Source organism: Streptomyces sp. CNQ085, assembly GCF_022614595.1.
In the GTDB taxonomy this organism is placed as follows: Bacteria; Actinomycetota; Actinomycetes; order Streptomycetales; family Streptomycetaceae; genus Streptomyces.
Genome location: NZ_JAJFAU010000024.1, coordinates 1 through 42,255, shown reverse-complemented (window position 1 = coordinate 42,255; position 42,255 = coordinate 1). Strand labels below are relative to the sequence as shown.

Below are 42,255 nucleotides of genomic sequence, written 5' to 3'. Positions count from 1 at the left end.
GTGATCGTCACCGGCCGGAGCGGGCAGACGGTGACCGAGGCCGCCGAACGGCTGGGCGGCGACGCCTTCGGCATGGTGGCGGACAACGCCGACCCGGCCGTCACCGCCGCCGCGTCCGGCGGCGACCCCGAAACGGCCGCCGTGGCGGCCGTCCCCCAGGAGGACTGGCTGCACACCGAGGGCAACCAGATCGTCGACGAGGCCGGCAAACCCGTCTGGCTGACGGGCACCAACTGGTTCGGCTTCAACACCTCCGAGCGTGTGTTCCACGGACTGTGGACCGCCAACATCGAGACCGTCACCCGGCAGATGGCCGAGCGCGGCATCAACATCGTCCGGGTGCCCGTCTCCACCCAGCTGCTGCTCGAGTGGAGGGCGGGGGACCTGCCGCCGGCCATGGGAATCAACCTCTCCGCCAACCCCGAACTCGAGGGCATGACGACCCTGGAGATCTTCGACTACTGGCTCGATCTGTGCGAACAGTACGGGCTCAAGGTCATGCTGGACGCCCACAGCCCGGAGGCGGACAACACCGGGCACATCTACCCGGTCTGGTGGAAGGGCTCCATCACACCCGAGCTGTTCTACCAGTCGTGGGAGTGGGCCGCCGAGCGGTACAAGGACAACGACACCGTCGTCGCGATGGACATCGAGAACGAGCCGCACGGCCAGTTCGACGACTCCCCGCGCGCCAAGTGGGACGGCAGCGAGGACGTCGACAACTTCAAGCACGCCTGCGAGACGGCAGGCCGGCGCATCCTGGACATCAACCCCAAGGTGCTCATCCTGTGCGAGGGGATCGAGACCTACCCCAAGGACGGGAAGAGCTGGGACTCCGAGGACCCCAAGGCCTTCCACAACAACTGGTGGGGCGGCAACCTGCGCGGCGTGCGCGACCACCCGGTGGACCTCGGCGAGCACCAGGACCAGCTCCTCTACTCCCCGCACGACTACGGCCCGCTGGTCCACCTGCAGCCGTGGTTCGAGGGGGAGTGGAACCGGGAGACGCTCGAAGCGGACGTGTGGGACCCCAACTGGCTCTACCTGCACAAGGAGAACACCTCCCCGCTGCTCATCGGCGAGTGGGGCGGCTTCCTGGACGGCGGGCCCAACCAGAAGTGGATGACGGCGCTCCGGGCCCTGATCACCGAGGAACGGCTGCACCACACCTTCTGGGTCCTCAACCCGAACTCGGGTGACACCGGGGGGCTGCTGAACAGCGACTGGATCACATGGGACGAGGAGAAGTACGGCTTCCTGAAGCCGGCCCTGTGGCAGCAGGACGGCAAGTTCGTCAGCCTCGACCACCAGGTGCCCCTGGGCGGTATGGACAGCACCACCGGCATCAGCCTGGCCGAGGCGTCCGGCGAGCAGCCCGGACCCGACACCGAGGCGCCCACGGCGCCCGGCGGCCTCGCCGCGGAGGCGACGGCCTCCCGGGTCTCCCTGAGCTGGCGGCCGGCCACCGACAACGTACGGGTCGTCGACTACAGCGTGCACCGCGACGGCGTCGAGGTGGCGAGCGGGGTGCGGGGCACCTCCTTCACCGACCGCGGCCTCGACGCCGAGACCGAGTACGTCTACACGGTGCGGGCCCGCGACGCCGCGGGCAACGTGTCGGCGGCGTCCGTCCCGCTGACCGTCACCACCGGGGCGCCCGGCGTGCCCAGCGGTGACCTGACGGTCCTGCACCGCAACAGCGACGACCCCCGGGACAACGCGATACGGCCGCACCTGAAGGTCGTCAACAGCGGCGGCCCGCAGGTCGACCTGGCCGATGTCGTGGTGCGCTACTGGTTCACCCGGGACGGCGGCTCCTCCGTGGGCGCGTGGTGCGACTGGGCCGTCGTGGGATGCTCCAACCTGGAGCTGCGCGTGGTCGAACTCGACACCCCCGTGGACGGGGCGGACGCCTACCTCGAGGTCGGCTTCACCGGAGGCGGCCTCGCCCCCGGCGCGGACACCGGGGACATCCAGGTCCGGATGAGCAAGGCCGACTGGTCGGCGTTCGACGAGACGGACGACCACAGCCACGCCGCCTCCGCCTCCTACGCCGAGGCGCCGGCGATCACCGCCTCCCTCGCCGGGGACGCCGCGTGGGGCACCGAGCCGCACTGACCGGCGCCGTGCGCGGTACCGGGTGACGCCGAGCCGCCCGCCGGCGCCCCGCCCCCGCCTCTCCCAGCGGGGGCGGGGCGCCGGAGCGAACGCGCGTCCACCCGTGTCCCGCCGCCCGCGGGAGCGTCCGCCGTGCTTGCTTTGAGGGTGTGATCAGTGGAATCCGCGCCCGTGTCCTGCCCGCCTCCCAGCGCCGCTCGATGGACGAGCTGGCCCAGGCCCTGGATCTGTCCGTCGGGGACGCCGCCTCCAAACGCTCGGCCTTCTGGACCATGCTGACGCTGTCCTCGGTGATCGCGGGCGGCGGAGTGCTCACGGACTCGGCGGCGACCGTGATCGGGGCGATGATCATCGCCCCCCTGTCCACGCCGATCATGGGCATCGCCCTGGGGTCGGTGCGGCGCCGCCGCACCGGATCGGTCAGGGTCGTCGTCCTGGCGGGCCTGCTGGTGGTCGTGCTCGGGATGGCCATGTCGGCGCCCCTGCCCGGCGACTACGACCTGCTGTCCAACAGCCAGATCTCCTCGCGCACCTCACCGGGCCTGATGGACCTGGTCGCCGCCCTGGCCACCGGCTTCGCCGGCGCGGTGGCCCAGGCCCGCCGGGATGTCGGCGCCGTGCTGCCCGGCGTGGCGATCGCCATCTCCCTCGTCCCGCCCCTGACGGTGGTGGGGGTGTGCCTGGGGCACCTGTCCGGATGGCTCGCGCTGGGCGCGCTGGTGCTGTTCGTCTCCAACCTCTTCGCCCTGGTCTTCGGCGGGATGGTGGTCTTCGCCTCGCTCGGCTACGGCACGGAGACGGGCCGGGCCTCCGGGCGTCCGGCCCCCCGCGCGTACGCGGCCATGGCCCTGCTGTTCACCCTCGTGGTCGTGCCGCTGACGGCCAACACCGCCCTCACGTTCCTGCTCGACACCTGGACGGGCCGGACCAAGGACGCGGCGCGGCAGTGGCTCGCCGACGAGCCCGGCGCGTCCGTCACGAAAGTCGACGCGGTCTCCCGCACGATGCACGTCCACGTCCGTGTGCCCGGGGAGCTCCCGCCGGTGCGGTCCCTGCTCGACCGGCTGGAGGGACGGATCCCCGACGGCGTCCCCGTCGTGGTGGACGCCTCGCGCGGCAGGCGTATCGACGCCGGGGTGGTCGGCGACTGAGCAGCGCCCACAGGAGGCCATGATTCCGTGGCGGCTGGTTCCCTCAGGCATGTGCTTGCTCGTCCCTTCCGTGGGTCGATGGCGCCCGGACTCCGCGGTTCAGCAGCGCGCCCGCGACGCCGGCCACAGCGCCGCGATCCCCTGGGTTCTCGCGTACAGCACGCCGCCGAGCGCGGGACCCACGACGTAGCCCAGGTTGCGCACCGTCTGCACCGCCCGGTTCATCCGGCCGAGGTCCGCTCTCCGGGGGGCCAGGGACGGCACGAGCACCATCACGGCCGACCACAGCAGCGAACCGAGGAAGCCCAGGGCGAAGGCGGCCAGCGTGTAGCCGGCGAAGCCGTCGTGCAGCCCCGCGGCCACGATGACCAGGCTCTCGGCCGTGAAGACCGCGACGATCAGGGCCCGTACGCCGATCCGGGTCAGCAGCGGCGGAGCGCAGGGGCTCGCGGCCACGCCTCCGGTCAGCCCGCTCGCCAGCAGCGCCGACATCACCGCCGGTGAGGGATCCTCGGTCAGGGTGAGGGCGAAGGTGACCTGCGCCATCTCGTCGCCGAAGCTTCCGAGCAACAGCGCGGCACAGCCCAGAAGAGCGGTGAGTCCGCCCGGCGCGGCGGTGCCGGTCGCCGGGCCCGGACGCGGGGTGTGGTCGCTGCTCAACAGATCTCCTGTGAATTCCGTCTGAAAAGTGATGATGACGGCCGAGTCGCACTCGGCATCGCCCGGCATCGCGGCCCCGCCCTCACCGGGCGGACGGAGAAGCAAAACGCCCAAAAGGTAAGTGGTAGGTGAATATGCCCGTGATGGCGAAATGGCCCGACTCCTCAAAAACGGCAGTAGGACGTGCGGTGCTAAGATCGACGCGCTTGCTCGCCAGTACCCGGCTCGCCGGTACCCGGGCCGCCAAGTGCACCGTGGGGGTGGGTTCCTGACCGTGCGGAACGGCCGGCTCCGCAGCGGCTACGCTTGGCCGGGTTGAGCACGTAGCGGGCGCGGCGGGGGGATCGCGGCGTGCCGGTGCGCTTCTGCGTTTCCTGCGATACAAGCGAAACGCAGCCTTAATCATGACCCCTCGTTAAACAGAGAGAGCTCATGGCACATTACTTCACGGACCCGGTATTCTGGGGTCTGGCTGCTGTGGCGCTTGTCGTCACAGTCGTATTCTTCCTGAGTAGGCGGCGCGCCCGGCAGTTGGCCAGCGATTTAACGCTGAAGAAGAACCGCGTCGGAGAACTGGAGAAGGATCTGGCGGAAACCCGGAAAAGGCTGGCCAGGGCCGAGGACAGCGCCGAGGAGGCCGCCAGGGAGGTCAGGGATATCACCGACGGGAAGATCTCCGCGGTCCTCAAGTCCGCCATGCAGACCCTCCGTCTCCTCGCCGGCGAGCAGCAGCTCATACTGGACCGGCTGGAGCAGGAGTACGGCGGCCACAAGATCCTCCAGTCGCTGCTGGAGGTGGACCGTGCCAACGCCCAGTTCGCCCGGCGCGCACTGGGCATCACGATCCTGTGCGGCGGGTTCCCCGGGCGGCGCAGGGAGCCCGCGTCGGTCCATGACGTGATCCGCAGTGCCCAGGGCCAGATCGGCCCCTTCGACCGGGTGCAGATCCGCTCCCAGACCAACTTCGCCATCGTCCCCGCCGCGGTGGACGGTGTCGCTCTGGCCGTCGCCGAGCTGCTCGCCAACGCCGCGAGCTACTCGCGCCCCGAGAGCACGATCGAGGTGAACCTCCAGCCCGTCCACCAGGGGCTGTGCGTCGTCATCGACGACGCCGGCCCGGGTCTGAGCCCGGAGAGGAAGCAGAAGGCCGCGGAACTCTTCTCGGGCGAGCACCGGCCCGGTCTGTCCGAACTCGGCAACCCTCCGCAGTTCGGGTTCCCCGTGGTGGCCGAACTGGCGCGTCGTTTCGGCTTCGCCGTGGACGTCAGCACCACTTCTCCCTTTGGCGGTGCGCGGGCCATCCTGCGCCTTCCCGAGGGGCTCCTGACGACGGAGTACACCGAGCGGAGGAGTACACCAGCCATGGACGCCACCCCGCGGAACGCCCCGGCCGCGCAGCAGCTCTCCGGCGACCGCACCGCCAACGGCCTGCCCAAGAGGGGCGAGCGCAAGGCCCCCATCACCCTCGTGCACACCGCCTCCCCGGAGACCGACAGGCAGCCCGGGCAGAACGTGGAGTCCGCCGCCGCCAGGATGGCGGCGCTGCAGAGGGGTACGCGGACAGGCCGACAGCTCCCCGTGACGAATCAGGAAGGACAGGACTCTTGATGCAGGAAGACCTGTCATGGATGCTCACGAACATCCTGAAGGTGCCCGGCGCGCGGCACGCGCTGCTCGTCTCGGCCGATGGTCTCAAGCGAGGCATGACCGAGGCCCTTCACCCCGATCTGGCCGACAGGACGGCCGCGGCGATGAGTGCCCTGCAGTCGATCAGCCGTTCCACGGCGGGCTTCGTGGGCTCCGAGGGGGATTCGCGGTGGCGTCAGACGGTGGTCGAGTTCGACCACGGATGGCTGTTCCTCGTGGCGGCCGGCAGCGGGGCGTACCTGGCCGTCTCGGCCTCGACGGACGTCGACATGGAGGGGATCACCTTCCGTATGCACCAGCTCGTGCAGAGCCTCGGCGGAGAGATGACCACCCCGGCTCGCGAGATGGCTGATGAGACGTGAGCACTGAAGACCCGGCCTTCGAGGCGACCGGAAGATTAGTACGTCCCTACGTCATCACGGGCGGCCGTGAGATCCCCTCGGAACGGGAGTTCTCGGTGACGACGCTGATCATGGCCGCCGATGACGCGACCGACAGGTGGGTGGTCTCCCCGGAGAGCCGCAGCGTCCTGGAACTGTGCGTGGGCGGCTACCTCTCGGTCATCGAGATCGCCGGGCACCTCGGCCTCCCTCTGGGGATCGTGCGCGGGCTGCTCGCCGAACTGGCCGAAAACGGAATGATCCTGACCCGTGCTCCGGTGCCGAGCGCCGAGCGCGTCCCCAGACAACTTCTCGAGGATGTACTGCATGGCCTCCGTGCTCGATTCGCCTGACCGTGGGCCGGTCCACCTGGGCCGGTCCGTCCGGACGACGGTGAAGATCCTGGTCGTCGGTCACTTCGGCGTGGGCAAGACCACCTTCGTCGGCAGCATCTCCGAGATCGAGCCGCTGCGCACCGAGGAGCTGATCACGCAGGCCAGCACCGGCGTGGACGACCTGGCCGGCACGCCGGACAAGACGACGACCACGGTCGCCCTGGACTTCGGCCGCCTCACCCTCAGCGACGAGCTGGTCCTGTACCTGTTCGGGACCCCCGGGCAGCAGCGCTTCCAGCAACTGTGGGAGGACCTCTCGATCGGCGCCCTGGGCGCGCTGCTGCTGGTCGACCCGGAGCGGCTGGGCGAGTCCTTCCCCGTCCTGGATCTCGTGGAGCAGTACGGGCTCCCGTGCGCGGTCGGGGTGAACCAGTTCGACGGATCCCCCTCCTACGCCGTCGGCGAGATCCGTGAGGCGCTCAACCTGCCCGACGACGTGCCCGTGGTCTCCTGCGATGTCCGGGACCAGGCATCCTCGGCCAACACCCTCATCACTTTCGTGGAGTATCTCCTCTCCCGCACCGACTAGGAGCCCCCCGTGCAGCACCGACCGGACTACCGGCAGCCCCCGCCCGGCTGCCCCGCCCATGGCAGAGTCCCCCTGTACACAACCGAGTTCGGGAGTGACCCCGACAGCTACTACGACCACCTGAGGCAGTCCGGGGCCAGCGCGCCCGTGGAGGTGGCGCCCGGCGTCGAAGCCGAACTGGTGACGAGCTACGCGGCCGCGCTGCACATCCTGCAGCACCCGGACACGTTCGTCCGGGACGCCCGCCGCTGGCGTGCCCTCAACGAGGGCCGCGTACCGGCCGACAGCCCGGCCCTGCCCATGATGGGCTACCGGCCCAACGCCCTGTTCTCCGACGGGGCCGACCACGCGCGGCTGCGGCAGGTGGCGACGGACGGCCTGGACACCGTCGACCCCCACCAGCTGGGGCGCCACGTGGAACAGGTCGCCGACTACCTCATCGACCAGATCAGCGGCCGCGGCCGCAGGGCCGACCTCGTCACCGACTACGCCCAGCAGCTGCCCCTGCTGGTCTTCAGTGAACTCTTCGGGTGCCCGCCCGACATCGGCGACGACATCGTCTTCGGCGTCTCCGGCATCTTCGAGGGCGGATCCGACGCCGAGCAGGCCAACCAGATCCTCGGACAGGCCCTGCACCGGCTCGTCACCCTCAAGCGGCGGTCACCGGGCAACGACGTGACCTCCCGGATGCTCAAGCACCCCGCGGGTCTCAACGACGACGAGATGGTCAACCAGCTCGTCACGCTGCTGTCGGGCGGCACCGCACCGCTGACCTCCCTCATCAGCACGGGCATCGCCCTGATGCTCGGCGACGACCGGTACACGGGCAGCCAGGTGCTGGTCGAGGACGCCGTCAACGAGGTGCTGTGGAAGTACGCCCCCATAGCCAACTACGCCGTGCACTACCCCGTACAGGACGTGGAACTCGACGGCAGGGTCCTGCGGGCCGACGACCCGGTGGTGATCAGCTTCGCGGCCGCCAACACCGACCCCGCCGTGACCGAGAGCCGCTACGCCCTCAGGGGGCGGGCCTACCTCGCCTTCGGTGCGGGCCCTCACGTCTGCCCGGCCAAGGACCCCGCCAACCTGATCGGGACCAGGGCGATCGAGAGGATCCTCACCCGTCTGCCCGACATCTCCCTGGGCATCGACTTCGACCGCCTGACCTGGCAGCCGACCCCGTGGAGCAGAACACTCACCACCCTGCCCGTCCACTTCACCCCCGCCCCGCCGTCGGCCCGGCAGTCCCAGGACCGTCCGCAGCAGGCTCCGGCGTCGGCCGGGGAGCCCGCTCACCACGCCGCGCCTCCCGTGTCGCAGTCCCATGCGAAGGCCACGCGGTGGAGTTCCTTCCTCAAGTGGCTCACCGGAGCGTGATCTACATAACAGCATGTGACGTGGGGGTATTCGCATAGTCATTCTGTCCCACGGGTAGAGACGGCAGGTTGTTCGAACTGCCTCTGTCTTGAAGGAGTGTCCCGCGTGGGACCCGCGATAGCCCCCTCCGCCGACCGGCGTTCCGTCGCAGCCCGTATATCCCGCCTGCGGACCGCAGCGGGTCAGAAGAACCCCTACCCCCACTACGCGGAACTCCGGGCGATGGGGGACATCGTCCCGGCCCCGTGGGGAGGGCATCTGATCACCTCCTTCGGTCTGGCCGACCGGGTCCTGCGCAGCAAGGACTGGCACGTCCCCGACGCCCGGTGGCGTGCCAGTCAGGGAGAGGCGACGCGGTGGAGCGCGGCGTCCTCCCGGGAGATGAGCAAGACCCTGCCCGCGCTCAACCCGCCCGACCACACGCGGGTACGCCGGGTGACCAGCAGCAGGCTCGACCGCAGATCACTGGAGGAGCTGCGGCGCCCGGTCGCCGACATCACCCACGGTCTCCTCGACCGGTTCGCCGAACACCTCACGGGTGGAGAGGCGGACTTCGTGCCCCTGGTCGCCGAGGAACTGCCCGTCATCACCATCGGCCGGTGGCTCGGTCTGCCGGCCGCCGACCACCCGCTGCTGCGCGACCTCACCCACGACCAGGTCTTCGCCCAGGAACTCCTCCCCTCCGCCAGCCAGCTCGCGCTGTCCGACGCGGCGACGGCGCAGCTGCGCGGCTACTTCACCTCCCTGGTCCGCGAGCGGCGCTCCAGCCCCGGCCCCGATCCGGTCTCGGCCTGGATCCGGGCCTGGGACGAGATCGAGCCCGACCGGGAGGCCGCCGACGAAGCCGTCTACCACACCACCCTGTTCGTCCTCCTGGCCGCACTCGAGACGACCTCCACCCTGCTGGCCACCACGGTCCAGCTCCTCCTGGAGCACCCGGAGCAGTGGGAATGGCTGCGCGGGCACCCCGAACAGGTCCCCGCGGCGGTCGAGGAGGCGCTGCGGTACGACGCACCCACCCACGTCGCCAGCCGCATCGCGCGCAAGGACCTCACCCTCGCCGGCGTCGACATCCGCGAGGACCAGATGGTGCACCTCATGATCGGCGCCGCCAACCATGACCCCGCCCACTGCCCCGACCCCGACACCTTCGACATCCGCCGCAAAGCGGCCCACCTGAGTTTCAGCGGGGGCATCCACTACTGCCTCGGCGCGCCCCTGGCCCGCCTGGAGGCCACGACCCTGCTGACCGCTCTGCTCGAACGTTTCCCCACCCTCGTCCTCGCCCGCGAGCCCCGGTGGGCCCCGCGGGTCGCCTTCCGCCGCATGCTCACCCTGCCCGTCGCCCTGCCATGAGGTGCCCGTGACCGTCCCGATGGACAACCGGTACAAGACACTCCACGTCAGCCAGGACGGACCCGTCCTGCACGTCCGCCTGAACAGCCCTGAGACCGGCAACACCCTCACCGCCGCCGCTCTCGACGAACTCCTCGCCGTCCTCGGCGCGGTCAACGACCGCCCCGAGGTCCGGGTCCTGGTGCTCTCCGGGGCGGGGGAGCACTTCTGCCTGGGCGCCGACCGGGAGGAGTTCGCCGCCTCTCTGAAGGCGGACCCCGCCGGGGGCGGACTCCGTGTGATCGCCGACAGGGCCCGGCGCGTCTGCGAAGCCCTGGACACCACCACCGCGATCACCATCGCCCGGGTCCACGGCAAGGTCGTCGGCGCCGGCCTCGCCCTCACCGTCTTCTGTGACCTGCGGGCCGGGGCGGACACCACCCGGTTCCGGCTCCCCGAGGTCGCCCTGGGCGTGGCACCGGTGTGGGGCGGCGTCCTGCCCCGGCTGCTCAGCGAGGCCGGAACCGCCAGGATTCGCGAACTCCTGCTCACCTGCGCTCCGTTCGGAGCCGAGGAGGCGCAGGAGATGTCCATCCTCCACAAGGCGGTGCCGGCCGGTGAACTCGACGCGGCCGTCGAGGCCTGGGTCAGGCCGCTGCTCCGCCGCCCGCCCGAGGCGCTTCCGCTGGCCAAGGCCGTCCTCGGGGCGTACTCCAGGGGCACCCGGCTCGCGGACGCCGGCCTGCTCGACGCCCAGATACTGTCCGCGGCCTGCGCCGTCTCCGCCTCCCGGCCCGGGTAAGTCGGCCCGTCAGACGTCGCGGGAGAGGCCAGCCAGTGCCATGACCTGATGCGATGGCCGGTCGCGGGGCGCTGACCTGTGCGAATGAGCTTTCGGTTGTTTCACGCTCGTGCCTGTTTATGCGGCCGGAAGTCCCGGGAAAGCCCCCGGGAAAGTCCCAGAGGACTTCCACGGCCGACAGGAGCGCGAAGAGTGCCACCACCTGGCGCGGGATGTCAAGTATGGCTCGGCAGGGAACCAACGTGAAGCCTCCGGTGTCGCAGAACGATCCTGTGGTGAGAACCGTCCTGCCAGGGGCTTTACGTCTGCCCGCCACCAGGCAGGGCCGCCCGGATTTTCCGGATACCAGAGCCTCGTCCGGCTTCGCGCGGATCATTTCGCCGAGAAAAGCCTCACCGCGCTTTTGCTCTTTCGGCCTCCTTCACCCATCCTGAGGCGGTGACCGTTCTGATTACGGGTGCCACTGGTTTTGTGGGCTCACGTATCGCGCATGCGTTGCTGACGACGCGGAACCAGCAGGTTGTCGCACTGGGGCGGGGTGAGCCTTCGGCTTTACGCGACCGTGTCGTGGCGCCGATCCGCCTGCAGGGTGATACGGACAGCGTCGCCCTGCAGCGGCTGCGCTGCGTCTCGGGCGATGTGACGCTGCCGTGGCTGGGGCTGACGCCGGCACTGCACGCCCGGCTGGCAGGGCAGGTCGATGCCGTCTGGCACTGCGCGGGTGACATTGCCCTGGCAGGGGAGCGGGAGCGTCTTTTCCGAGTGAACACGCAGGGCACCGCCCACGTTCTCGCTTTTCTGGACCAGACACGGCCCGCATGCCGACTGGTGCACGTGAGCACCATGGCGGTCGCGGGTAACCGGCCCGCCGGGCTGGTGCTGGAGGACGATCTGACCGACGTCCACGGTTTCGTGACGCACTACGACGCGTCGAAGTACGCGGCGGAGCAACTGGTCCGCCGGTGGGCGGCCCGACGTGCGCGTCCGGCGCTGGTACTGCGCCCCGGCGTGGTGGCCAGCGACCGGCCCCTGCCGGACAGCGCGGCGGAACATCCGCTGGCCCAGCTGGGAAAGATGATCAAGATTCTCGCGGAGGGGGGCGCGCCCGGTATCCCGCCGGAGGCCGAGCGCCCGCGGGGAACCGAGATGCGCCTGCGGATCAACGCGTCGCCCTCCGCCACCTTCAACATCGTGCCGAGCGACTACGCGACCGAGGCGATGGTCCGCATCGGGTGCGACACGCCTCGTGCGGACTCCGGGGTACGCACCTACCACATCGTTCACCCCACGCCCACCCGACTGGCAGACGTGCTCCGTGTCCTGGAGCGGCATCACGCCGGTCTGCGACTGGAGTGCGCGGAGGAGTTCGACGGGGCGAGTGTGCCCGAACTCTTCATCGCCAGGCATTTGACGGGCTTTATCAGTTACTGCCGGCTTCAGCACCGGTACGACCGTACCCACGCGCTGGCCGACACCCCCGGGCTGCCGGAGCCCGCGCCGGTCGACGCACGCTTTCTTCAGCGGGCACTCGGATTCGACGCCTTGCCGGCCTCCCCCCCGGGGTAGCGGTCAGCGGGCCGCCGCCCCCTTCTCCGCCACGCCGGCACGAGCGTTCCGCCGTGCCGGCCGGAACATCCGTACCAGTCAGTTGGGAGCACAGTTGCCCTCGCACATGACCCCGATATCCGATGACGCCGTCGCCGTGGTGGGCACGGCCTGTCGTCTGCCGAGCGGGATCCACCACCTGGACGATCTGTGGGCTGTGCTGGCGGCCGGTGCCGACCTGGTCGGAGAAGTACCTCCGGACCGCTTCCCGACGGCGGACTTCGTGGACACCCATCGGCGTCCCGGTCAGTCGTACACCGCGGCGGGCGGTTTCCTGGACGACGTGGCGGGCTTCGACACCACTTACTTCACGGCGATCTCCCCCAGGGAGGCGGCCCAGATGGATCCCCAGCAGCGGCTGCTGCTGGAGATGGCGGTCGAGGTGCTGGATGACGCGGGCACCGATGCCGCCCGGCTGGAGGGGTCGGACACAGCGGTGTTCGTCGGCTGCTCGAGCCTGGACTACGGTCAGTTGCAGTCGAAGTCACCGGAGTCGGGCAACGCCTACACGGTGTCGGGTACGGCGGGTGCCATCGCCGCCAACCGTCTGTCGCACTACTTCGACTGGCACGGACAGAGTGTCATGGTGGACACCGCCTGCTCCTCCGCGCTGACCGCCGTGCACCAGGCGTGTGAGCACCTGCGCAACGGACATGCCCGTGTCGCGGTGGCCGGGGGCATCAACGTTCTCCTCAACCCCCATCTGTACGCCGGTTTCTGCAACGCCTCCATGCTGTCGCCCACAGGCCGCTGCCGGCCGTTCTCGGCCGAGGCGGACGGGTTCGCCCGTGCGGAGGGCGGTGGCCTCGTACTGCTGAAGCGGTTGGCCGACGCCAGGGCGGACGGAGATCATGTCCACGCTGTGATCCTGTCCAGCGGTACCAACAACGACGGGCGCACCCCCGGCCTCGCGCTGCCCAGCAGCGTCGCGCAGCAGGCGCTGCTGCGTCAGGTGTACGCGCGGGCGGGGCTGGTACCCGACGATGTCGCGTACCTGGAAGCCCATGGCACGGGCACCCGGGCCGGGGATCCGCTTGAGGTGGAGGCCGTCGGCCGGGCGCTCGCGGTCGGTCGCGACCGGGGGCCCCTGCCCATCGGATCGGTCAAGAGCAACCTCGGGCACATGGAGGCCGCCGCCGGCATGGCGGGTCTGTTCAAGGCGATGCTGGTCCTGCGGCACCAGCGGATCCCGGCCACGCTGCATGCCGAACGACTGAACCCGGAGATCGCTTTCGACGATCTCAACGTGCGCCCGGTCGTTCGGCCTGAGCCGCTCGACTCATCCGGGACGGCGGTCGCAGGTGTCAACTCGTTCGGTTTCGGCGGCGCCAACGCCCACGTCGTCATCGCGGCCGCTCCGGCGGCCCCCGCGGACGAGTCGCTGCCCGGGCCGTCACCGGAGGCCGCTCTGCCGGTGGTGGTGTCCGCCAGAACACCGGTGGCCCTGAAGCGGGCCTGCGAACAGATGGCGGAGTACCTGCAGTTCACCGAGGACGGTCTGTACGACATCGCCTACACCGCCACCCTGCGGCGCACGCGCCACGAACACGCCGCCTGTGTCTGGGCCGCGGATCCGTCGCAGGCGGCCGACGCGTTTCTGCGGCTCGCGGGGGGTGAGACGCCCGGGGCGGCGACGACCGCCGTTCGCGCGGCGCCGGGGCGAGTCGCGTTCGTGTTCGACGGCAACGGTTCCCAATGGGCGGGAATGGGCGCGGACCTGATGACGGAGCCCGTCTTCGCCGCCGCCGTCGACGAAGTCGACACCTGCCTGCGCCCGCACCTGAGGTGGTCCGTGGCGGAGAGGCTCGCCGGGGGTTCACCCGACCTGGAGCGCACGGAGGTCGCCCAGCCTCTGCTGTTCGCCGTGCAGGTCGGTGTCGTCCGGCTGCTGGAAGCCGCCGGCATCGAGCCGGACGCTGTCGTCGGGCACAGCGTCGGTGAGATCGCCGCCGCGTACGTGGCCGGCTGTCTCGATCTGGAGGAGGCGTGCCGCGTCGTGGCGGTACGCAGCCGCGCCCAGGCCGCCACCGCCGGCAGCGGGCGCATGGCCGCGGTCGGCCTGGGCGTCGGCGAGGTCACGAAGGAGCTGGCGGCCTTCGAGGGGCGACTGGAGATCGCTGGTGTCAACAGCCCCACCGACGTCACGCTCGCCGGTGACCCTGTCGCGCTGACGGAGCTTGGCGAACAGCTGACGGCGCGCGGGGTGTTCTTCCGGCTCCTGGACCTGGACTATGCCTTCCACTCCCGGCACATGGACCCCGTGCGCGGCGATGTCACCGGGCCGCTGAGCACGCTCCGGCCACGACCGGGCCGACTCGCGTTCGCCTCCACCGTCACGGGGGCCGTGTCGGCGGGCCCGCGCCTCGATGCCGGTTACTGGTGGCGGAACGTACGTGAACCGGTCCTGTTCGCAGACGCCGTCCGGGCTCTGGCGGACCTGGGCTGCACCTCCTTCGTCGAGGTGGGTCCCCACCCCGTCCTGGCCACCTACCTGAAGCGGCTGCTGCCCGCGCGGGCCGGCGCGCACGCCACACTGCGCCGCGACACCGACGGCCCCACCGCCGTGCGACGTGCCGCCGCCGCGGTCATCGCCGCGGGCGTCCGCCCCGGCGCGCGGTGCTTCCCCCGGCCCGGCACAGTGGTGTCCCTGCCCGGATACCCCTGGCAGCGCGAGCGGCACTGGAACGGAGCACCCGACTGGTGGGCCTCGGTGCCTCAGGACAGGACGGTCGTACATCCCCTGCTGGGCCGGCGGGCGGCTGTCGCCGAGCCGACCTGGCACCAGCAGCTCACGCTCGGCAGGCTGCCGTGGCTGACCGATCACCGGCTCGACACGGATGTCGTCATGCCGGCCACCACGTACCTGGAGGCCGCGCTCGCGGCGGGCCGTGCGGGTCTGGGCGCCCGGTGCGAGGTCACCGACCTCACCCTGCTCAAGCCGCTGACCCTGCCGCGCGCCGACGACCCGACGCCCGTCTCCGTGCAGACGTCCCTGTCGGTCGAGGACGGCGTCGTCCTCGTCGCCTCCCGCCGGGACGCCTCCGCGCCCTGGACACCGCACGCACGAGGCCGAGTACGACGGCACACCGAGCCCGAGCCCGCACCGATCACCGCCCCCGGGGGAGGGACGGCGGTCGACGCCGCGGTGTACTACGAGCGCATCGCGCGCGCCGGCCTGCACTACGGGCCCGCCTTCCAGGTCCTGACCGCTCTGCGGGTGTCCGACTCCTGGGTCACCGCCACCTACGAACTCCCCGCCGCGGCCGCGGAAGACGGCCATGGTTTCGAGGCGCACCCGGTGATCAGCGACGGGGCCCTGCACGCGACCGCACCACTCCTCGCCCCGGTCGCGGACGGCCGTGCGTTCCTGCCCGCGGCCGTCGAGAGAGCGCGGGTCTGGCACCAGCCGCCGGCCCGGGGGCGGATCCACGTCAGGCTGCGCCACCTCACCGGTTCGGACGCCGTCGTCGATGTCACCGTCAGTCTGGAGGACGGCACCGTCGCCGCTGAGCTGTCGGGCTGCCGCCTGCGTGCTCTCGGCGCCAAGGACGGGGTGCAGGAGCTGGCCACCGTGCTGCGTCACGCGCCACTGCCCGGCGGATGGCCGGCGGCCCACTCCACCGTTCCGCTGCCGGGACCGGAGACCTTGACGGCGGCGACGGCCGCGGCCCGGGCGGCCTTCGAGGCGGACCAGACGGACGACTACCCGCGCTTCGCCGCCATGGCGAAGACGACGGCGGGGCACTATGCCGCCGCTGCCTTCGCCGCGCTGCTCCCCGGTACCGGCCCGTTCTCCCTGGATGATCTCCTGGACGCGGGCCTGCGACCGAACTACGCCCCCTACGCGCGACTGCTCGCGGGACTGGCGGCCAAGGCCGGGCTGCTCCGGCCCACCTCGGGTGGGGAGCGCTGGGAGTTCACCGGCGTGGCCGCCGCCGCGGAGGCCCAGACGCGCCGGTGGGCGGAGCGTTGCCCCCAGTGGATCACCGCCATCGCCCTGTCCGCCCACTGCGGAACGCATCTGACCGATGTCCTCACCGGCCGGACCGACGCCCGTGAGGTGCTGTTCAACGAGGCCGACCGCCACCTCGCGGAGGCCTTCCACGCCGACACCCCGCAGATGCGCGCGCACGGCCACTATGCCCGTCTCGTCATCGAGGAGGCGCTGGGCACGTGGCCGGCGGGCCGGCCTCTGCGTGTGCTCGAGGTGGGCGCCGGCACCGGCGGTCTCACCGCGGCGCTGCTTCCCGTGCTTCCGCCCCACCTCACGAGCTACACCTTCACCGATGTCACACCGGCCTCCCTTCCTCGCGCGCAGGCCCGGTTCGCCGACCACGACTACCTCGACTACCGCGTGCTGGACCTGGACCGCGACCCGGCGGAGCAGGGTTTCGCGCCCGGGTCGTACGACCTGATCGTGGCCGCGAACGTGCTGCACGCCACCGCCGACCTGCGGGCCACGTGTACACGGCTGGCAGGGCTGCTCGACTCCGGCGGGCAACTGCTGGCGTTGGAGAGTCACGATGAGGAGATCCTCGGCCCCTGCTTCGGGCTGCTGCCGGAGTACTGGTCGTTCACCGACGGCCAGTTGCGCACCAGCCCTCTGCTGCCTCGTGCGGCATGGCCGCCGTTGCTGTCCGACTGCGGCTTCGACGCCGTCGCCGACATCGGCAGCGAGCGACCGGAGACCGCGCGGGACCACTCCTTGCTGGTCGCGCGGCGGAGCGTTGTGCCCCGGGCTCGCCCGATTCCCGCCCCGCCCGCCCCGGAGGAAACTCCGTCCCGCGCCGACGACCCGTGGCTGGTCGTCACCGACACCGCCGGTCAGTCCCTGGCCGAGGCGTTGGCCGACGACCTCCGTGCGGCCGGGGCCCACGTCATCGGCACACGCGTGTCGGACGCCTGGAACCGGGGGATCGGCGACTTCACCGGCCAGGTGCCGTCACGCGTGCTCCTGCTCTTCGGCACCGAGCAGGAGCGATCCGACGCCGATCTCGTCACGGAGGCCGCGGGTGTCGTGAAGGCCGCGGCGGTCGCCCTGGCCGCCGCCGGTCACGCCGACCCCCAACTGTGGCTGGTCACTCCCCCGACGGGCCTGCATCCCGCGCCGGCGGACACCGGGGGCCTGCCCTGGGCCGCCGCGCTGTGGGGCGTCGGCCGGGTCGCGGCCAACGAGCACCCGATCCTGACGGTACGCCGCGTCAGCGTCTCCTCCTCCGGGGATCTGGCGCAGGACGCCGCTCGACTCACCGCGGAACTCCTCGCGCCGGCCCGGTCCGGTGCGCCGGGCGAGGAGGACGAGACCGTGCTGGACGGGCACGGCCGCTTCGTCCCCCGAGTGCGCCCGCTCCCGCCCGCGACCCGACAGGCCCACCGCGACGACACCTACCGGCTGCGGCTGCACCGCCCGGGACGCGGTCACCGGCTGACCTGGACTCCCGCCGAGCCGGAAGAGCCAGGCCCCGGCGAGGTGGTCCTCCGTGTCAAGGCCGCCGCGCTCAACTACCGCGACGTGATGCTCGCGGAGGGCTCGCTTCCTCCCGACGCCGAACCGGCCACCCCCACAGGGCCTCTCCTGGGTCTGGAGTGCGCCGGCATCGTGACTGCCACCGGCCCGGACGTGACCGAGTGGTCGGTGGGCGACCGCCTGTTCGCCCTCGCCCGCGGTGCGCTCGGCTCCCATGCACGGGTGCGGGCCGAGCTGGCCGGCCGCATACCCGATCACATGACCTTCGAACAGGCGGCGACGCTGCCCACGGTCTTCCTCACCGTCCAGCACTCTCTGGAGACCCTCGCCCACCTCCGTGCCGGCGAGACCGTGCTCGTCCATGGCGGCGCCGGCGGCATCGGCCTGGCCGCCCTCGCCTACGCGCGACACGTCGGCGCCCGGGTGATCGCCACCGCCGGCACACCGGCCAAGCGCGACCTGTTGCGCACGCTCGGCGCCGAGGCGGTCTTCAACTCCCGGGACCTCTCCTTCGCGCACCAGGTCCGAGACGCGACCGCGGGCCGGGGCGTGGACGTCGTACTGAACTCGCTGGCCGGCGAGGCCGTCGCCCGCAGCCTGGAGTGCCTGGCGCCCGGGGGCCGGTTCGTCGAGCTGGGCAAACGCGACATCTACGCCAACGCCCCCCTGCTCCTGCGCCCTTTCCGGGACAACCTGGCCTATTACGGCGTCGACCTCACCCGCCTCATCGCCGATGCGCCCGAGGTGGCCGCTGCCGCGTTTCGCACCGTCAGTGAGCGCGTGGCGGCCGGCGTCTACCGGGTCCTGCCCCATCAGAGTCATCCTGCCGGCCGCATCGAGGACGCGTTCAGCGCGCTGCGCCACTCGCGTCACCTGGGCAAGATCGTCATCTCCTTCACCGACAGCATGCCGGTCGTCATCGACCAGCCCGAACCGGCGGTGCGGCTCGACCCCGACGGCACGTATCTGATCACCGGCGGGTTGAGCGGCCTGGGCGCGGCGACGGCCCGCCACCTCGCCGACCGGGGCGCCCGTCATCTGGCACTCCTCTCCCGGCGCGGTCTCCGGGCGCCCGAAGCCGCCGGTCTGGTCGCCGACCTGGAGAAGGCGGGCACGACGGTAGGGGTGTACGGCGCCGACGTCACCGAGCCCGAGGCTGTCGAGGCGGTCCTCGCGGAGGCGGATCAGCTCCGTCGTCCGGTACGCGGCATCGTGCACGCCGCCATGCACCTCGACGACGCGCCCCTGAGCGACCTCACCGCTGAGCGGTTCGCCAACGTCCTGACCCCCAAGGTGCGCGGAGTCTCGGTGCTCCATGACCTCACACGCGACCGCGCGCTCGACTTCTTCGTCGTCTACTCTTCCGTCGCCGCCCTGATCGGTAACCAGCACCAAGCCCCGTACGCGGCCGCCAATCTCTACCTGGAAGCACTCGCGCGACAGCGCCGGGACCACGGCAGGCCGGGTCTGGCCCTGGCGTGGGGCGGCATCTCCGAAACCGGTTACGTCGCACGGACGCAGATGGCCGACACCATCGCCCGCTCCGGCATGGGACTGATCTCTCCGGCCACCGCTCTGGCCGCTTTCGACCGGCATCTGCACCGTGCGTACGGCCAGGCAGTCATCGGTGTCATGGACTGGGACCGGCTCCCCGGCCTGCTCCCCGCGCTGTCCGTGGCCCGCTTCACCGCCCAGCTGGCCCACACGAACCCTCGCGCGTCCCGTGTCCAGGCCGACGACCTGCGCAAGCGCCTGAAGTCCGCCGAGAGCGACCAAGCGCGACTCGACCTGGTCACCGAGATCGTCGTCGACGCGACCGCACGTGTCCTCCAGACCGCCACGGACCGCGTCAGCCCCACCGCGAACCTCGCTGACCTCGGCCTGGACTCGCTCATGGGCGCGGAACTCTCCGTCTCCCTCCAGCAGACCTTCCACTGCGAACTGTCCATGATGGAGCTGATGGCCGCCGCGACCCTCGACGGAATCGCTCACCGCATCCACCGCACACTGCACCGCTAGGGGGTGTTCCAGGCCGGGACCCGGGTCCACGCCTCATGCTGTGATGATCACGGTGTGGGGTGTGGAGGTCCCTCTGACGAGCAGTGGCCGGCGCTGGAGTCGTCGCTGCCCGCGGCGGGGGCGGGGGCTGGCCGAAGGTCGCCGGGTCGGCGGCGGTTGACCGACGGGATCCGGCGCACGGCTGCGGACCGGGGCGCCGTGGCGGGACCTGCCGGCAGGGTACGGGCCCTGGCAGACCGTGTACGGGTTGTTCCGGCGGTGGCAGCGGCAGGGGGCGTGGGCCCGGCTGCTGACGCTGCTGCAGGCCCAGGCCGACGCGGCCGGGCTGATCACCTGGGAGGTGAACGTCGACTCCACCATCTGCCGGGCCCACCAGCACGCGGCCGGTGCCCGGCAAGACGGTGCGGGCCAGAAGGAACACCCGGCGGGTTCCGCGCGGGCCGTGGACGGGCCCGCACCCGCCCGCTGCGGGTGCGCGGGGACAAGGCGTATTCATCCCGCGCGAACCGCGCCTACCTGCGCAGGCGCGGCGGTGGCCGTCCACCCGCCTTCGACCGGCAGGACTACAAGGCCCGCCACGCGGTCGAGTGCGGCATCGGCCGCCTCAAGCAGCACCGGGCGGTGGCCACCCGCTACGACAAGCTCGCGGTCCGGTTCGAGGCGACCGTCCACATCGCAGCGATCCATCAGTGGCTGTGACGCACCGGCCGGCCGCGCGGCCGTGCCATGCCGGCCTCCGGATGCCGAGATCTGCAGGACCGGGAGGGCCCGTGGCCGCCGAACACTACTGCGCGGACAGCGAGAACGGCGACCATATCGACGGCCCGTCCGAGGACGCCTTGTTCATGCTGATCGACGACCTGAACGACACGGACAACACCTTCGTCGTCATCCAGCCCGACCAGGATGACCCTGCCTGGTTCGCCTCCGTCGCCGTGCTGGACGACGGCGGCTACGAGATCGTCCGCCACGACAGCAGGCACCGTGAACATGACGTCAGCGTCGAGACCGGCATCGACCGGATCACGGGCGACCTCATCAGGTGGCTGGCCACCCGCGCTACCTAAAACACGGCCTAGACATGGGCTGGCCTCGGGCCTGATGCGGAGCCCTCTCGTCGCTCCTGGCACAACGCCTTCGCTGAGCGCCGGTCGCGCTGTGAGCCTCGTACGCACCAATCCTCACCCGGTCCGTCGGCCTGTGAGGTTGTGGCCGTATAAGTACCGCACACCGAACATTCGAGAGTGAATCAGATCGATAGACAATCGAAGTTGAGTTAAATCCGATCGTTGTGCATTCAGGGGCCTATGGTGACAAGATGCGGCTCCGGGTCCTGAGGGGTCAATGGCATCTCATGGGGGTTTGGGGCTCCCTTTGCCGCGCGTCCCCCAAGACGTCCAGGGTGTGTACGAGCGAAGCAAGGAGCCGCGATGACCCATACCACTGCACTGCCTGTCATCCCAGGCCCGCGAGACGGCTCCCCCGGGCCGAGGAAGACCGTGGTCTCGGTGCCGCCCCGGCTCACCAAAGCGGTCATCCGCAACTTCCGGCTGCTCCGTAGAACCGAGCTCTCCTTCACCGAAGAGGTGACGTTGTGCGTCGGCCGCAACAACACGGGAAAGACCTCGCTGGCAAAGTTGTTCGAATTCTTCGTGGCGAGGAAGAAGACCGTGCTGCACATCGAGGACTTCTCCGCCGACTGCTACGGGGAGTTCCTCGCCGCCCAACACCTCTACGCCTCGGGCGAGACGGAACAGGCGCGCGACACGGTTCCGGCAGTCACCCTCACCCTCCACATCTCCTACGACAAGGACTGCGGGCAGTACGGACCCTTGGCCCCCTTCGTGGTGGACCTCGACCCCGACTGCTCCGAGGTGGTGATCAGGTTCACCTACGCGTTGGGGGACGGTGCCCTGAAGGACTTCTTCGGTGGTGTACCGGTGAGGGCGGATGTCACGGACACGGACACGCTTGAGCAACTGAGCAGAGGCATCCCGAAGCACTTCGAGATGTCGGTGACGGCGGTCGACCCGACCGATGAGGCGAACGTCCGACCGGTCGGCCTCGCCGACGTGCGCGCTCTGGTGAGGGTGGACTTCGTCGAGGCGCAGCGAGGGCTGGACGACGAGGCCGAGGGCCATACCGCGCCGATCGGGGCGGTCTTCGAGAAACTGCTGAACGCGGCGGAGAAGAGCCGGAACGCGACCTGGCTGGAGGAGCTCGCCACGAGCATCGACAGGACGCTCGGGGAGACCTCCGGCAGCCTCGACAGCAGCCTTCAGAAGGTCCGCGAACGGGTGGCGCCGACGTTGAAGGCCTTCGGCTATCCGGGCCTGGGCAACCAGGAGTTCGTCACGGCCGCCCGGCTGGACTCCAAGAGACTGCTCAGGAACTTCGCGCGTATTCACTACCCGGGAGTGGCCGGCGTGCGGTTCCCGGAGTCGTACAACGGCCTCGGTACGCGGAACCTGGTGATGATCCTGCTCAGGCTCTTCACCTGCTACCGCGACCACACGGCGACATCCCCGGAGTCGGGGATCCATCTCGTCTTCCTGGAGGAACCGGAGGCCCATCTGCATCCGCAGATGCAGGAGGCGTTCATCCAGCGACTCACGTCCTCCGTCAGCCTGTTCCCCCGGATCGACGCGCAGATGAGGACGAGCATGCCCGGGCAGGCGGGACCGGCCGAGGAGAACGGTACCGCGGGCGGCAGCGGCCCCCGGTGGAACGCCCAGTTCGTGGTGACCACCCACTCGGCACACGTGGCCAACCGGGGGCGCTTCTCCGACATCCGGTACTTCCGGAAGGAGGAGGACGCCGTGGAGAGGGGAAGCGAGCCGGGGCCGGCCCGCACCGTCATCAAGGACCTGTCCCGGGTGACCGATGACGAGAGGTTCCTCCGCAAGTACCTGACCCTTACCCGGGCCGACCTCTACTTCGCGGACAAGGCCATCCTCGTCGAGGGCGCCAGCGAGCGTGTCTTCGTTCCGGCGGCGGAGGAGAAGCTGGCGGCGAGGAGGCCCGGAGAGACGCCCCAGCACCAGTACGTGACCGTGATGGAGGTCGGCGGGGCGCATGCCCACCGGTTCTATCCGCTGCTGAGGGCTCTCGGGATCCCGGCCCTGGTCATCACGGACCTCGATCCCATCGACAAGAGCGGGCCCAAGACGGGCAAGTGTCTGGTGTCCGAGGCCGGACACACTCACAACCCGTCCATCAAGGCGTGGTTCCCGGAGACGGAGGGCATCACGGTGGCCGAGCTGCTGCAGCGGGCCGAGACTGGTCCGCCGATCACCGGCGGCAGCATGTGCCTCGCCTACCAGGTGCCGGAGGAGCCCGGCGGTCCGTGCGGCCGCACCTTCGAGGACGCCTTCGCACTGGCCAACCGGTCCCTGTTCGACATCTCCGCAGGTGATGTTCCCGCCGGGGAACTGGAGAAACAGGCCCGTAGCAGCGTGGAGAGCAGGCGCAGCAAGGTCGACTTCGCCCTCGACCACGTCCTCGGAGACCACGACTGGGAGGTCCCGAAGTACATCAGGCGCGGCCTCGAATGGCTCATGGCACAGGACGGGACGGCGACGAAAGCGGACGACGAGTGACGACCGAGGCGGAGGACGTCACGCGCACGATCCTGACGGCCCTCCGGGAAGGCCGTCACTTCAAGGTGGAGGCCGGAGCCGGCGCGGGCAAGACCAGCTCACTGATCGAGGCGCTCCAGAGCATCCTGGCCGACCAGGCCCGTTACCTCCCGTGGCCCCACCAGCGCGTCGCCTGCGTCACCTATACCAACGTGGCCCGCGACGAGATCATCAGCCGTACCGACCGCAGCCCGTACGTGTTCGCCGAGACCATCCACGGCTTCCTGTGGCAGCTGCTCTCCCCTTTCCGTAAGCACCTGCTGCGTCACATCGTCGAGCTGAACATCATGCCGTCGAGGATGGAGGGCCGCACCTCACTGGACGGCTACACCGTCGAGTACAGCACCGGTTTCCAGAAAGTGGACCACGACACCCGCCATGTGCGGCTGGGGCACAATGACCTGCCCGTCCTCGCGAGGGCGTTCTTCGCCCTTCCCAAGTTCCGGGCCCTGGCCGCCGACCGATTCCCGATCGTCTTCGTGGACGAGTACCAGGACACCCCTGCCGGCCTGGCGGAGGCCATGTTGGGAACCCCGGGCGACGAGGCCACCGCGCATGGCCCCCTCTGCGGCTTCTTCGGGGACCACTGGCAGCAGATCTACGAGAACGCGTGCGGGGCGCTCGAGGACGCGCGCCCGGTACCGGTCTTCAGACGGCGCAACCGCCGCTCGCAGCGCGCCGTCGTGAACCTCCTGAACACGATGCGTCCCGAGCTGGCACAGACCACGATGTCTGGAGCGGGCGAGGGTACCGTTGCCGTCTATCACACCAACGAATGGGCCGGGACGAGGCTCACCCACCACCGAAAGGGCCAGCTCGGCTGGGACGCGGCCCACGCGGCCCGGAGGTGGGTACTGGACGACGTCCGCGACCGGTTCTGGAGCACCGGAGCAGCCGGGCACGATGACCGGGCGCGAGCGGAGGAGGCCAGTACGAAAATCCTCATGCTCACGCACGAGACGATCGCCGGTGAACTGGGCTACCAGAAACTCCACGGGGCCTTTCGATACAACGATTCCTACGTGAAGAAGGAGGACCACGCCATGGCCTTCTTCATGGACACGCTGGAACCGGCCCTGCTCCACTACCGGAACAAGCATTACGGCGCGATGTTCGACGCACTCGACCCACGTGGCCGTCCTCCCATCAACTCGCCGGCCGACAAGCAGGAATGGATGGCGTTCCTGGCGAAGTTGGAGGAGACTCGCGAGACGGGCACGGTCGGCGACGTCCTCGATCTCTGCCTTGAACAGCGACTCTTCGACGGCCTGGGGAAGGTGCGGAAGCGTCATCGGGAGGCCGTGTCACCGTCCGATGCGGACTCGCAGGCTGTGAGTGACGACAAGGCCAAGGCACGGGCGGCGGCCCGGTCGAAGGAGTACCAGCAATTGCGCAAGGTGCCGTACGCGGAGTTGCTGGCGTTGAACGAGCACCTCGGTGGTGGTACGCCCTTCGCCACGCAGCATGGGGTCAAGGGCCTGGAATTCACCCGGGTCCTCGCCGTGGTCAGCAAGGGCCACAACCTTTTCCAGATCCCCGAGATGCTGGCCAACTTCTCCCGGCGTGACGAACTGGTGGGCAAGGACCTGGAGGCCTTCGTCAGAGCGCGCAACCTGTTCTACGTCGCGTGCTCACGAGCCAGAGAGCACCTGGCCATTCTCTTCACCACGAGACTCGAGCCCGCCGCACTGGGCACCCTCCGGGAGTGGGTCGGCGAGTCGCGGATCACGTCGCTGCGGTTCGACGGAGACACGGTGGTGGGTGGCGAGTGAGGGAGCAAGGCAGGTCGGACGGGTCCCCGGTCCGGTTCGGACAAAGGAGGCCCTCGGCTGCCGGTCGCCCGGATACGATCCCCTCATGACGACCTCGGACACCCCTCAGCCGCCGAAGATCACGGAGGAGCACTTCCTCGACACGGGCACCGGAGTCGAGGCGGAGACCGAGGACGCGCCACCAGAGATCGACAGGCCGTGGAACCCGGAGCAGATCCGGGTCAACACCAAGCAGTTCTCGCTGCGTAACGCCCTGGACATGATCGAGGACGGATCGCTGGAGCTGGCCCCGGACTTCCAGCGCGGCCGGGTGTGGAAACCCAGGCAGAAGTCCCGGCTCATCGAGTCCGTGCTCCTGCAGATCCCGCTTCCAGCCTTCTACTTCGCCGAGGACACCGACGGGCTCATGCGCGTGGTCGACGGTCTCCAGCGCCTGTCGACCATCCACGACTTCGTGTGCGGGGGAGAGGAACGAGGGTTCGCGCTCAAGGGGCTCGAGTACCTACAGAGCGCGGTGGAGGGAAAGCGTTTTGAAGACCTCCCCGCTCCGTGGAAGCGGCGCATCTACAACACCCAGATCGTCACCAACGTCATTGACCCGACGACTCCGCCAGACGTCATGTACGACATCTTCAAGCGCATCAATACGGGCGGTACACCCCTGAACGCGCAGGAAATCCGGCACTGCATGAGCAAGGAACGCAGTCGGACCGTCCTGCGGGAGATGACCTCCACGGCGGAGTTCAACGCGGCGACCAGCAACATGGGCGGCCACATCCGGATGAACGACCGCGAGATGGCCCTGCGTTTCGCCGCTTTCTGGTTGATGGGTACGGAAGGCTACGCGAAGTACGCCGCGATGGATCCCTTCCTCCAGCGCACCACCACCATGCTGGACACTGCGAAGGAGGTGACCGATACCGATGTCGCGAACCTCGTGGCGGCTTTCCGCAAGGCCATGCTGAACGCCCGTCTGGTCTTCGGCGACCAGGCCTTCCGCAAGTGGCCGCTCGATTCGTCCGGCCGGAACCCGATCAACCGGGCGCTCTTCGAGGCCTGGTCGATCACCCTGGCCAAGTACGAGACCGAAGACCTCGAACGGCGCCGCGAGGCGATCGTGGATGACGCGCGTCTCCTGATGACGAACGACTACCGCTACCTGGAGGCCATCACCTCCTCCACGGGTGACGTCCGCCGGGTGATGCTCCGGTTCGACGTCACCGCCCAGGTCGCGGAGGCCGGTAGGTGATCACCTCCCTACGTGTCCGGTACTTCAAACGCTTCGCCGACGCCTCCTTCGCCCTGCGCCCCCTCACCGTGCTCACCGGACTCAACGGAACGGGAAAGAGCACCACGGTCCAGAGCCTGCTGCTGGCCCGCCAGCTCGCGGACGTGCCGGCCGGTCGAGTGATTCAGCTCAACGGCCCCTACGGACTCGCTCTGGGCGAAGCACACGAGGTGCTGCACCCGGACGCCCCGGACTCCACCATCGAGATCGAGATCGCCGGCGACGGCGCCGAGGCGCCCGGCGTGCACCGCTTCACAGTCCCCGACGAGCAGGCCCTCTACCTGAGGGTGGCCGAGAACAGCGGGCCCCTGCCCGCGGAACTGTGCGGTAGGGGCAGCGCGTTCACTTACCTGTGCGCCGAGCGCCTCGGCCCTCGCGACCAGCTGGGCGTCTCCGCGGAGCATCCCGACCTCCTCGGGGTCGGTGTGCAGGGGGAGTACACCGCGCAGGTACTGGCCCTGCACGAGACCCGGGTGGTGAGTGAGCCGCTGCTCCATCCGGCGACCCGGAGCACCCACAACGTCACCACCCTGCGCACGCAGGTGGAGACCTGGGCCTCCGACATCATCCGTCCTATCAAGATCACCGCACAGTGGCCGCCCGGCATCACGGCGAGCACCATCCGCTTCCAGGAACCGGGCCTACTGAGCGAGCCGATCCGCCCGGCCAACATGGGCTTCGGATTCTCCTACGCCCTGCCCGTGATCGTCGCCGGCCTTCTCACCGGCCCGGGAGATCTGCTGATCGTCGAGAACCCGGAGGCGCACCTCCACCCCGGCGGCCAGTCCAAGCTGGGCCGCTTCCTGGCCCGGGTCGCTGGGGCCGGCGCCCAGGTGATCGTGGAGACGCACAGCGACCACGTTCTCAACGGGGCGCGACTGGCCGTGGCGGAGGAACGGACCCTGTGCTCCGAGGACGCGATCGTGCACTACTTCGGTGAGGAGGAAGCCGGTTCCGCGCCCATCGCGTTCACCGCGAGGGGCGAACTGACCGAGTGGCCGCGAGGCTTCTTCGACCAGCTCGAACAGGACCTGGGGAGGCTGGCACGTGCCAGGCGCAGGGGACGGTGAGCCCTACCGGATCGTCGTGGACGAGTCGTCCTTCGACTTCCGGGGACTGACGGAGGAGCGGTTGACGGACCTGCTGGACGACTTCAGCGACACCCTGGAGGAGTTATCCGAACAGCACTCGGTCGCCGTCTCGCCGTGGTGGGTGGAGATGGAATGCGCGGAGGACCGAAAGCTCTACGACGTCCTGTACGAGGGGGAGACACCGCGTGCTGGACGCGACGCGCGGCTGAGAACGGTCCGTCTCATGGACCGCTGCCCCACCTGGGACACGGACCTCCCCGGCCTGCCCGACCGGGTCGAAGTGGCGGGTGTCACCTACGACCTCGCCTGGTCCCTCTGCTACGCCTGGTGGCGGACGCGGCGGAGGCAGCACGTCGCCTGCCTGGTCTTCCCCGTCCGGGACCGCCACGGCTGGCTCCCGGTCTCAGCGAGGGACGGGACGACGGACGAACCGATGACCGAGGAGGTCTTCCACCTCGTCGAGGCGCCCGCGCTGTCCGAGTTCTGGCGCTCCCTCTTCGAGCGGGAGGACGTAGCGGAGCAGGACTTCTTCGACCGCGCCCGCCAGAGCTTCCCGGAACTGGTCTTCGCCGACTCCCTCTCCTTCCGCAAGTTCGACGGCTCCTACGCGGAGATGCGCGACTGGGTCGTGCGGCTCCTGGGCGTGGTGCACGACCACTTCACCGAGGCCCTGGCCCTGCACTCGGGGCAGCCGCACCAGGTTCAGGCCGAACTGGGACGGTTCGGCCTGAACCTGTCCCCCGAGAGCCCCAACACCCGCTCCAAGCCGGGAATCATGAAACAGCGCGACGTCGACCACAAGGGTGAGACCTACCGCTGCGAGTGGCACGGCAAGAAGGAACGGTACCGAAACCGCGTTCACTTCAGCCTTCCCGAACCCCGCCTCGGCGGTCGCATCCTCATCGGCATCTTCGTGGACCATCTGGACACCTGAGCACGGGAAGGGGAGACGCGCTCCCGTACTGCGCGTACTCGCACCCCGGAGCCGCGTACTCGACGGCCTCCGGGGCGTTTGCGAGGTCTTGGCTGGGGCGTCACGAGGCGGTATGCCCACACGACATATCCACCGGTGAGGACCAGATCAGACCGACGCCCCGCCCGTGGCTTATCGCGCGGAGCGCCGGGCAATCCGCCCCTCAGCCCCGAGACCGGCAGTCTCCTGACGTGGCCCAAAAGTCCCTGAGAAGTCCCACAGGCGAAGCCGAATCCCCTCCTGGCTTGCATAAGTGCAGGCCAGGAGGGGTGTGACGATATTGATTCCGACGGCTTTCAGATGTCGCGGAAGATGTCGATGCGCGCACCCACCGAATTGAGTCGCTCGGCCAGGTCCTCGTAGCCGCGGTTGATGACGTAGACGTTGCGCAGCACCGAGGTGCCCTCGGCCGCCATCATCGCCAGCAGCACGACCACGGCCGGGCGCAGGGCGGGCGGGCACATCATCTCGGCGGCCCGCCAGCGGGTGGGGCCCTCGACCAGGACGCGGTGGGGGTCCAGGAGCTGGAGACGCCCGCCGAGCCGGTTGAGGTCGGTCAGGTAGATGGCGCGGTTGTCGTAGACCCAGTCGTGGATGAGGGTCTTGCCCTGGGCGCTGGCGGCGATGGCCGCGAAGAAGGGCACGTTGTCGATGTTGATGCCGGGGAACGGCATCGGGTGGATCTTGTCGATCGGCGCCTCCAGCTTGGAGGGCCGCACGGTGAGGTCGACCAGACGGGTGCGGCCGTTGTCGGCGCGGTACTCCGCGCCGCGGTCGTGGTCCAGGCCCATCTCCTCCAGCACGGCCAGCTCGATCTCCAGGAACTCGACCGGCACCCGGCGCACCGTCAGCTCCGACTCGGTGACCACGGCCGCGGCCAGCAGGCTCATCGCCTCCACCGGGTCCTCGGAGGGGTAGTAGTCCACGTCGCGGTCGATGTGGGGGACGCCGTGGACGGTGAGCGTGGTGGTGCCCACCCCCTCCACCCGCACGCCCAACTGCTCCAGGAAGAAGCACAGGTCCTGGACCATGTAGTTGGAGGAGGCGTTGCGGATGACGGTGGTGCCGTCGTGCCGGGCGGCGGCCAGCAGGGCGTTCTCGGTGACGGTGTCCCCGCGCTCGGTCAGCACGATGGGGCGGACGGGGCGCACCGAGCGGTTGACCACCGAGTGGTAGGTGCCTTCGGTCGCGGTGACCTCCAGGCCGAAGTGCCGCAGCGCGCTCATGTGCGGCTGCACGGTGCGGGTGCCCAGGTCGCAGCCGCCGGCGTAGGGAATGCGGAAGTGGTCCACGCGGTGCAGCAGGGGGCCGAGGAACATGATGATGCTGCGGGTGCGGCGGGCGGCGTCGGCGTCGATGCCGTCCAGGTCCAGCTCGTCCGGCGGGACGATCTCCAGGTCGGCGCCGTCGTTGATCCAGCGGGTGCGCACCCCGATGGAGCCGAGCACCTCCAGGATCCGGTAGACCTCCTCGATCCGGGCGACACGGCGCAGCACGGTGCGGCCGGAGTTCAGCAGGGAGGCGCACAGCAGGGCGACGCAGGCGTTCTTGCTGGTCTTGACGTCGATGGCGCCGGACAGTCGGCGGCCTCCGACGACCCGCAGATGCATCGGGCCGGAGTAGCCCAGTGAGACGATCTCGCTGTCCAGTGCTTCACCGATACGGGCGATCATCTCAAGACTGATGTTTTGATTGCCGCGCTCGATGCGGTTGACCGCGCTCTGGCTGGTGGCCAGCGCCTCCGCCAGCTGGGCCTGGGTCCAGCCGCGGTGCTGGCGGGCGTCGCGGATGAGTTTGCCGATACGCATGAGGTAGTCGTCGATCACGAGAGCGATGTTATCTCAGATATGAGATGTCAACCTCTGGGGTGCGGGTGTATTCCTGTGTTTTTCGCACATCTTCGCATTTTCACCCTTTTGCCTCCCGGGTGCATCTCCATCCGGCGTCGCGCCGGTACGTGGGGGGTGCGCGTGGGTACCCGGAGTCAGGCGGGGCATGACCGTGGGGCCGCCATGTACTAGAGTTATCTCGACATCGAGATATCTACCGAGAGGCGTACCGCCGCCGCGTCCACCGAGGCTTCGCCGGGCGCCCCTCGACTTAGGTGAACCTGAGCGAAGTGGTCGGGGCCCGGGGCGGCAGGATCGCGGTGGTACGCGCGAACCCATGCACTTGAAGGAGACTGTCGTGTCGGCGAACAGCTTCGACGCCCGCAGCACGCTGCAGGTGGGCGACGAGTCGTACGAGATCTTCCGGCTGGACAAGGTCGAGGGCTCCGCCCGGCTGCCGTACAGCCTGAAGGTCCTCCTGGAGAACCTCCTCCGCACCGAGGACGGCGCGAACATCACCGCCGACCACATCCGGGCGCTGGGCGGCTGGGACTCCCAGGCCCAGCCCAGCCGGGAGATCCAGTTCACGCCGGCCCGCGTGATCATGCAGGACTTCACCGGCGTGCCCTGCGTGGTGGACCTGGCCACCATGCGCGAGGCCGTCAAGGAACTCGGCGGCGACCCGTCGAAGATCAACCCGCTCGCCCCGGCCGAGCTGGTCATCGACCACTCCGTCATCGCCGACAAGTTCGGCACCCCGGAGTCCTTCGCGCAGAACGTGGAGCTGGAGTACGGCCGCAACCGCGAGCGCTACCAGTTCCTGCGCTGGGGCCAGACCGCCTTCGACGAGTTCAAGGTCGTGCCCCCCGGCACCGGCATCGTCCACCAGGTGAACATCGAGCACCTGGCCCGCACCGTCATGGTGCGGGGCGGCCAGGCCTACCCCGACACCCTGGTCGGCACCGACTCGCACACCACCATGGTCAACGGCCTGGGCGTGCTGGGCTGGGGCGTCGGCGGCATCGAGGCCGAGGCCGCGATGCTGGGCCAGCCGGTCTCCATGCTCATCCCGCGCGTGGTCGGCTTCAAGCTGACCGGCGAGCTGCCCGCCGGCACCACCGCCACCGACCTGGTGCTGACCATCACCGAGATGCTCCGCGAGCACGGTGTGGTCGGCAAGTTCGTGGAGTTCTACGGCGAGGGCGTGGCCGCCACCTCGCTGGCCAACCGCGCCACCATCGGCAACATGTCGCCGGAGTTCGGCTCCACCGCCGCGATCTTCCCCGTCGACGGCGAGACCCTGAACTACCTGCGCCTGACCGGCCGCTCCGACCAGCAGATCGCGCTGGTCGAGGCGTACGCCAAGGAGCAGGGCCTGTGGCTGGACCCGGCAGCCGAGCCGGACTTCTCCGAGAAGCTGGAGCTCGACCTCTCCACCGTCGTGCCCTCCATCGCCGGCCCCAAGCGCCCGCAGGACCGCATCGTCCTGGCCGGGGCAGCCGAGCAGTTCCGCAAGGACGTGCGCGCCTACGTCTCCGCCGGCGCCACCGGCGGCGAGGACCGCAGGCCGGGTGTCCCCGCGCAGGAGCAGCCCAAGGGCGTGGCCTCCCCGGTGGACGAGGCGAGCGCCGAGTCCTTCCCGGCCTCCGACGCCCCGGCCTACGGCCACCAGGAGAACGGCTCGGGCGCGCCGCGGCACGCCGACGGCCCGGCCGGCGACGCGCCGTCCAACCCGGTCACCGTCACCGCCCCCGACGGCACCGAGTACGAGCTGGACCACGGCGCCGTCACCGTCGCCGCGATCACCTCCTGCACCAACACCTCCAACCCCTACGTCATGGTCGCCGCCGCGCTGGTGGCCAAGAAGGCCGTGGAGAAGGGCCTGACCCGCAAGCCGTGGGTCAAGACCACCCTGGCCCCGGGCTCCAAGGTCGTCATGGACTACTACGACCGCGCCGGCCTCACCCCGTACCTGGACAAGCTGGGCTTCAACCTCGTCGGATACGGCTGCACCACCTGCATCGGCAACTCCGGCCCGCTGCCGGAGGAGGTCTCCAGGGCGGTCAACGAGGGCGACCTCGCCGTGACCTCGGTGCTCTCGGGCAACCGCAACTTCGAGGGCCGCATCAACCCCGACGTCAAGATGAACTACCTGGCGTCCCCGCCGCTGGTCGTCGCGTACGCCATCGCGGGCTCGATGAGGACCGACATCACCCGTGAGCCGCTGGGCACCGACAAGGACGGCGCCCCGGTCTTCCTCAAGGACGTGTGGCCCTCCGAGCAGGAGGTCAACGACGTCGTCGCCTCCGCCATCGGCGAGGACATGTTCTCCACCTCCTACCAGGACGTCTTCGCGGGCGACGCCCAGTGGCAGGCGCTGCCGGTGCCCACCGGCGACACCTTCGAGTGGGACCCGCGGTCCACCTACGTGCGCAAGCCCCCGTACTTCGAGGGCATGGGCATGGACCCGGAGCCGGTGCAGGACATCTCCGGCGCCCGCGTCCTGGCCAAGCTGGGCGACTCGGTCACCACCGACCACATCTCCCCGGCGGGCGCCATCAAGGCCGACACCCCGGCCGGCAAGTACCTCACCGAGCACGGTGTGGAGCGCCGCGACTTCAACTCCTACGGCTCGCGCCGCGGCAACCACGAGGTCATGATCCGCGGCACCTTCGCCAACATCCGTCTGCGCAACCAGATCGCACCGGGCACCGAGGGCGGCTACACCCGCGACTTCACCGTCGAGGGAGCGCCGGTCTCCTTCATCTACGACGCCTCCCAGAACTACCAGGCCGCCGGCATCCCGCTGGTCGTCCTGGCGGGCAAGGAGTACGGCTCGGGCTCCTCGCGGGACTGGGCGGCCAAGGGCACCGCGCTGCTGGGCGTCAAGGCCGTCATCGCCGAGAGCTACGAGCGCATCCACCGCTCGAACCTGATCGGCATGGGCGTGCTGCCGCTGCAGTTCCCCGAGGGGCAGTCGGCCGGGTCGCTGGGCCTGACGGGCGAGGAGGCCTTCTCATTCAGCGGCATCACCGCGCTGAACGAGGGCGGCATCCCGGGCACGGTGAAGGTGACCACCGACACCGGTGTGGAGTTCGACGCCACGGTGCGCATCGACACCCCCGGTGAGGCGGACTACTACCGCAACGGCGGCATCATGCAGTACGTGCTGCGCTCGCTGATCCGCAAGTGAGCTGTGGGTGATCCGTACCCGAGGCGCCGCCGGCCGCCGTACGGGTGACCGTGCGAGTGACCGTGCGGGCCGCCGGCCGGCGGCAGCGTTCAAGGGGTGACGGCGGGGCCGTACCTCCCATGGTGGGAGGTACGGCCCCGCCGCGTTTCCCGGAGGTCTCAACTCGGGAAAGACTGGCACCCGAACGCGCACCGATCTTGCCCACCGGAAGGAGAGTGGACTATACCTGTCGGCGTCTGAGCGGTCATATCAGAAGACGAGAATCAGAAAGGCCGTGCCTCTGGAGGAACGGTACGGGCGAGACCGGCACGGCTCCGCACGACCCGGCGTTACATCCCGCACAACTCTGCTTCAACTCACGGCGGTGTCCGGGAGTTCCGGCACACCGCCTGAGTCCTTCACGGAAGGCGAGGACTTGAGCATGGGATCCACCGATGTCAACCGTCGTGATCTGATCAAGCGGGCCACCGCGGCCGGCCTGATCGCAGTCCCCGCCATGAGCGCGCTCTCCGCCTGCGCCAGCGGCGACGGCGGAGGCGGGACCGAGGTCGCCAAGGGCCAGAAGACCGAGGACAACCCGCTGGGCGTCAACAAGGACGCCGGCCTGGACTTCGTCATCTTCGACGGCGGCTTCGGCACCCAGTACGGCAAGGACGCCGCGAAGGTCTACGAGGAGAGCTACGGCAAGGTCGAGCTCACCGCCACCCAGAAGATCCGCTCGGTCCTCCAGCCCAGAATGGTCGGCGGCAACCCGCCCGACCTCATCGACAACTCCGGCGCCGAGCAGATGGACGCGGCCACCCTGATCGCCAAGGACCAGCTCGCCGAGCTGACCCCCCTGCTGGACGCCCCCTCCCTCGACGACCCGGAGACCAGGGTCCGCGACACTCTCCTGCCGGGCACCATCGAGATGGGCCAGTACGGCGACGAGAAGGTCTGGCGCCTGAACTACGCCTACACCGTCTACGGCCAGTGGTACTCCAGGAAGCTGCTGGCCGACAACGACTGGGAGTATCCCAGGACCTGGGACGAGATGCTGGCCCTGTGCGCCAAGGCCGGGAAGAAGGGCATCGCGGGCTGGACTTACGCCGGCCAGCACCCGTACTACATCCCCTTCACCCTCTACCCGTTCATCGGGAAGATCGGCGGCCGGGAGGTCCTGGACTCCATCGACAACCTGGAGCCGAACGCCTGGAAGCACGACGCGGTCAAGAGCGCCTTCGAGGCCTATCACGAGCTGTCCGCCAAGGGGTACATCCTGCGGGGCACCCCGGGGCTGGACCACATCCAGTCCCAGACCCAGTGGACCAAGGGCAAGTGCCTCTTCATCCCCAACGGCTCCTGGGTGGAGAACGAGGCCGCCGACACCACGCCCGCCGACTTCGACATGGCCTGCGGCGCGGTCACCGGACTGGACGACTCCGACAAGATGCCCTTCGGCACCCTGTGGGCGCAGGCCGGCGAGCCGTTCATAGTGCCCGCCCAGGCCGGCAACCCGGCCGGCGGCATGGAACTGCTGCGGATCATGCTGAGCAGGAAGTCGGCGCAGAACTTCTCCAGGCTGGTGAAGTCGCTGACCTGTGTGGCCGGCGCCACCGAGGGCATGGAGATGTCCCCCGGACTGGCCTCCTCCAGCCAGGTGCTCGGGGACGCCGGGGACAACGTGGTCAACCCGCGCATCTTCGACTGGTACCAGACCCTCCACAAGGAGCAGATCGGCTCGGTGCTCGCCGAACTGCTGGCCGGCCGGATGAAGCCCGCCGAGGCCATGGACAAGTGCCAGGAGTACGCCGACCGGACGGCCAAGGACGACTCGGTCAGGAAGTACGAGCACGCGTGAGCCGGATCCCCACCGGGCCCCGCGGGAGCCGTACGGCTCGCACGAGCCGCACGAGCCGGAACAGCCGGAGGACGCAGATGGGACGGGGGCGGCATGGCCAGTGACAGCCCGGCGGTGGCCGAGGCCGGCAGGGAAGCGGCGCCCCCGCCGGGAAGGGTCGGCGGGGGCCGGGGGGAGCGGTGCGTCTCCCCCCGCCACCGGACCCGTCTGAAGTACCGGTTCATCGCCGGTTTCCTCGCAGGGCCCCTGGCGCTCTACGGCGTCCTGGTCGTGTCGCCCTTCTTCCAGACGTTCTACTACTCACTGACCGACTGGACGGGCCTCAGCAGCGACTTCGCCTTCGTCGGACTGGACAACTTCAGCCGCCTGACGCAGGACGAGATCTTCCGCGAGGCGCTGTGGCACAACGTCCTGCTGCTGCTGGTCCTGCCCGTCGTCACCCTCGGGCTGGGCCTGTTCTTCGCCTTCATGCTCAACGTCGGCGGCCGGCACCGGCGGGGCGAGGCGGTGGCGGGGGTGCGCGGCTCACGCTTCTACAAGATCGTCTACTTCTTCCCGCAGGCGCTGTCGATCGCGATCGTGGTGGTGCTGTGGAAGTACATCTTCAACCCCGTCGGCGGCCTGCTCAACGGCGTACTGTCGGCCGTCGGCCTGGGTCAGTGGCAGCAGAGCTGGCTCGGTGACCCCCGGCTGGCCTTCTGGTGCGTCGTGGTCGTGATGGTGTGGGCGAACGTCGGCTTCTACGTAGTGCTCTTCTCCGCGGCCATGGGCTCCATCCCGCGCGAGATCTACGAGGCGGCGCTGCTGGACGGCGCCGGCCGGACGACCACGTTCTTCCGCGTCACCCTGCCGCTGATGCGCGACACCGTGCAGACCGGCTGGGTGTACATGGGCATCATGGCGCTCGACGCCTTCGCCGTGGTGCACATCCTGACGGTGAACGCGGGCGGTCCCGCCTACTCGACCATCGTCGCGCCGGTCTACCTGTACAACAAGGCGTTCCAGGACGGACAGGCCGGCTACGCCACCGCCGTCGCCGTGGCCCTGCTGATCGTCACCATGGTCTTCTCCGTGGCGGCGATGGCGTTCGGGCGGAGCAAGGACCGGATCGAGTTCTGACAGGCCAGCGGGAGAACCAGCCATGACCACTGCCGAACCGTCACGCTCCCTCAGGCCGGGGGATCCCGAGGAGACCGCCGAGGCCCTCACCAGGGGCACCAGGGGCACCAGGGACACAGCCGGTCCCCAGCGGCCCGCGAAGGAACCCGGCAGGGGCGCCGGGCGGGACGGGGCGGGCACGGAGGGCCGCACCCTCAGCGCCTTCTCGCACGCCTTCCTGGTGCTGTGGGCCGTGATGGCCGCCGGGCCCCTGCTGTGGGCGGTGATGAACTCCCTCAAGTCCTCCGGCGCCATCCTGGAGGACCCCTGGTCGCTTCCGCGGAGACTGAACTGGGAGAACTGGTCCTTCGCCTGGAACGAGGCGAACATCGGCCAGTACACGATCAACTCGGTGATCGTGGTGGGTGGTTCGGTGGTCGGCACCATGCTGCTGGGCTCGATGGTGGCCTACGTCCTGGCCCGCTACGACTTCCCCGGCAACCGGCTGGTCTACTTCCTGTTCGTCGGCGGCATGGCGTTCCCGATCATCGTCGCCCTGGTGCCGCTGTTCTTCGTGATGAAGAACTTCGCGCTGCTGGACACCTACCACGGCCTGATCCTGGTCTACATCGCCTACTCGCTGCCGTTCACGGTCTTCTTCATGTCGGCCTTCTTCCGCACCCTGCCCTCCTCGGTCGCGGAGGCCGCGGAGATCGACGGCGCCTCGCACAGCCGGATCTTCTTCCAGGTCATGCTGCCGATGGCCAAGCCCGGCCTGATAAGCGTGGGCATCTTCAACTTCCTGGGCCAGTGGAACCAGTACCTGATCCCCCAGGTGGTGCACGTCGGCGACGCCGACAAGTACGTGCTCACCCAGGGCCTGGCCAACCTGGCCGCCCAGACCGGCTACCGCGGCAACTGGGGCGGGCTCTTCGCCGGACTGACCCTGGCGGTGCTGCCCATCCTCGTCGTCTACGTCGTCTTCCAGCGCCAGGTGCAGGCCGGACTGACCGCGGGTGCGCTGAAGTAGTCCCGCCCCCGCCCACCACCGTCCGCCCCGAGGCGGCCGCCGCACGCCGGTGGCCGCCTTCCGGCTTCCGTGCGCGGGCAACATCTGAGCGCCCACCCCGCTCAAGGTCTTGACGGAAGATAACGCTTCGGGCTGTCCTTATGGTTCACGTATTGGAGACAAGCCGCACCTCCTCGGAGTGGTGCGGCCCGCGGGCAGGTCGTCGAGCCGCCCGTCGAGGCGGGAGTGGATGAGTCGTGGAGACTCCGGGGTCGCAGTCCTCTCTGCACCGGGCCAACCTGGAACGGGTGGTACGAGCCGTGCGCATCGCGGGCTCGCTCACCCAGGCGGAGATCGCGCGGACCACGGGGCTGTCGGCCGCGACGGTCTCCAACATCGTCCGGGAGCTGAAGGACAACGGCACGGTCGAGGTCACCCCGACCTCCGCCGGAGGACGCCGGGCCCGCAGCGTCTCGCTGTCGGGGGACGCCGGCATCGTCGTCGGCGCCGACTTCGGCCACTCCCATCTGCGTGTCGCCGTCGGCAACCTGGCCCACCAGGTGCTCGCCGAGGAGTCCGAGCCCATCGACGTGGACGCCTCCGCCTCCCAGGGCTTCGACCGGGCCGAGCGGCTGGCGGAGCGGCTGATCGAGGTGACCGGCTTCTGCCGGGAGAAGGTCATCGGACTGGGCCTGGGCGTCCCCGGGCCGATCGACATCGAGACCGGCGTGCTGGGCTCCAGCACCATCCTGCCGGGCTGGGCGGGGACCAACCCGCGGGAGGAGCTGGCCTCCCGGCTCGGCGTGGAGGTCCACGTCGACAACGACGCCAACCTCGGCGCGCTGGGCGAGCTGGTGTGGGGCAGCGGGCGCGGCGCGCGGGACCTGGCGTACATCAAGGTCGCCAGCGGCGTCGGCGCGGGCCTGGTGATCGACGGTCAGATCTACCGCGGTCCGGGCGGCACCGCGGGTGAGATCGGGCACATCACGCTGGACGAGTCCGGCCCGGTGTGCCGGTGCGGCAACCGCGGCTGCCTGGAGACGTTCACCGCGGCCCGCTACGTCCTGCCGCTGCTGCACTCCAGCCACGGACCCGACCTGACCATGCCGGGGATGGTCAAACTCGCCCGCTCCGGCGATCCGGGCTGCCGCCGGGTGGTGGCCGATGTCGGGCGCCACGTGGGCAGCGGCGTCGCCAACCTGTGCAACCTGCTCAACCCCAGCCGGGTCGTGCTCGGCGGCGATCTGGCCGAGGCCGGAGAGCTGGTGCTCGGCCCGATCCGCGACTCGGTCTCCCGCTACGCCATCCCCAGCGCGGCCCGGCAGCTGACGGTGGTGCCCGGAACCCTGGGGGGCCGCGCGGAGGTGCTGGGCGCGCTGGCGCTGGTGCTGAGCGAGATGGGCGACTCCACACTGCTGGACGGCTCGCTGAACGGCTCGCCGAACGGGGCGGGGCGCGTGCCCGCCGTGGCGGCGCCCGCCGGGGCCTGACCGGGCAGGGAGGCGGGACCGGGGACGGGCACCGAAAACAAGCGAAGAGAAGAACGGGGCAAACCAGCTCGAAAAGGTGCTTCAGTGTCCGTGTCGCGGCGGCGAGAGCGCTCTCGTTGCCACTCTGCGTTCACTTTGTTCACGCATGGCATCGTTGCGTTCTCGTTAAGAATTTACTTCTTGACGGCAGGTGTCACTACGAGTTGACTTCCTGCCACCTCGGCCGCAGCGACGCGGCCTCATCAGGGAGGTTCTGTATGAACACGCAACTGCGCCGTGCCGCCGTGGCCGCGGCCGCGACCGCCATGGCCGTTTCGCTCGCCGCCTGCGGGAGCGCCAAGGAAGCCGGAGGCAACGGCTCGGAGGGCGACGACGAGAAGAAGGACGGCCCGCTGACCATCGGCCTGCTGCTGCCGGAGGACCAGACGGCCCGCTACGAGAACTTCGACAGGCCCCTCATAGAGAAGAGGATCAAGGAACTCTGCTCCGACTGCGAGGTCAGCTACGTCAACGCCAAGGAGGACGCGTCGACGCAGCAGCAGCAGATGAACTCGATGATCACCAAGAAGGTGGACGCGATCATCCTGGACGCGGTGGACGCCAAGTCCATCGCCGGCTCGGTCAACAAGGCGGACCAGGCCGGTATCCCGGTCGTCGCCTACGACCGCCTCGCCGAGGGCCCGATCTCCGCCTACACCTCCTTCGACAACGAGCAGGTCGGCAAGGTCCAGGGCACCGCCCTGCTGGAGGAGCTCGGCGGCAAGGCCGAGGACGGCCAGATCGTCATGATGAACGGGTCGCCGACCGACCCCAACGCGGCCATGTTCAAGAAGGGCGCCAAGTCCGTCCTGGACGGCAAGGTGAAGGTGGGCAAGTCCTACGACACCACCGGCTGGAAGCCCGAAGAGGCCAACAAGAACATGAGCGGTGCCATCGCCTCCCTGGGCAAGGAGAACATCGTCGGCGTCTACTCCGCCAACGACGGCATGGCCGGCGGCATCATCACCGCGCTCAAGAGCGCCGGCGTCGACCCGCTGCCGCCGGTCACCGGCCAGGACGCCGAGCTGGCGGGCCTCCAGCGCATCGTCTCCGGCGACCAGTTCATGACGGTCTACAAGCCCTTCCAGCCCGAGGCCTACGCCGCCGCCGAGATGGCCGTCGCCCTGGCCCGCGGTGAGGAGCCGGAGACCGAGACCACCGTCGACAGCGCCACCACCAAGGACGTGCCCGCGACCCTGATCGAGCCGATCGCGGTGACCGTCGAGAACCTCAAGGACACCGTCGTCGAGGACGGCCTCTACACGGTGGAGGAGATCTGCACGGCCAAGTACGCCGAGGCGTGCGAGAAGGCCGGTCTGAAGTAACGGTCCGGCACCCCGCCGGCCCACCGGTGCCCGCGCCCCGTCTCGTTCTAGGAGTTGGTTCACGTGTCCGCTACGCCTGTACTGGCGTTGCGCGGGATCTCCAAGCGCTTCGGTGCCGTTCAGGCGCTCACCGATGTCGATCTGGAGGTCCACGCAGGCGAGGTGGTCGCCCTGGTGGGCGACAACGGCGCCGGGAAGTCCACCCTCGTGAAGACGATCGCCGGCGTCGGTCCCGCCGACGAGGGCGTCTTCGAATGGCAAGGCAGAGCCGCCGAGGTCAACCGGCCGCACGACGCCCAGGACCTGGGCATCGCGACCGTCTACCAGGACCTCGCGCTCTGCGACAACCTCGACGTGGTCGGCAACCTGTTCCTCGGGCGCGAGATCCTGCGCTCCGGCGTCCTCGACGAGATCGAGATGGAGCGCCGCGCCCGGGAACTGCTCGACACCCTGTCGATCCGCATCCCCAGCGTCCGCATCCCCGTCGCCTCCCTCTCCGGCGGCCAGCGGCAGGTCGTCGCGATCGCCCGCTCGATGCTGGGCGAGCCCAAGCTCGTCATCCTCGACGAGCCCACCGCCGCCCTCGGCGTCGAGCAGACCGCCCAGGTCCTCGACCTGGTCGAGAGGCTGCGCGAACGCGGCCTGGCCGTCATCCTCATCAGCCACAACATGGCGGACGTCAAGGCGGTCGCCGACAAGGTGGCGGTGCTCCGGCTCGGCCGCAACAACGGCGTCTTCGACGTCGCGAGCACATCCCAGGAAGAGATCATCTCCGCCATCACCGGCGCCACGGAGAACGCCGTGACCCGCCGCAGGGCGCGTACCGCGGGGAGCCGACCGTGAGTGAGACCAAGCTTTCCGAGAACTCCGGGGCCGCCACCCCGGCATCCGCCTCCGGCGGCAGCGCGCCGGCGGCCGTCGACCCGCGCCTGCTCGTGCGCGAACAGGGCCTGGCGGGCTACTGGACCGACTTCAAGCGGAAGATGCGCACCGGCGAACTGGGCTCCGTGCCCGTCGTCGTCGGCCTGATCCTCATCTGGGCGATCTTCCAGATGCAGGACTCGGCCTTCCTCTCGGCCGAGAACCTCTCCAACCTGTCGGTCTACATCGTCGGCACCGGCCTGATCTCCGTCGGCATCGTCTTCGTGCTGCTGCTGGGCGAGATCGACCTGTCGGTCGGCTCGGTCAGCGGCCTGGCCTCCGCCGTCTTCGCCGTACTCGCGGTGAACAACGGGATGAACGAGTGGCTGGCGGTCGTCCTGGCGCTGCTCACCGGAGCGGCGGTCGGCGCCTTCCACGGCTACTTCTTCGCCAGGATCGGCGTCCCCGCCTTCGTCGTCACCCTGGCGGGCCTGCTGGCCTGGAACGGCCTGATGCTGAAGGTGCTCGGCACCGACGGCACCATCAACCTGGACCGCGAGGGCCTGGTCGGCACCCTGTCCAACCACTACTTCACCGACATCGCCGTCGCCTACGGCACCGCGGCGGTCGCGGTCGGCGTCTTCTTCGCCGTCCAGTTCACCGGCGCCCGGCGCCGCACCGCGGCCGGCATCCCCGCCCGCCCGCTCAGCGAGATCGTCGTGCGCACCGCGGTGCTGGCCCTGCTCGCCTTCGGCGCCGCCCACACGCTCAACCAGTACCGGGGCGTGCCGCTGGCGCTGCTGATCTTCCTGGTCGTGCTGGTGGCGCTGGACTTCGTCCTCAAGCGCACCTCCTACGGCCGCAAGGTCTTCGCGCTCGGCGGCAACACCGAGGCGGCGCGCCGCGCCGGCATCAACGTCGAGCTGGTGCGCGTCTCGGTCTTCTCCGTCGCGGGCACCATGGCCGCCTTCGGCGGACTGATGATCGCCTCCCGCATCCTGGCCGCCAACCAGGGCGCGGGCAGCGGCAACCTGCTGATGGAGGCCATCGCCGCGGCCGTCATCGGCGGCACCAGCCTCTTCGGCGGGCGCGGCTCGGTGTGGTCCGCGCTGCTGGGCATGCTGGTGATCGGCTCGATCGCCAACGGCATGGCCCTGCTGGGCATCGCCGCGGCCATCCAGTACATGATCACAGGCGCGGTGCTGCTGGCCGCGGTCGTCATCGACTCGGTCTCCCGGCGCACCCAGCGCTCGGCGGGCCGCACCTGACCGCGCACCCGCGCACCCGCTCCGCCCGGTGCCGGGCCCCTCGCCGCGAGGGGCCC

Annotated in this window: 27 protein-coding genes and 1 pseudogene; 26 read left to right on the top strand and 2 right to left on the bottom strand. The window is 69.7% G+C overall.

All coding sequences use genetic code 11. The features are described 5' to 3' along the window. Together LJ221_RS07100 and LJ221_RS07095 are read left to right on the top strand one after the other, a co-directional pair. Positions 1-2,118 (top strand): cellulase family glycosylhydrolase (locus LJ221_RS07100; RefSeq protein WP_241714735.1); only part of this gene is annotated, 2,118 nt, incomplete at its 5' end. 149 nt (positions 2,119-2,267) lie between these two features. Next, the gene (locus LJ221_RS07095) at positions 2,268-3,269 is read left to right on the top strand and encodes a DUF389 domain-containing protein (protein WP_241714733.1); all 1,002 of its coding nucleotides are present in this window, start codon (positions 2,268-2,270) and stop codon (positions 3,267-3,269) included. Between the two features lie 99 nt (positions 3,270-3,368). Here LJ221_RS07095 and LJ221_RS07090 read toward each other — a convergent pair whose 3' ends face one another. Further along, positions 3,369-3,929 carry an MFS transporter gene (locus LJ221_RS07090; RefSeq protein ID WP_241714731.1) on the bottom strand — a complete coding sequence of 187 codons (561 nt, stop codon included), beginning with the start codon at positions 3,927-3,929 and terminating at the stop codon, positions 3,369-3,371. Between the two features lie 432 nt (positions 3,930-4,361). On the opposite strand from LJ221_RS07090, the gene LJ221_RS07085 reads away from it, so the two are divergent. From LJ221_RS07085 to LJ221_RS07010, 16 genes and pseudogenes are all read left to right on the top strand, one after another. Further along, on the top strand, positions 4,362-5,537 hold the full coding sequence (locus LJ221_RS07085; RefSeq protein ID WP_241714728.1) for an ATP-binding protein: 1,176 nt from the start codon (positions 4,362-4,364) through the stop codon (positions 5,535-5,537). Next, a complete protein-coding gene (locus LJ221_RS07080; RefSeq protein ID WP_241714726.1) occupies positions 5,537-5,938 on the top strand; it encodes a roadblock/LC7 domain-containing protein in 402 nt (133 codons plus the stop codon). Before LJ221_RS07085 ends, LJ221_RS07080 begins: the two co-directional genes overlap by 1 nt. Next, positions 5,935-6,309, top strand: coding sequence for a DUF742 domain-containing protein (locus LJ221_RS07075; protein ID WP_241714724.1), 375 nt, complete (start codon positions 5,935-5,937; stop codon positions 6,307-6,309). The genes LJ221_RS07080 and LJ221_RS07075 overlap by 4 nt, the downstream gene beginning before the upstream one ends. Beyond that, positions 6,284-6,880, top strand: coding sequence for an ATP/GTP-binding protein (locus LJ221_RS07070; RefSeq protein WP_241714723.1), 597 nt, complete (start codon positions 6,284-6,286; stop codon positions 6,878-6,880). Before LJ221_RS07075 ends, LJ221_RS07070 begins: the two co-directional genes overlap by 26 nt. Positions 6,881-6,889: 9 nt before the next feature. Beyond that, positions 6,890-8,257, top strand: coding sequence for a cytochrome P450 (locus LJ221_RS07065; RefSeq protein WP_241714722.1), 1,368 nt, complete (start codon positions 6,890-6,892; stop codon positions 8,255-8,257). Between the two features lie 105 nt (positions 8,258-8,362). Beyond that, a complete protein-coding gene (locus tag LJ221_RS07060) occupies positions 8,363-9,613 on the top strand; it encodes a cytochrome P450 (protein ID WP_241714721.1) in 1,251 nt (416 codons plus the stop codon). Positions 9,614-9,632: 19 nt separating this feature from the next. Beyond that, a complete protein-coding gene (locus tag LJ221_RS07055; protein ID WP_241714737.1) occupies positions 9,633-10,394 on the top strand; it encodes an enoyl-CoA hydratase/isomerase family protein in 762 nt (253 codons plus the stop codon). Positions 10,395-10,832: 438 nt separating this feature from the next. After that, complete coding sequence (locus LJ221_RS07050; protein ID WP_241714720.1) at positions 10,833-11,960, top strand: SDR family oxidoreductase; 1,128 nt, start codon at positions 10,833-10,835, stop codon at positions 11,958-11,960. Between the two features lie 106 nt (positions 11,961-12,066). After that, positions 12,067-19,485 (top strand): type I polyketide synthase, encoded by a 7,419-nt coding sequence (locus LJ221_RS07045; RefSeq protein ID WP_241714719.1) that lies wholly within the window; start codon positions 12,067-12,069, stop codon positions 19,483-19,485. 54 nt (positions 19,486-19,539) lie between these two features. Further along, positions 19,540-20,184, top strand: a pseudogene (locus LJ221_RS07040) (transposase). A gap of 71 nt (positions 20,185-20,255) precedes the next feature. Continuing rightward, entirely contained in the window at positions 20,256-20,552 is a 297-nt protein-coding gene (locus LJ221_RS07035) for a hypothetical protein (protein ID WP_241714718.1), read from the top strand. Positions 20,553-20,915: 363 nt separating this feature from the next. Continuing rightward, positions 20,916-23,084 carry an ATP-dependent endonuclease gene (locus tag LJ221_RS07030; protein WP_241714717.1) on the top strand — a complete coding sequence of 723 codons (2,169 nt, stop codon included), beginning with the start codon at positions 20,916-20,918 and terminating at the stop codon, positions 23,082-23,084. Further along, positions 23,081-24,895 (top strand): UvrD-helicase domain-containing protein, encoded by a 1,815-nt coding sequence (locus LJ221_RS07025; RefSeq protein WP_241714716.1) that lies wholly within the window; start codon positions 23,081-23,083, stop codon positions 24,893-24,895. Before LJ221_RS07030 ends, LJ221_RS07025 begins: the two co-directional genes overlap by 4 nt. Before the next feature lie 85 nt (positions 24,896-24,980). Continuing rightward, the gene (locus LJ221_RS07020; protein ID WP_241714715.1) at positions 24,981-26,144 is read left to right on the top strand and encodes a DUF262 domain-containing protein; all 1,164 of its coding nucleotides are present in this window, start codon (positions 24,981-24,983) and stop codon (positions 26,142-26,144) included. Continuing rightward, positions 26,141-27,253, top strand: coding sequence for a DUF3696 domain-containing protein (locus LJ221_RS07015; protein ID WP_241714713.1), 1,113 nt, complete (start codon positions 26,141-26,143; stop codon positions 27,251-27,253). The genes LJ221_RS07020 and LJ221_RS07015 overlap by 4 nt, the downstream gene beginning before the upstream one ends. Next, entirely contained in the window at positions 27,231-28,208 is a 978-nt protein-coding gene (locus tag LJ221_RS07010; RefSeq protein ID WP_241714711.1) for a hypothetical protein, read from the top strand. The genes LJ221_RS07015 and LJ221_RS07010 overlap by 23 nt, the downstream gene beginning before the upstream one ends. A 335-nt stretch (positions 28,209-28,543) precedes the next feature. Here LJ221_RS07010 and LJ221_RS07005 read toward each other — a convergent pair whose 3' ends face one another. Continuing rightward, positions 28,544-30,073 carry a UDP-N-acetylglucosamine 1-carboxyvinyltransferase gene (locus LJ221_RS07005; RefSeq protein ID WP_241714709.1) on the bottom strand — a complete coding sequence of 510 codons (1,530 nt, stop codon included), beginning with the start codon at positions 30,071-30,073 and terminating at the stop codon, positions 28,544-28,546. Positions 30,074-30,434: 361 nt separating this feature from the next. Here LJ221_RS07005 and LJ221_RS07000 point away from each other — a divergent pair, with 361 nt between their 5' ends. The 8 genes from LJ221_RS07000 (at position 30,435) to LJ221_RS06965 (ending at position 42,199) form a co-directional block, all read left to right on the top strand. Beyond that, positions 30,435-33,269 (top strand): aconitate hydratase, encoded by a 2,835-nt coding sequence (locus LJ221_RS07000; RefSeq protein WP_308314734.1) that lies wholly within the window; start codon positions 30,435-30,437, stop codon positions 33,267-33,269. Between the two features lie 421 nt (positions 33,270-33,690). Then, positions 33,691-35,109: an N-acetylglucosamine/diacetylchitobiose ABC transporter substrate-binding protein gene (ngcE, locus tag LJ221_RS06995; RefSeq protein ID WP_241714705.1), complete on the top strand. Its 1,419-nt coding sequence runs from the start codon at positions 33,691-33,693 to the stop codon at positions 35,107-35,109. Between the two features lie 93 nt (positions 35,110-35,202). Continuing rightward, positions 35,203-36,228, top strand: coding sequence for a carbohydrate ABC transporter permease (locus LJ221_RS06990; protein ID WP_241714704.1), 1,026 nt, complete (start codon positions 35,203-35,205; stop codon positions 36,226-36,228). Between the two features lie 22 nt (positions 36,229-36,250). After that, a complete protein-coding gene (locus LJ221_RS06985; RefSeq protein WP_241714702.1) occupies positions 36,251-37,237 on the top strand; it encodes a carbohydrate ABC transporter permease in 987 nt (328 codons plus the stop codon). 236 nt (positions 37,238-37,473) lie between these two features. Beyond that, on the top strand, positions 37,474-38,706 hold the full coding sequence (locus LJ221_RS06980) for an ROK family transcriptional regulator (protein WP_241714699.1): 1,233 nt from the start codon (positions 37,474-37,476) through the stop codon (positions 38,704-38,706). A 257-nt stretch (positions 38,707-38,963) separates the two neighbouring features. Next, on the top strand, positions 38,964-40,070 hold the full coding sequence (locus LJ221_RS06975; RefSeq protein ID WP_241714698.1) for a sugar ABC transporter substrate-binding protein: 1,107 nt from the start codon (positions 38,964-38,966) through the stop codon (positions 40,068-40,070). 54 nt (positions 40,071-40,124) lie between these two features. Further along, positions 40,125-40,913: an ATP-binding cassette domain-containing protein gene (locus LJ221_RS06970; RefSeq protein WP_241714696.1), complete on the top strand. Its 789-nt coding sequence runs from the start codon at positions 40,125-40,127 to the stop codon at positions 40,911-40,913. After that, a complete protein-coding gene (locus LJ221_RS06965) occupies positions 40,910-42,199 on the top strand; it encodes a sugar ABC transporter permease (RefSeq protein WP_241714694.1) in 1,290 nt (429 codons plus the stop codon). Before LJ221_RS06970 ends, LJ221_RS06965 begins: the two co-directional genes overlap by 4 nt. The last annotated feature ends 56 nt before the right edge of the window (positions 42,200-42,255 follow it).

Coding starts and splice junctions, on each gene's coding strand:
- LJ221_RS07030 (WP_241714717.1), top strand. CDS start 20,916: ATGACCCATACCACTGCACTGCCTGTCATCCCAGGCCCGCGAGACGGC.
- LJ221_RS07080 (WP_241714726.1), top strand. CDS start 5,537: ATGCAGGAAGACCTGTCATGGATGCTCACGAACATCCTGAAGGTGCCC.
- ngcE (WP_241714705.1), top strand. CDS start 33,691: ATGGGATCCACCGATGTCAACCGTCGTGATCTGATCAAGCGGGCCACC.
- LJ221_RS06985 (WP_241714702.1), top strand. CDS start 36,251: ATGACCACTGCCGAACCGTCACGCTCCCTCAGGCCGGGGGATCCCGAG.
- LJ221_RS07085 (WP_241714728.1), top strand. CDS start 4,362: ATGGCACATTACTTCACGGACCCGGTATTCTGGGGTCTGGCTGCTGTG.
- LJ221_RS06990 (WP_241714704.1), top strand. CDS start 35,203: ATGGCCAGTGACAGCCCGGCGGTGGCCGAGGCCGGCAGGGAAGCGGCG.
- LJ221_RS07020 (WP_241714715.1), top strand. CDS start 24,981: ATGACGACCTCGGACACCCCTCAGCCGCCGAAGATCACGGAGGAGCAC.
- LJ221_RS07070 (WP_241714723.1), top strand. CDS start 6,284: ATGGCCTCCGTGCTCGATTCGCCTGACCGTGGGCCGGTCCACCTGGGC.
- LJ221_RS06975 (WP_241714698.1), top strand. CDS start 38,964: ATGAACACGCAACTGCGCCGTGCCGCCGTGGCCGCGGCCGCGACCGCC.
- LJ221_RS07055 (WP_241714737.1), top strand. CDS start 9,633: ATGGACAACCGGTACAAGACACTCCACGTCAGCCAGGACGGACCCGTC.
- LJ221_RS07045 (WP_241714719.1), top strand. CDS start 12,067: ATGACCCCGATATCCGATGACGCCGTCGCCGTGGTGGGCACGGCCTGT.